The sequence below is a fragment of the Polaromonas sp. P1_F9 genome, from assembly GCF_056405615.1.
In genome coordinates this window covers 1-56,526 of record NZ_JBFUBT010000004.1, presented here as the reverse complement: position 1 = coordinate 56,526, position 56,526 = coordinate 1, and the positions used below count along the sequence as shown (strand labels likewise).

Here is a 56,526-nt window from a genome sequence, read left to right as displayed (position 1 = left end):
ACGTTGTCGGGCGTCTTGCGGCCGCTGAAGTGCAGCATGGCCGGCCAGAACAGTGTGTGGAAGGTGACGATGTCCTTGCCGATGAAATGAATCTGCTCCAGGTCGGGGTCGGCCATGTAGGCGGTGTAGTCTTCACCGCGTTTGTCCAGCAGGTTCTTGAGCGAGGCCAGGTAGCCGACCGGAGCGTCCAGCCACACGTAAAAGTATTTACCTGGCGCATCGGGTATCTCGATGCCGAAATAGGGTGCGTCGCGGCTGATGTCCCAGTCGCCTAGGCCTTCGCTCTGGGTGCCGTCGGGATTGGTCCGCACAGAAAACCATTCCTTTACCTTGTTCGCAACTTCCGGTTGGAGGCGAGGCTTGCCTTTTGAGTTGTTTCCATTAATCCAGTCTTCCAGAAACCTGACGCTACGCTCGTCAGACAGCTTGAAGAAAAAATGCTCCGAGCTTTTCAGCACCGGTTTGGCGCCAGACAAGGCCGAGTAAGGGTTTATAAGGTCTGTGGGCGCATATACCGCGCCGCAGACTTCGCAGTTGTCACCGTACTGGTCTTTCGAATGGCAATTCGGGCACTCGCCTTTGATGAATCGATCCGGCAGGAACATGTTCTTTTCAGGGTCAAAGAACTGGTCGATGGTTTTGGTTTCAATCAGCGATCCTTGGGCGTTGTCGCGCAGGTCACGGTAGATCTGCTTGGCCAGTTCGTGATTTTCCGGCGCGTCGGTCGAATGCCAGTTATCAAAGCTGATGTGAAAGCCGTCCAGGTAAGGCTTGCGGCCCGCGGCGATGTCGGCCACAAACTGCTGCGGCGTTTTGCCGGCTTTTTCAGCCGCGATCATGATGGGCGCGCCGTGGGTGTCGTCCGCGCCCACAAAGTTCACCGCATGGCCCTGCATGCGTTGAAACCGCACCCAGATGTCGGCCTGGATGTATTCCATGATGTGGCCGATATGGAAATTGCCATTGGCATAGGGCAGGGCGGTGGTGACAAACAGGCGGCGCTGGGACATAAGGGTGCTTTTGTGCCTTGAAGGCTGTGAGAAGGGCTAACCCGCAATTTTAAGTCCCCCGGGCATGCCCCCGCCCTTCCAAGCCCCCATGACCCCATGGCAGGCGCTGCGGCGTTAGACTTCATGCCAGTCCCCGCAGCCGTGTTCTCTTTGAGGGCGCCGGCCTGCCCAGTCATATTCAATGGAGAATTCCCTCATGTCCCTGGACCAACAGGCAGTCCTCAATGCCGTGCAAGCCGTACTGGACCCCAACACGGGCAAGGATTTCGTCACGACCAAGGCGCTGAAAAACCTGCAGCTCAGCGGCGCCGACGTGTCGTTTGACGTCGAGCTGGGCTACCCGGCCAAAAGCCAGATCGCCGGCCTGCGCAAAAGCTTGATCACCGCCGTCAAGGGCGTGCCGGGCGTTGGCAATGTCTCCGTCAACGTCACGGTCAAGATCGCCAGCCACAGCGTGCAGCGCGGCGTGCAACTGCTGCCCAACGTCAAGAACATCATCGCCGTGGCCTCGGGCAAGGGCGGTGTGGGTAAAAGCACCACCGCCGTCAACCTGGCCCTGGCGCTGGCGGCTGAAGGCGCCAGCGTCGGCCTGCTCGACGCCGACATCTACGGCCCCAGCCAGCCCATGATGATGGGCATCGAAGGCCGGCCTGAGAGTGTGGACGGCAAGAACATGGAGCCGATGGAGAACTACGGCATCCAGGTGATGTCCATTGGTTTTCTGGTCGCGCAGGACGAAGCCATGATCTGGCGCGGCCCCATGGCCACCCAGGCGCTGGAGCAGCTGCTGCGCCAGACCAACTGGAAAGACCTTGACTACCTCATCGTCGATATGCCGCCCGGCACCGGTGATATCCAGCTCACGCTGTCGCAGCGGGTGCCCATGACAGGTGCCGTCATCGTCACCACGCCGCAAGACATTGCGCTGCTCGACGCCAAGAAGGGCATCAAGATGTTTGAGAAAGTCGGCGTGCCCATCCTGGGCATCGTCGAAAACATGGCGGTGCACATCTGCAGCAATTGCGGCCATGCCGAGCACATCTTTGGCGAAGGCGGCGGCAAGAAGATGGCGGCCGATTACAAGATGGACTACCTGGGCGCCTTGCCGCTGGACATCCAGATCCGCCTGCAGGCCGACAACGGCCGCCCCACCGTGGTGGCCGACCCCGACGGCGAAGTAGCCGGCATCTACAAGGCCGTGGCGCGCAAGATGGCCGTCACCGTGGCCGCGAAGGCCAAGGATTTCTCCGCCAAGTTTCCGACCATCACGATCTCCAAGAACACTTGAGGCGTTCTTGCCATGAACCTGCTGGCTTCACTGCGCTACCTGGCGGCGCTTGACGAGCACAAGCACTTCGGCCGGGCGGCGCAGGCCTGCAACATCACCCAGCCCGCATTGTCCAACGCCTTGCGCGCGCTGGAAGACGAGTTCGGTGCGGCCATCGTGGTCCGCGGGCGTGCGTTTGTGGGCTTCACCGAAGAAGGTGAACGCGTCCTCGCCAGCGCCCGGCGCATGCTGCATGAGCGCGAAATCCTCAAGCAGCAGCTTGACAGCTCAGTCGACAGCCCGCGTGGCCATTTGACGATAGGCGTCGTTCCCACGGCGGTCTCCATCGCCGCGCGTTTTGCAGCCATGCTGCACGCCCGGCACCCGGGCATCACGCCGGTGGTGCTCTCCCTGAATTCGCACGACATCGAAACCCGGCTTGAAAACCTGTCGCTGGACATGGCGCTGGGCTATACCGAGCGCCTCAGCGCGCGCAACACCCGACTGACCACGCTGCCGCAGTACACCGAGCGTTATTTTCTGGTGCGCCGCGCTGCCACGCCCAGCCCCGATGTGTTGCGCTTTGGCGCATCCATGACCTGGGCCGATGCCGCCAAACTGCCGCTGTGCCTGCTCACACCCGACATGCACAGCCGCACCCGGGTGGACGCCGCTTTTGCCGCTGCGGGAGTCACCGTCAAGCCTGTGATGGAAACCAACTCCATGCTGACGCTCGCCCTGACCGTTGTCGTCGGCGAGGTTTGCAGCGTGCTGGCGGGCGCACTGGTGTGTGCTGTGCAGGGTTACCGCGAACTCGAAGCCTTGCCCCTGACGCCGGACGTGCAGACGCCCGTCGGTTTCATGATGCAGGCCAGCGACAGGCCCTCCCGCACGCTGGAGGCCGCGATGGCGCTGGCTGCGGAGCCCGCGTGGCTGCGCCACGCGGCTGACTACAGCGCGCACCGAGAGAGCATGGGAAACAAGCCAACCTAGGCAAGCATTTGCATACATTCAATCCTTGAATAGGGCAGTGTCCCGATTCAATTGGACGTAGCCCCTGTCCCTTGCACATACTTTGTGCATAGACAGAGATAGGGGTCCACACGATGAATGAAGTTGCAAACCAGGCCGTCGAACGCGTCATTGCGTCGGCCAAGCATGTGCCCGGCGCCTTGATGCCCATACTGCACGGCATTCAGGACGCGCTCGGCTACATCCCGCCTGACGCTGTCCCACCCATCGCCGAAGCCCTGAACCTGTCCAGGGCTGAGGTTCATGGCGTGGTGACGTATTACCACTACTTCCGCTCCGAGCCGCCCGGACGGCATGTGGTGCAGATCTGCCGCGCCGAGAGCTGCAAGGCCATGGGTTCAGACGCCCTCTGGTCGCATGCCTGTTCCCATCTGGGCAGCGACGGCCACGGCACGACGAAAGACGGCGCTTTCACGGTCGAGCCCGTGTACTGCCTGGGCCTGTGCGCACAGTCCCCCGCGATGGCGCTGGACGACAAGGTTCATGCCCGCGTCGGAATCGAAAAATTCGACCGCCTGGTGGCGCAAGCCGGGAGCGCCGCATGAGCATCAAGATTTATGTGCCCCGCGATTCCGCCGCATTGGCAGCGGGCGCCGATGAAGTCGCTGCGGCCGTCGCCGCTGAAGCTGCAAAGCGCGGCGTTGGCATCGAGCTGGTTCGCAACGGCTCCCGCGGCCTGTTCTGGCTGGAGCCCATGGTCGAAGTGCAGACCGGTGCAGGCCGCATCGCCTACGGCCCGGTGGAGGTTGAGGACGTGGCCGGCCTTTTTGATGCCGGTTTTCAGCTGGGCGGCGTCCACCTGCTGCAGTTGGGTTTGACCGAAGACATTCCATACCTGAAAAGGCAGGAGCGCCTGACCTTTGCGCGCATGGGTATAACAGACCCGCTATCGCTGGCAGACTACCGGGCGCATGAGGGCTATGACGGGCTGCGCCGCGCACTGGACCTTCCTGCCGCAGACGTGGTGCAGCAAGTGCTGGACGCCGGCCTGCGCGGCCGCGGCGGCGCAGCGTTTCCAGCGGGCATCAAATGGAAAACCGTAGCGGGCCTGAAAGCCACGCAAAAGTATGTGGTCTGCAATGCGGATGAGGGCGACTCAGGCACGTATTCCGACCGCATGACCATGGAGGGCGACCCCTTCATGTTGATCGAAGGCATGACGATTGCCGCGGTGGCTACCGGTGCCACGCAGGGCTATGTTTACATACGCTCTGAATACCCTCACGCCGTGGCGACCATGCGCGAGGCCATCGCCGTGGCCGAGGCAGGTGGTTTTTTGGGCGACAACATCCTTGGCTCGGGCCACAGCTTTCATTTGCATGTGCGCAAGGCCGCGGGTGCCTATGTGTGCGGCGAAGAGACCGCCATGCTCGAGAGCCTCGAAGGAAAACGCGGCATCGTGCGTGCCAAGCCACCCATCCCCGCCATCCAGGGCCTGTTCGGCAAACCGAGCGTGATCAACAACGTCATCACCTTTGCTTCGGTGCCCATCATCCTGTCGCGCGGCGCAACCTTTTACAAAGACTACGGCGTGGGCCGCTCCAGGGGCACCTTGCCCATCCAGCTGGCCGGCAACATCAAGTTCGGCGGGTTGGTGGAAAAAGCCTTTGGCGTGACCCTGCGCGAGCTGATGTACGACTACGGTGGCGGGTCGGCCTCGGGCCGGCCCATCAAGGCCGTGCAGGTGGGAGGCCCGCTGGGGGCCTATGTGCCTGAATCGCAGTGGGATACACCGCTCGACTACGAGGCCTACGCGGCCGTGGGCGCGGTGGTGGGCCACGGCGGCATCGTGGTGCATGACGACACGGCCGACATGGCCAGCCTCGCGCGTTACGCCATGGAGTTTTGTGCGATCGAGTCTTGCGGCAAATGCACGCCATGCCGCATCGGCTCCACACGCGGTGTGGAAGTGATTGACCGCATCGCCAACGGCCCGGGCGAGCAACGCCCGCAGCAGATCAAGCTGCTGCGCGACCTGTGCGACACCATGGTCCACGGCTCGCTCTGCGCCATGGGCGGCATGACGCCTTTTCCGGTGCTCTCGGCACTCGACCACTACCCGCAGGACTTCGGCATGACCGTGCCGGACCGCAAAGCCGCGTGATCCGCTGACACCGGCAGTACCCCCAACAAGACAAGACGGACAGGAGACTTCATGCTCGAACACCTCAAAGAAACCGACTACGGTACCCCCAAACGCGAGTCCACCCAGGAAGTCACGCTGGAGATCGACGGCGAAAGCGTCACGGTTCCCGCAGGCACTTCGCTCATGCGCGCGGCGGTCGATGCAGGCATCCAGGTGCCCAAGCTGTGCGCCACCGACAGCCTGGAGCCCTTCGGCTCCTGCCGCCTGTGCATGGTGGAAATCGACGGCCGCAAGGGCTTCCCGGCCTCCTGCACCACACCGGCAGAAGCCGGCATGAAAGTGCGCACGCAATCGCCCCGCCTGCAGGAGCTGCGCAAGGGCGTGATGGAGCTCTACATCTCCGACCACCCGCTGGACTGCCTGACCTGTTCGGCCAACGGCAACTGTGAGCTGCAGGACATGGCCGGCGTGACCGGACTGCGCGAAGTGCGCTACGGCATGGAGGGCGCCAACCATTTCCGCAACGAGAGCAAGCCGGCAATCGACAACTCCAACCCCTATTTCAGCTACGACGCCTCCAAATGTATTGTGTGCAACCGCTGCGTGCGCGCGTGCGAAGAAACCCAGGGCACGTTTGCGCTGACTATTCAAGGAAGAGGCTTTGAGTCGCGCGTGTCGCCGGGGCAAGACCAGCCCTTCATGGAATCCGAATGCGTGAGCTGCGGCGCCTGCGTCGAAGCCTGCCCCACCGCCACCTTGCAGGAAAAAACCGTGATCATGCTGGGCCAGCCCGAGCACAACAAGATCACCACCTGCGCTTACTGCGGTGTGGGCTGCGCCTTCAAGGCCGAGATGAAGGGCAATGAAGTGGTGCGCATGGTGCCGTGGAAAGACGGCAAGGCCAACGAAGGCCATGCCTGCGTGAAGGGCCGCTTTGCCTGGGGCTACGCGACCCACAAGGACCGCATCACCAAGCCCATGATCCGCAAGAACATCAGCGACCCTTGGCAGGAAGTGAGCTGGGACGAAGCCATCAATTACGCCGCCAGCGAGTTCCGCCGCATCCAGGCCAGGCACGGCAAGGATTCCATCGGCGGCATCACCTCGTCGCGCTGCACCAACGAAGAAACCTACCTGGTGCAAAAACTGGTGCGTGCCGCTTTCGGCAACAACAACGTCGACACGTGCGCCCGCGTCTGCCACTCGCCCACGGGCTACGGCCTGAGCCAGACCTACGGCACCTCGGCAGGTACGCAGACCTTCAAGTCGGTCGAGAAAGCCGATGTCATCCTGATCATCGGCGCCAACCCGACTGACGGCCATCCGGTGTTTGCCTCGCGCATGAAAAAGCGGCTGCGTGAAGGGGCCCGCCTCATCGTGGTCGACCCGCGCCAGATCGACATCGTGCGCTCACCGCACGTGGAGGCTGAATTCCACTTGCAGCTGCGGCCCGGCACCAACGTGGCCATGATCTCGTCGCTGGCCCACGTGGTGGTGACGGAGGGCCTGCTGGCCGGCGACTACATCGCAGAGCGTTGCGACGAAAAATCCTTCCGCGAATGGCGCGAATTTGTGGCCCGTCCCGACAATTCACCTGAAGCCATGGAAGCCGTTACCGGTGTGCCGGCAGCAGACGTTCGCGCAGCTGCACGCCTCTATGCCACAGGCGGCAATGCCGCCATTTACTACGGCCTGGGCGTCACAGAGCATGCGCAGGGATCGACCATGGTCATGGGCATTGCCAACCTGGCGATGGCCACCGGCAATGTGGGCCGCGAAGGCGTGGGCGTAAACCCGCTGCGCGGCCAGAACAATGTACAGGGCGCCTGCGACATGGGCTCCTTCCCGCACGAGCTGCCGGGCTACCGCCACGTGTCCGACAGCACGGTGCGCGCCGAATTCGAAACGGCCTGGGGCGTGACACTGAATGAAGAGCCCGGCCTGCGCATCCCGAACATGTTCGACGCCGCCGTGGCCGGCAGCTTCCTGGGCCTGTATTGCCAGGGCGAAGACATCGTGCAGTCCGACCCCGACACCCAGCACGTGGCCAAGGCCTTGACGTCGATGGAGTGCATCGTGGTGCAGGACATCTTCCTGAACGAAACCGCCAAGTACGCGCACGTGTTCCTGCCGGGCTCTTCCTTCCTTGAAAAAGACGGCACCTTCACCAATGCCGAGCGCCGCATTTCGCGCGTGCGCAAGGTCATGCCGCCCAAGGCGGGCCTGGCCGACTGGGAAGTCACCGTCAAGCTGTCCAATGCGCTGGGTTACCCCATGAGCTATGTGCATCCGCGCGACATCATGGCCGAGATCGCATCGCTCACGCCGACCTTCCGGGGCGTGACCTTCGCCAAGATTGAAAAGCACGGCAGCGTGCAGTGGCCGTGCAACGAAGACACGGCCGAGCTCGGCACCGAGTTCATGCACAAGGATGGTTTTGTGCGCGGCAAGGGCCGTTTCATCATCACCCAATACGTAGCGACTGACGAGAAGGTCACGCGCAAATTCCCGCTGCTGCTCACCACCGGCCGCATCCTGTCGCAGTACAACGTCGGCGCCCAGACACGCCGCACCGACAACAACCAGTGGCACAGTGAAGACCGGCTGGAGATCCATCCGCACGACGCCGAAGACCGCGGCATCAAGGCCGACGACTGGGTGGGCATTGAAAGCCGCGCCGGGCAAACCGTGCTGCGCGCGGTGGTGACCGAGCGCATGCAGCCCGGCGTGGTCTACACCACCTTCCACTTCCCCGAATCGGGCGCCAACGTCATCACGACCGACAGCTCCGACTGGGCCACCAACTGCCCGGAATACAAGGTCACTGCGGTGCAGGTTATGCCGGTGGCGCAGCCGTCGGAATGGCAAAAATCCTACTCACGCTTCAACCAGCAGCAACTGCAGCTGCTGGATGCGGCGTCACAGCCGGCAGGCAGCTCTGCAGCGGAGGCAGCTCATGCAGGTGGTTGAAGGTTGCCGCGAAGCCCCTGTGACAGGGGTGCGGGCGCATCGCGCGTTCGACCGATCCGACTGGGTGGCCGAAGAGGTGCCTGTGGCGCTGGAATACAACGGCATCTCGCATGCCGTGATGCTGGCCAGCCCCTCCGACCTGGAAGACTTTGCTTTCGGCTTTTCTGTGACCGAAGGCATCGTGGACGATTACACGCAGATTCACGACATTGAACAGACCAGCAGTGAACAAGGGGAGACGTTGCACCTGACCATCGCGGCATCGTGCTTTGCGCGCCTGAAAGACCGCCGCCGCAGCATGACCGGCCGTACCGGCTGCGGCCTGTGCGGCACCGAAAGCCTGGCGCATGCGGTGCGCCTGCCGCCGCGGCTGCAAGGCGGCGGGGAGTTTGAAGCGGGCGCCATCACCCGCGCTTTGGTTAACCTGCGCGAGCAGCAGTTGCTGCTCAGCGCGACCGGCGCCACGCACGCGGCCGCCTGGTGCAATGCGGACGGCGACATCGTCGTCTTGCGTGAAGACGTCGGCCGGCACAACGCGCTGGACAAATTGATAGGCGCCTTGCAGCGCGGCCGGGTCAAGGCCAATGAAGGTTTTATCGTCGTCACCAGCCGCGCCAGTTACGAGATGGTGCACAAAACCGCGATGGCCGGCGTGACGTTGCTGGCCGCCGTGTCGGGGGTGACCGGCCTGGCGATTGATGTGGCGCAAACCGCCGGCGTGGCGCTTCTGGGTTTTGTGCGCGGTGAAGACCTTTCCGTGTACAGCCACAAGGAGCGTGTCAACCTGGAGTACATCCTGTGAACAACGACAACCTGATCCGCATGGTCAACCAGATCGGCGCATTCTTTGAAACCATGCCCGACCGCACGGAAGCCCTGCAGGAGCTGGCCATGCACCTCAAGAAGTTTTGGGACCCGCGCATGCGCAAGGCGCTGCTGGAGTTGATAGAAGGCAACGGTGGCGACGGGATCAGCGACGTGGTGCGCCGCGCCGCGCTCGAACATCGGTCCCTGTTGGTCTAAAGGGTTATTACAAGCGTCTTATTTGCCCGCCGTACACTGCGGGCATGTCGGATTTCCTGCTGCAGTCCCCCGAAACAGACACCACGCTGCACCGGCCGTGCACGGCGGTGGCCGTTGTCATGCGCCGCGAGCGCATCGATAACCGCTGGCAGCCCTGGCGCTGGGAACTGGCCGACATCGTCCCCCACGAATACGCCTTTGGCGCCGCGCCGCGGCTCTTGCTGAAGGACGAGCGCGAAGAGCGCTGGCTTCACCCCGGCTTCAAGGTCGAGCTGTTTACCGATGATGCCGAGGGCTATTACCTCAATGCCAGCACCGGGCAGCCCTGCTTCTGGGTGGTCTGGCGCATGGAAGAACAAGCCCTGCTGGCCGATGAACCTATCGCGATTCCGCAGACCGTCACCCTGAGTTACCACGATGCCGGGCGGTGGCTTGACGCGCAGGAAACGGTCGAGCAGGTGCCCGCGCCGCCGCAAGTTGTGCAGTGGCTGCAGCAGTTTGTAGACCAGCACTACGTCATCGAAGCCAAGCGCCGGCAACGCCCGCAAAGCTTCAAGACCTTGACGGACCGCTTCGGCAATCCGGCGCGGGTCAGTACGGAAAAGAAAACCGGCGGAGGCCAGCATGGCTGACGAGCCCACAGGTTTTCTGGGGCGGTGGTCCCGCCGCAAGGTCAACGCCGTGCAGGGCAAACCACTGGAAGAACCGGTTGTGGCCGCACCGCCGGTAACGGACGCGCCCACGCCCGCCCTGCAAGTCCAGACGCTCCAGCAGCCGGCGCAAAAATCACCGGGAAATCCACCGGAAAAGAAGGCGCTCACGCTGGCCGACGCCAGGCTGCTCACCAAGGATTCCGACTTCAAGCCTTTTATGGCCGGCGACGTGACGCCCGACGTGCGAAATGCGGCGATGAAGCAGCTCTTTGCCGACCCGCACTTCAATGTGATGGACGGGCTCGATATCTACATCGACGACTATTCCAGATCCGACCCCATCCCCGAGGCCATGCTGCGGCAGATGACCAGTGCGAAGTTTCTCAATCTCTTTGATGACGAAGAGGACAAAGAGAAAGAAAAAGACAAGGACAAGCAGGGTGAAGCAAAAGGCGAAGGCCAGGGGCAGGCTGCCGGCCCGCAAGAGGACCCGGCCGGCCTGCCACGGGAAAGCGCCAATAACCCCACGGGCGAAACCGTGGCACAGTCCTATGAAAATCCAGACATAGCCCCGTCGCAAGCGCCAGGCGCTTTATCAACCAGCCAATCCCAGCCCGACCCGGCCGGTGCCAGCCAAGAAGACCATGCCCACACTGATTTGCGACTGCAACCAGACCATGCCGCTCCAGCCCCAGGCGCTGGGCGCGGCACTCAATGAAACCCTGACGCTGCATTCGGCGCTGTGCCGCCGCGAGGTAGGCGCCTTCCAGAAGGCCGCGCAGTCCGGCGACGATGTCGTCGTGGCCTGCACCCAGGAAAAGCGGCTGTTTGCCGAAGTCGGTGAGCAGACCCAGGGCGTCACCTCCGTGGTGAAGTTCGTCAATATCCGCGAGACCGGCGGCTGGAGCAAGGACGCTGCCAGCGCCACACCCAAAATCGCCGCCCTGCTGGCCGCGGCCCACCTGCCGGACGCCGAACCGGTGTCCACCGTCACCTACAAAAGCGCCGGGCGCCTGCTCATCGTGGGCACGATCGACCAGGCCGAGCAGGTGGCGGCCCTTGTGGCCGATACGCTGGACGTGACCATCTTCGCCCAGGGCGTTTCGTCCCAGGCGCAGGCCGGGTTTCCTTCGCAAGAGCGCAAATATCCTGTGATCAGTGGCGAGCGGCTCGCGCTCAAAGGCTGGCTGGGTGCGTTTGAGGCGAGCTGGGACAAGACCAACGCTATCGACCTGGACTTATGCACACGATGCAATGCCTGCGTCGCCGTGTGCCCTGAAGGCGCCATCGACCTGAGCTACCAGGTCGATGCAAACAAGTGCACATCCCACCGTGATTGCGTAGCCGTATGCAAGGTGGCCGGTGCCATTGATTTCAACCGCGCGCCGCAAACGCTCACGGAAGCGTTTGACCTGGTGCTCGACCTCGGCGCCAAACCGCTGGTCGCGCTGCATGCGCCACCGCAAGGCTACTTTGCCCTGAATGCGTCCGCCGGCCTGACCTCACCCGGTCTGCTGGCCACGGTTGTCAAGCTGCGCGACATGGTTGGCGAGTTTGAAAAACCCAAATTCTTCGCCTACAAGCAAAAGCTCTGCGCCCACAGCCGCAATGAAACCGTGGGCTGCAATGCCTGTATCGACATTTGCTCCGCCGGCGCCATCAGCAGCGAGAAAAGCCGCCAGCAGATCGTCGTCAACCCCAACCTGTGTGTGGGTTGCGGTGCGTGCACCACGGTGTGCCCCACGGGCGCTCTCACCTACGCCTACCCGCGTGCCAGCGAGCAGGGCGTTCGCATCAAGACCCTGCTGTCGGCGTATGCCAAAGCCGGCGGCACGCAGCCGGTGCTGCTGTTTCACAGCCAGGACAGCGGCCAGCAAGCCGTCGAGGCCCTGGGCCGCGCCGCGCGGCTGCAAAAATCCGTGCGAGGCGTTCCGGCCAATGTGATCCCGCAGGCGTTGTGGCACACGGCCAGCGTGGGCCTGGATTTGTGGCTCAGCGCCATTGCCTTTGGTGCGTCCCAGGTCGCCGTGCTGGTGACGCGCGAAGAGGCGCCTGCTTACCTTGAAGGCCTGGCGGATCAAATGCGCGTCGCGCAAACCCTGCTCAATGGCCTGGGCTATGCCGGCGTGCACCTTCATTTGGTGCAAGCCGGGGAGGGCGCTGATGCCATCGCCGGGCTGGACGCCAGTTTGCAGTCGCTGGCGCGCGGCCGTCCCACAGTGCCCTCCACTGCGGCGCGCTTTGCGGTGGCGCAAGAAAAACGCAGCACGCTCGACATGGCGCTGGACCACCTCATGAGCCAGGCGCCCGCCGCCCTGCCCGAAGCGATTGCGCTGCCCGCCAAGGGCTCGCCCTTCGGCAGCCTGACCGTCAACGCCGACACCTGCACGCTGTGCCTGAGCTGCGTGAGCGCCTGCCCGGCCAGCGCGCTGCAAGACAACCCGGACCGCCCCCAGCTCAAGTTCATCGAAAAAAACTGCGTTCAGTGCGGCCTGTGCGCCACCACTTGTCCCGAGGATGCCATCACGCTGCAGCCGCGCCTGCTGCTTACACCGCTGCGCAAAGAGGCGCGTGTGCTTAACGAGAGCCAGCCCTACCAATGCATACGCTGCAGCAAACCCTTCGGCACACTCAAGGCCATCGAGTCCATGCTAGGCAAGCTCGCGGGGCACGCGATGTTCCAGGGTGCGGCCGCCGACCGGCTCAAGATGTGCAGTGACTGCCGCGTCATCGATATTTATTCCGCCGATAACGAATTGAAAATCACCGACATCCGGTGAGCACAAACAATCAGACGCCACCATGACGCAAGCCCAACTCACCGCGTCCACCCTGGACGAAGAAACCGCGCGAGCCGAAGTCTATGGCGTGCTGGCCGCCCTTTACTACGCCGCGCCCTCCGCGGAGCTGCATGAAAACCTCCGCATTGCCGTGACCGAGGCACCCGCCGCTGGGGGCTTGCTTGAAAGTTCGTGGAGCGAACTCGTGGCAGCCGCCCGCGTGCAGAGCCTTGCAGATGTCACGCGGGAGCATGACGCCCTGTTCGGCGGCGTTGGCAAGCCTGAGGTGTACCTCTTTGGTTCGCACTACCTCAGCGGTTTCCTCAATGAGAAGCCTTTGGCGGCCTTGCGCACCGACATCGCAGCGTTAGGCCTGGCACGTGACGAGGCCATGCCTGAAACCGAAGACCACGTGGCCTACCTGTGCGAAGTCATGCGCTACCTGATTGCCGGTGACGACGTGGAGGTGGCCAATCTCACACGGCAGCGCGAATTTTTCGCGCGCCATGTTCAGCCTTGGGTGCCGCTGATGTGCGATGCCATCACGGCGCATCCCAGGGCGCGTTTTTATGCCGCGCTCGCGGCCTTTACCCAGATCTTCATCAGCGTTGAGGCGCAGGGCTTCGACATGCTGGCCTGAGGGAGTGCATGAACTTTTTTTTCTCAAAATGAGACAGCTTTTGAATGGCCAGCCGGCCAGATCCGCCGAGTCTGACAATAAGATCGCTTATCGTTTTCCCTAGACTTGGACGTTGAGCGGCGCTAACCATTGTGGTGCGCAGCACTCTGCCTTACAGTACTATGCAAACGGTTACATAGCCAGCAAGCCTTCCCTGGAGATCACCATGCAGGACAGCCAGCCAAAACCCTCACGCAGGGGATTCTTTTTCGGCGCAGCCGCCACCGGCGCGGCAGCCGCAGCCATCGTGGCCTTGCCGGGCGCACCGGCACTCCAGCAGGCCGAGCTTCCAGAGCCCAAGCCGGCCCCTGAAAAAGGTGGCGGCTACAGCCTCTCGGAACACGTCAAACGCTATTACAAGACCACCCGCATCTAGATAGCCCTGGCTTCCAGTTCCGCTCGACCGGCCCCCGATTTCACCTTCTACGGAGAGCTTCATGCTGCTCACGAAAAAATCTTCTGATGTCCATCCCGTGCACCGCGCGGGTTCCGCGCGCTTTGTGCAAAGCCTGTCGCGGGGCCTGTCCAACGCGCTGCCCACCATGGACCGCCGCGCATTCCTGCGCCGCTCCGGCCTGGGTGTCGGCGTTGGGCTGGCAGCTACGCAATTAACCCTGGTCAAAAAGGCCAAGGCGGCCACACCTGGCGCCGGCGACGGCACCGGGAAAATTGAGGTCAAGCGCACCGTTTGCAGCCATTGCTCTGTCGGCTGTGCGGTCGACGCCGTAGTGGAGAACGGCGTCTGGGTCCGCCAGGAACCGGTGTTCGACTCGCCGATCAATCTAGGCGCCCACTGCGCAAAGGGCGCCGCACTGCGCGAACACGGCCACGGCGAATACCGCCTGCGCTACCCGATGAAGCTGGTCAACGGCAAGTACGAGCGCATCAGCTGGGACACCGCACTCAATGAAATCAGCGCGAAGCTGCTGGAGTTGCGCAAGGAGAGCGGGCCGGACTCGGTGTACTGGGTGGGGTCTTCGAAGCACAACAACGAGCAGGCCTACCTGATGCGCAAGTTCGTGAGCTTCTGGGGCAGCAACAACTGTGACCACCAGGCCCGCATCTGCCACTCGACCACGGTGGCCGGCGTTGCCAACACATGGGGCTACGGCGCCATGACCAATTCGTACAACGACATGCAAAACAGCAAGTGCGCGTTGTACATCGGCTCCAACGCCGCCGAAGCTCACCCGGTCAGCCTGCTGCACATGCTGCACTCCAAGGAGGCGGGCTGCAAGATGATCGTGGTCGACCCGCGCTTTACCCGCACAGCCGCCAAGGCCGACGAGTACGTCCGCATCCGCTCCGGCTCCGACATCCCCTTTCTTTTCGGTGTGCTGTATCACATCTTCAAGAACGGCTGGGAAGACAAGAAGTACATCAACGACCGTGTCTACGGCATGGACAAGGTCAAGGCCGACGTGATGGCCAAGTGGACGCCGGACAAGGTGCTGGAGGCCTGCGGTGTTGACGAGGCCACCACGCTCAAGGTGGCCACCATGATGAGCCAGAACCGTCCCAGCACCATCGTCTGGTGCATGGGCCAGACGCAGCACACCACCGGCAATGCGGTCGTGCGCGCCTCTTGCATCCTGCAACTGGCGCTGGGCAACATCGGTGTGTCCGGCGGCGGCGCCAACATTTTCCGCGGCCACGACAACGTGCAGGGCGCGACCGACGTCGGCCCCAACCCCGATTCACTGCCCGGCTACTACGGCCTGGCAGAAGGCTCGTGGAAGCACTTTGCCAAGACCTGGGGTGTGGACTTCGACTGGATCAAGGGCCGCTACGCATCGGCCGCGATGATGGGCAAGCCCGGCATCACCGTCTCGCGCTGGATCGACGGCGTGATGGAGAAAAACGAACTCATCGACCAGGACTCAAACCTGCGCGGCGTCTTCTTCTGGGGCCATGCGCCTAACTCGCAAACGCGCGGCCTCGAGATGAAGCGGGCGATGGACATGCTGGATTTGCTGGTGGTGGTGGACCCGTATCCATCGGCCACCGCCGCAATGGCAGCGATGCCCGGCAAGGCGGAAGACCTGAACCCCAAGCGCGCGGTTTACCTCTTGCCTGCCGCCACGCAATTTGAAACCAGCGGCTCGGTGACGGCTTCCAACCGGTCCCTCCAGTGGCGCGAAAAAGTGATCGAGCCGCTCTGGGAGAGCCGCACCGACCACATGATCATGCACCAGTTCGCCGAAAAACTCGGCTTCGCCAAGGAGCTGTCGAAGAACTACAAGATGCAAAAGGTCAAGGGCATGGACGAGCCCGTGCCGGACGACATCCTGCGTGAGATCAACAAATGTGTGTGGACCATCGGCTACACCGGCCAGAGCCCTGAGCGCTTGCAGGCCCACATGCGCAACATGCACCTGTTCGACGTCAAGACCCTCAAGTCCAAAGGCGGCAAGGACAAGGCCACCGGCTACGACACAACCGGTGACTACTTCGGTCTGCCCTGGCCTTGCTGGGGCAATCCGGACCTCAAACACCCCGGCTCACCCAATCTGTACGACACCTCCAAACATGTCATGGACGGTGGTGGTAATTTCCGGGCGAACTTCGGCGTTGAAAAAGACGGCGTCAACCTGCTGGCCGAAGACGGCTCCTATTCGAAGGGCGCCGACATCACGACGGGCTATCCCGAGTTCGACCACCTGCTGCTCAAGAAGCTGGGGTGGTGGGCCGACCTGACCGACGCCGAAAAAACCGCGGCCGAAGGCAAGAACTGGAAGACCGATTCATCAGGCGGCATCATCCGCGTCACCATGAAGGTCCACGGCTGCCACGTGTTCGGCAATGCCAAGGCGCGTGCCGTGGTGTGGAACTTCCCTGATGCCATACCGCAGCACCGCGAGCCGCTCTACGGCACGCGGGCCGACCTGATGGCCAAGTACCCCACGCATGACGACAAGAAAGCGTTCTGGCGCCTGCCCACCCTCTACAAGACGATTCAGCAGAAGAACATCGCGGACAAGGTCGGCGAAAAGTACCCGCTCATCCTGACCTCAGGCCGGCTGGTCGAATACGAAGGTGGCGGTGAAGAAACCCGTTCCAACCCGTGGCTGGCCGAGTTGCAGCAGGAAGCCTTCGTCGAAATCAATCCGAAGACGGCCTCTGACCGCGGCATCCGCAACGGTGAACGTGTCTGGCTGAACAGCCCGACCGGCGCACGCCTCAATGTGCAAGCGATGTTGACTGAGCGCGTCGGCCCCGACACGGTGTGGATGCCCTTCCACTTCTCGGGACGCTGGCAGGGCGCCGACATGCTGGCCTACTACCCCAACGGCGCGGCGCCTGTTGTGCGCGGCGAGGCCGTCAACACCGCGACAACGTACGGCTACGACAGCGTGACGATGATGCAAGAAACAAAAACGACGATCTGTAACGTCGAAAGGGCTTAACCATGGCACGCATGAAATTTGTCTGTGACGCTGAGCGCTGCATCGAATGCAATGGCTGCGTCACCGCCTGCAAAAACGAAAACGAAGTCCCGTGGGGTGTCAACCGCCGACGCGTGGTCACGCTCAACGACGGTGTGCCAGGCGAAAAATCGATCTCGGTGGCCTGCATGCATTGCAGCGACGCACCCTGCATGGCCGTCTGCCCCGTCAACTGCTTCTACCGCACCGAAGAAGGCGTGGTGTTGCATGACAAGGACGTCTGCATCGGCTGCGGCTACTGCTCATACGCTTGCCCCTTCGGCGCGCCGCAGTTCCCGGCTGCCGGCACCTTTGGCGTGCGCGGCAAGATGGACAAATGCACCTTCTGCGCCGGCGGCCCTGAAGTCAACGGCAGCCAGGCCGAGTTTGAAAAGTACGGCCGTAACCGCCTGGCCGAAGGCAAGCTGCCGGCCTGCGCCGAAATGTGTTCGACCAAGGCCCTGCTCGCCGGCGACGGTGATGTGGTCGCCGACATCTTCCGCAACCGTGTGGTGCAACGCGGCAAGGGCGCCGAAGTCTGGGGCTGGGGCACGGCCTACGGATCCAAACAGGCCGGCCAGCCGCCCGCAGGAGCCAAATCATGATGCGTGTTCTTGTCTTGACCCTCACCGTGACTGCCTTGTCGGCCTGCGGTGAAAAGCCGCAAACCCTGGGCAGCGGCGTGAAAAGCGACGGCGCCGCCTATCAGGGCGTGCAGAACCAGTTTGCGGCGCCGGGCTGGAAGGCCGGCGACAAGACCAGCTGGGAGCAAGGCCTCAAGGCCCGCGCGCAGAACAGCCAGAACGAGTACAACAAGATCGGTAGCTCGAAAAAGTGACCGGAGGCCTTATGTATCGTGCGCGAACAGCTATATTTTTCATAGCGGCCAGCCTGGCGGGACTTGCCTGTGCGCAAGCGCCTGCGGCCCAGCCGGCCACCGCCGCGCCGGCCACCGCTCCCGCCGCCACCGGTGGCATCCAGGGCCAGAACATCTTTGAGGTCAAGCCCGAGGCCAGCGCTGACCCCAACTACGCCAAGCAGACCAATGGCGAACGCGCCAAGGTGCAACCGGGCAACAACGCGCCCATGTGGCGCCAGGTGGGCGAGGGCGTCACCGGCTACAGCAGCCTGCCCAAGAGCGAAGCGCCCGAGGCCGGCAACCTGATCCAGCCCTTTGTGCAGTACCCCGGCTCGCGCCTGACCAACGCCGGCGAAGCCTGGCGACAGGTGCGTAACAACTGGATCATTCCCTACGGCGGCTCACTGTTTCTGATCGTGTTGCTGGCCATCGCGATTTTTTACTTCAGCAAGGGTTCGATCAAAACCCACGGCGTCGACACCGGCCGCAAGATCGAACGATTCACGCCTTTCGAGCGTGCCGCGCATTGGTCCAACGCGATTGCGTTCTGCATCCTGGCCGTCTCAGGCTTGGTCATGGCATTCGGCAAATTCTTCCTGCTGCCCGTCATTGGTGGAGCGCTCTTCGGTTGGCTGACCTGGACTCTCAAGACCATGCACAACTTTGCCGGCCCGCTGTTCGCGGTGTCGCTGGTGATCGTGTTCCTGACCTTCCTGCGCGACAACTGGCCGCAAAAGGGCGATCTGCACTGGCTGGCCAAAGGCGGTGGCCTGATCACTGGCGGCGAAGAACCGCCTTCGAACCGTTTCAACGCCGGCGAAAAACTCATCTTCTGGGGCGGTGTGTTCTTCCTGGGCATCGTGGTGGTTTCTTCGGGCTTTGTGCTCGACAAGCTGCTACCCGGCCTGATCTATGAGCGCTCGACGATGCAGGTCGCACACATGGTGCACGCCGTGGCCACCGTGCTCATGATGTGTTTGTTCCTTGGCCACATTTACCTCGGCACCATCGGCATGCAGGGCGCCTACAAGGCGATGCGGACCGGCTATGTCGACGAGACCTGGGCTCGTGAGCACCACGAATACTGGTACGACGAAGTCAAGGCCGGCAACATCCCGGCCCAGCGCAGCAAACCTGTTGACCCGCCCGGCCAGACGGTGCAGGCATAAGCCACAAGAGTTGTAGTGAGGAATCCCATGAAAAAAATTCTGATCATGAGCTTGCTGGCCGCCGCATCGGCCGCGTCGCTGGCCAAGCTGCCCGCCCTGAGCGACGAAGCCAAGGCCAAGGCCGCTGAAGCCGCCGCCAAGACCGCCTGGAGCGGCAAGGTCGATGCTTACCAGTTGTGCAAGTCGCAGGACAAGGTCGCCGCCAGCTATTACAAAACGGCCAAGGCCGCCGGCAAAGAGACGAAGCCGCCTGCTGCAGCGCCCGCTTGTGCCGATCCCGGCGCTTTCGTCTACACCCCGCCTGAAGCCAAGCCGATCGAAGCGGCCGGCGCACATTCACCCGCAGGCACGGCCACCAGCCCGCCCAGCACCAAACAGCCCGATGCGGTCGTTAATCCCGCCAAGAAGTCCTGACCCACTCCCGGACGTATTCGCTTTCCCAAAAGCCGACTCCGCAAGGGGCCGGCTTTTTTGTTGTAGTCTTCCCTCATGACCGCCTCGACACCGACCCTTCCCCGTCTCCCGCGCCTCACCATGGCCCAGGCGCCCCTGACGTGCGAGGTCGACGCCGTCAACGAATACGGTGAAGCGCAAAAAGTCGCCATCCCCGCCGAGCGCGCACTCACTGTGTATGTCGACAAGCGCGAGCTCGTCACGCTCATGACCCTGGGTGCCCATCCCGAGTTGCTGGTACTCGGCTACCTGCGCAACCAGCGGCTCGTCAAGGACGTCGCCGATATCGAATCCATCACCGTCGACTGGGATGTGGGCGCAGCCGCTGTCAAGACACACCGCGGTATTGAAGACATTGAGGAGAAAACATCGCGCCGCGTGGTCACCACGGGTTGTGGGCAGGGCAGTGTGTTCGGCGGCCTGATGGACGAGGTCGATGGCATCGTGCTGCCCGCAGATGCGTACATCACCCAGGCCCAGCTGTATTCCCTCGTCAACACCATACGGCTCAAGGAAACGACGTACAAGTCTGCCGGCTCGGTGCATGCGTGTGCATTGTTTGCGATGACGGCGGGCGACCCTGAAATGCTTTTATTTGTTGAAGACGTTGGCCGCCACAACGCGATAGACACCATAGCGGGTTGGATGGCAATTAATAGAGCCCCCACGCTTGTCGCTTCGCGTACTGCGCTGCCCCCCGAGGGGGCGCTGCGCCTGCGGGCCGGAGAAGCCGGTTCCGCGGCCCCGGCTGGTGAAGAGGGGAAGGGCGCAGTCGGCGCTTCATTGACGGATCCCGGCTGGGAAGGCCTGGTCTTCTACACCACAGGCCGTCTCACCAGCGAAATGGTCATCAAGTCCGCGCAGATGGGTGTACCCATTGTGGTTTCACGCAGCGGCATTACGCAAATGGGGCATCAGGTCGCGCAGACGGTGGGCCTGTGCGCGATTGGCCGCGCCACCAACAAGCGCTTTGTCTGCTATGCCAACCCACAGCGGCTCCAGCTGCAACCTGAACTGGCTGGCACCAGACCGCCGCCATCTTCCTCGCTTTCACCTTCGCCTTCATCTATGGCAGCGCCATGACCGACATCACCGGCATTGACAGCGACGAGCAGCCTGAGTCGCCCGATGTTCCCGAAGCTGCGGTTGCGCTCGTGACCCCCGGGGAGGCAGCCTCCGCAGCCCCGGCCACCCGCCTTCCCTGGAAGACATGGTTTCTTGAGGGTTTGCGTGCCGGTGTTTTCCTGAAGCCGCGGGTCACCGGCCATGCGCCCACGCCGCTGCAGGCGCTGGTCATGACTGCCCTGGTTTTTGCCCTTGAAGTCCTATTGTCCCGGCTTGAGATTGCCGGCCCTGCGCGCCTGGACGTGCAGGCCTGGCTGTCAGGGTGGTGGACTGCCGGACTCTTCATTGGCCTGGCGTGGTGGGCATTTCCCCCGGAAGCTGCGCAGCCAGGCGCTGAAAGCAGCGACGAGCCACTGCGTCCGGTCGGTGTTGGCGCCGCTTTCGTGCTCTGGGTGGTCGCCTCCCTTCCCAATACGCTGGTGTACCAGGGCCTGATGGGCGCTATCGCGCATGGCTGGCTCAAGGGCCCGGTGTTCCTGCAACCCTGGCTTTACTGGGTTTTTTATGCGGTGTTCACCGCCTGGTCTTTGGGCGCCGCCATTTTGCTGGTGGTCCGCTTCACCGGCCTTACCGTACGTGCTGCGGTTTTTGCGCTGGCCCTGCTGGCCTGCGCCGGCCTCACCACATGGCAATTCGATGCCCGCACCTGGCAGGAAGACTATGCTGCACAACGCGCCGCGGCAGACGGCAGGCCCCGCCTGCAGCTGAGCCAGCAGGTTTTTGAAGAGCAGCAGACGCTGATGGAAAAGACGATGGCCGCCATCGAGCCACAGCGCCGCGGTATCACCGACGTCTACGGCCTGGTGTTTGCCCCTTATGCCGCAGAAGATGTATTCCTGCGTGAAAGCACCATGGTCAGCCGTGTGCTTGCCGAGCGCTTCGATGCCGAAGGCCGCGTGGTGCATCTGGTCAACCATGCCAGCACCGTGCAGACCCATCCCTGGGCCACCACACTGAATTTGCAGCGCGCCATCGACGCGCTGGCCCAGCGCATGGACCGTGACAACGACGTGCTGGTGGTCTACATGACGTCGCACGGCGCAAGCGACTTCAAGCTGGCCGCCTCCCACTGGCCGCTGCAGGTACCGCCACTCAGTCCCGGCGAGCTGCGTGAAGCGCTCGACAACGCCGGTATCCGCCACCGCGTCATCGCGATATCGGCTTGCTATTCAGGTGGCTGGATCGAGGCGCTGGCCAGCGACACCACCCTGGTCATGACGGCGGCCGACGCCACCCATACCTCTTACGGTTGTGGGCGCCTGTCCGAACTGACCTTCTTCGGCCGCGCCATGTTTGACGAGCAGTTGCGCAAGACACATTCTTTTGAGCAGGCTTTTTCCCGTGCCGTTCCGGTGATCAAGCAGCGCGAAATCGACGCCGGCAAGGACGACGGCTTTTCCAACCCGCAGATCAGGGCGGGAACCGGCATAGGGCCCGTGCTGCGCGCGCTGGAGCAGCGGCTGGATGCCCCGCCGGGCGCTCCGGCTTCGGCCCCAGCTCCAGCCCCGGTGGTGGCGGGGCCCGGCTTCAGAACGTCTCCGTAACCTTTCGCCAAATCCTTGCAAAACCCGGCCATGATGCCGGGATGCGGACTTTGCGTTATGGTCGCCTCATGAACACCCTTTTCTTCAAGCTCGGCTGGAAAACCCTGTTGCGTGACCTGCGCGCCGGCGAGCTGCGCCTCCTGATCGTCGCGGTGACCCTGGCGGTTGCTGCGCTCACTGCGGTCGGTTTTTTTGCCGATCGCCTCAAGGGCGGCCTGCAACGCGATGCCCGCCAGCTGCTGGGCGGCGACGCCGTGATCCGCAGCGACGGCATCACGCCGGAAGCCTTCATTGCCAAGGCACAGGCGTTGGGCCTGAAGGCCATCTCCACCGTCACCTTTCCCACCATGGGCCGCGCAAGCGACGCTGATGGCGGCGCCAGCAAGCTGGTGGCTTTCAAGGGAGTGCCGGAGGGCTACCCATTGCGCGGCAGCATGAAAATCGCCGACAGCCTGGACGGCCCCGGCGAGGACACGCGAGAGGTGCCGGCTCCTGGCACCGCCTGGGCCGACGCCTCGCTGCTCGACGCGCTGGGCCTCAAGCTCGGCCAGACGCTGTTGATGGGCGACGCCAGCTTCAAGGTCACCCGCGTCATCGTGCAGGAGCCCGACCGCGGCGCCGGGTTCATCAGCTTTTCTCCCCGCGTGATGATCAACCAGGCCGACGTGGCCGCCACCAACCTGATCCAGCCCGCCAGCCGCACCAACTACCGCTTTGCCGTGGCCGGCGACGACAAAGCCGTCAAGGCCTATGTGAAGTGGGCCGCCGACGAAATCAAGAAACCTGGTGCAGAGTCCGGCATTCGCGGCGTGCGCCTGGAGTCGCTCGAATCGGGCAGCCCCGAGATGCGGCAGACGCTGGACCGCGCGGAAAAATTCCTCAACCTGGTGGCCTTGCTGGCGGCCTTGCTGAGCGCGGTGGCCGTGGCCATCGTCGCGCGCGGTTTCGCCACCAAACACCTGGACGACTGCGCCATGCTGCGCGTGCTGGGCCAGCCCCAGCGCACCATTGCGCTGGCCTACACCTTTGAGTTTGTCGTCGCCGGCATGCTGGCCAGCGCGCTTGGCGTGGCGCTGGGTTTCGCCGTGCATTACGCCTTTGTGCTGCTGCTGGCCGGGCTGGTTGAAACCGCGTTGCCGGCGGCCACTTGGTGGCCCGTCGTGTTCGGCATGGGCATGGGCCTGACATTATTGCTGGCCTTTGGCCTGCCGCCGGTATTGCAGCTGGCACAGGTGCCGCCGCTGCGCGTGATTCGCCGCGACGTCGGCAACCTCAAACCCGCGTCAATGGCGGTGCTGGGCGTGGGTGTGGCCGGCTTTGCGGCCCTGCTGGTTGCTGCCAGCAGCGACCTTAAGCTGGGCCTGATTGCCGTCGGCGGTTTTGCCGGCGCGGTGCTGGTGTTTGCCGCGGCCAGTTTTGCTGCCGTCAAGCTGCTGCGCGCCAGCGTTAATGAAGTCACCGCCCCGCGCTGGCTGGTACTGGCCACGCGGCAGCTGTCTGCCCGGCCGATGTATGCCGTGGTGCAGACCAGCGCCCTTGCGGTCGGCTTGCTGGCCCTGATGCTGCTGGTGCTGCTGCGCACCGACCTCATCAGCAGCTGGCGCAAGGCGACGCCGCCCGATGCGCCCAACCGCTTTGTCATCAACGTGCAGCCGGAGCAGGGCGAGGCTTTCCAGAAAGCGCTGCGTGATGGCGGCGTGAAGAAGTTCGACTGGTACCCCATGATCCGCGGCCGCCTGGTGGCGGTCAACGGCAAGGCCGTCACGCCCGACGACTTTGAAGACGACCGCGCCAAGCGCCTGGTGGACCGCGAATTCAATCTTTCCAACAGTGCCGACATGCCTTCCCACAACCAGATCACCGGCGGGCGCTGGACAGGCGGTGAAAAAGACGCCGTGAGCGTGGAAGACGGCCTGGCCAAAACGCTGGGCCTCAAGCTCGGCGACTCATTGCGCTTTGACATCGGCGGCCAGCTCAGTGAAGCGAAGATCACCAGCCTGCGCAAGGTTGACTGGGGTTCCATGCGCGTCAATTTCTTTGTGATGTATCCGGTGGCGCAGCTCCCAGCCGATGTGCCTGTGTCCTTCATCAGCGCTTTTCGCGCACCCGAGCCGCCAGCCGCCGTGCCTGGCCAGCCGCATGCCCAGAGTTTTGACAACACGCTGGTCAGGGCATTTCCCAACATTACCAATGTCGACATGAGCAGCACCCTGGCGCAGGTGCAGCGCGTGCTTGACCAGGTGATACGCGCAGTGGAATTTTTGTTCGGCTTTACCCTGGCCGCAGGTCTGGTCGTGCTCTTCGCCGCCATCACCGCCACCCGCGAAGAGCGCGCCAAGGAATTCGCCATCATGCGGGCGGTCGGCGCGCGTGCGTCCTTGCTGCGGCAGGTGCAGCGGGCTGAGTTGGCCGGAGTTGGTTTGCTGGCTGGCTTCCTGGCATCCATCGTTGCGCTGGCGGTGGGCTGGGGTTTGGCGCGCTTTGTGTTTGATTTCAACTGGACCGGGTCGTGGACGGTGCCTTTGATGGGCAGCCTGGCGGGGGCTTTGCTGGCGCTGACGGCGGGGTGGTGGGGGTTGAGGTCGGTTTTGAATACGCCGGTGGTGGAGACTTTGCGGAAGGCTCAATAACGGCTCTTCCAATTCCCTCTTTGCTGAGGCTGGGTTGGTTTTTATGGGCGTGGTCTTTGCCGAGGGTTGCTGGCCGGGGGTAGCCCGGCGGCTACTCACTTTTCTTTTGCTTCGCCAAAAGAAAAGTAAGCAAAAGAAAAGGCAACCCTGCTGTCTGCGACCCTACGCTTCGCTTCGGGCAACCTGCGGTGCTCGGTCCAGGCGGGGTCTCGCTCGAACTCGCTTCGCTCAGACAATCGCGATCCCTGATCCGCCTGAACCTCCGCTCCTCGGCGCAGACAGAAGGGGGTGGAGGCAGGAATACCAAACAACCGAAGACAAAACCCGGAATACCAGAAGAAACCAGGACTCGCCACGGCGAGTCCTGGTTGGTATTGGATTTGGTTTTTTGTATTTGTCCCCGCTCCCGATTGGCCCTTGTGGATGCGCCGAGGAGCGCAGGGCCAGACGGATCAGGGCAAAAACTTGTTTGAGCCGAAGGCGAGTTGTTTTTGACCCCGGCTGGACCGAGCACCGCAGGCTGCCCGCAGCGAAGCGAAGGGACGCAGGAACCAGGGTCGCCTTTTCTTTGGTGACTTTCTTTTGGCGAAGCAAAAGAAAGTTACTTGCATGCCGGGCAACCCCCGGCCAGCCGCCCGCAGCAATGACCACGCCCATCGAATCACCAACAACCCAAAAAGCCCCTCTCAACCAAGCCCCAACCCCAACATTCGATAATCCAAAGATGCAGATAGAAGAAAAGCCCCCAGGAACCCCCCCCTTCGAAACCCCCTACGCCTGGATAGGCGGCGAAGAGCGCGTCAAGGCGTTGGTCGAGCGCTTCTACGACCTGATGGACCTGGAGCCCGGCTACACAGCCCTGCGCGCCGCGCACGGCAGCACCCTGGACAACGCCCGCCAGCGCCTCTTCTGGTTTTTATGCGGCTGGCTGGGCGGGCCGCAGTACTACACCGACCGCTTCGGCCATCCGCGCCTGCGCATGCGCCACATGCCGCAGCAAACCGGCGGCGGCTCGATTGGCATTGCCGAGCGTGACCAGTGGCTGGCGTGCATGGACCAGGCCATGCGTGAAACCGGCGTTGACGAAGGCCTGCGCACGCGGCTCAATGCGTCGTTTTTCCAGACGGCCGACTGGATGCGCAACAGGGGCGAGTGATGATGCAGCGCCCCGGTGCAATGCCGGGTCACCGGATGCTATCAAAAATATAGCTGTTCGCGCCCGGTTGAAAAGGGCTACGACCGGTATTGATCCTGTTAGATGGCGTATCGGCGCCGGCCGTGAGGCAGCACGTTGTGAAGCCACATGCGCTCACGGATGTGCGCCCGTAGCGAGTTGGCCGACAAATCATCCGGATGATCCTCACCGCGATTGCGCGGAGCTTCTGCTGCCTTGGCGGGTTCGGGTTGCCTGTCTTTCTGGATGAAGTTGGTTTCCCTGAGCACATGGCCGCGCACAAAATCTCCCTGCCCGTCAATTTCGTCATACCAGTACACCGACGTCACGTGGGTTTCACTGGCTTCCACCTTGATGTCCCTCTGGACGATCCGATTGCCATCTTCAATGCCAAGTTTTTTCCTGTGCAGCGCGTTCATCCAGACAACTCCTCTTTGTTTTTAGTAAGGCGACTCTAACGAGATGCAACGCATTGCGCGGATGCCCCTGGCAACTAAAGGAGAGGTCGGCGCCATATTCCACGCACCAGTGGCCTGAGGCCAACGGAAATGAGCATTCGTTCACATCCATGGCGGCTCGCTCCGGATCGTCAGGCTCGAGAGTCGGGCGTTTGTGCAGACCTCATCTCCCGATGTAGTCCGCCAACTCCTCCGGTGATCCGTTGGGAAAGGCCTCCTTCAGGCAGTCCAGGAAAGCGGATACGCGGGCGCTCAACAGGCGGCGTGATGGATAGAGCGCCCAGAGGGCAATCTCCGGCCCCTTCACGTCACCCCAATGGACAAGGGTTCCGGCTGCGAGATCGTGGGAGATCAGCGAAAGGGGAATACGCGCCGCCCCGACATTTGCCCGGACTGCATCACGCACCATGAACAGCGATGACAGGCGCAGGATGGGGGCCACCGCAAACCGTTGTTCACCGCCGGGCCCCGTCATTTCCCAGGGTTCATTCGGGTTTCCTGCCCCGCCTGCCCGTACCACCACCGGAACAGGCGCCTTGCCTGATGGGCGGCTTTGGTGAGGGCTGGCCACCACAACCAGGCGGTCGCGCAAGAAAATCCGCCCCACCAGGTTTTCGTCCGGGTCCGGGTTGACGCGGATCACCAGGTCGTAGCCCTCTTCCACCATATCGACTGCCCGGTCTTCGGGGATGACCTCAAGCCGGACCTCGCGATGCTTCAGCGCGAACCGGGCGGCGAGCTTGCCCATGGCGGCTTGCGAGAAGAGCAGGGGCGCACTCACCCTCAATGTGCCTCGCGGCGTCTCACCGCCGGAGGTAATCGTGGCGACCGTCTCGTCGAGTTCGGCCAGCAAGACAGAGGTCTTTTCGTACAGCGCGCGTCCCTCCTCGGTGAGCTTGAGGGTTCTCGCTCCCCGCTCAAAGAGACGCAGGTTGAGGCCGCTCTCCAGGTCGGCCACCCGCCGTGACAGGGTCGCCTTGGGCCGCCCGGATTCGCGGGCGGCCCGCCCAAAGCCGCCATACCGGGCCACGAGGTTGAAGTCTGCTAGGGCAAGTAAGTCCATATGTTCCACCAGTGAGACGAAGTGTCTAAATATAACGGCTATCGGATACTGGGTGGATCAATCAAGATTGAGGCTCCTTCAACACACAACGGAGTAATTTCATGACCATCCTCATTACTGGCGCAACTGGCAACGTCGGCCGCCAGGTTATCCAGCAGCTCGTCCAGCGTGGCGCCAAAGTGCGTGCACTGGTCCGCGACCCGGCAAAGGCGAACTTCCCGGCCGGCGTCGAAGTCGTTCCAGGCGACCTGCTCGACGTGGCTGCACTGCGGAGCGCGTTCACAGGCGTGTCCACCCTGTTCCTGCTCAACGCCGTGGTGCCCGACGAGTTCACCCAGGCCCTGGTCACGCTCAATCTGGCGCGTGAAGCCGGCGTCGAGCGCGTTGTTTACCTCTCCGTGATCCACAGCGACCGCTACCTGAACGTTCCCCATTTCGCGGGCAAATTCGGTGTCGAGCGGATGCTCGAAGAGATGGGCTTTTCCGCCACCATCCTGCGCCCCGCCTACTTCATGAACAACGACCTCACCATCAAGGACGTGGTCACCGGTTACGGCGTCTATCCCATGCCGATCGGCAGCAAGGGCCTGGCCATGATCGACACGCGCGACATCGGCGAGATCGCGGCCATCGAGCTGCTGCGCCGCGAGCAGGCTTCGAAGCCGCTGCCGCTGGAGCGCATCAACCTCGTCGGCCCCGACACGCTGACAGGCGATGATGTCGCCGCCATCTGGTCGGCCGTGCTGGACCGCCCGATCACCTATGGCGGAGACGACACCGCCGGCTTTGAGAAGAACCTGCTGAATTTCATGCCGCCGTGGATGGCGTACGACATGCGCCTCATGAGCGAGCGCTTCCTCACGGTGGGGATGGTTCCCGAATCGGGTGATGTCAAGCGGCTGACGACGCTGCTTGGTCGCCCGCTGCGGTCCTACCGCGAGTTCGCTACCGAAATCTCCGCATCCGCATCGGCATCTGCATCGGCATAAAGGCCAGCGGTATAGCAAGCCACACCAAAGGAATACCACCATGATTTATTCAACCGCTACAGTGCCCGTCAATCCGCAAGGCGAAGTGAAGCTCACGCGTGCCCAGGCGTGGGCCGGCCTGGTTCTCAAGGCGCGGGACGCGCGCCGCTTCCTGCCGCCAGCGCTTTGCACGCGCTGCGAAGTCGTCGAGGAAGGCGCGACGCACATCGTGCGCGAAGCCACCATCGCCGGAGCCGACCTGCGCGAGATCATTGCCTTCGAGCCCGAAAGCAAGGTGACCTTCTTCCAGGCCGCCGGCCCGCGCGAAGGCGCGGTCGTCAACGAGTTGTTCGAAGACGAATCCGGAGAGCTCCAGCTGCGCTTCTACGGTTATCTCGGCCTGCGCGGCAAGACGCCGGGTGGTCCGGAAGAGCAGGCCGAGCAAGCCTGGATGGACGGCGAACAAGGCTACAAGAGCGCGCTCGTCTCGACGCTCAAACGCACCCGGGAACTGCTCGCGCAGGGCGAACTTTAAAGGCCAGACCATGAACACACTGAACACTGCCGGCATCTCGCCGGCTCGCCCGAAGATCCTGGTTCTGGGCGCCACCGGCCCCACCGGCCGGCTGATCGTCAGGGAAGCGCTTGCACGGGGGTTCGACGTTCGCGCGCTCGTGCGCTCCCCGCAGAAGGCAAACGGCCTGGAGGGTGCCGAGATCATCATCGGAAATGCCCTCGACGAAAGTGCGCTGCGTGAGGCCCTGCGAGGCCGCGATGCCGTCGTGAGCGCCCTGGGCACACCGGTCAGCCCGTTGCGTGAGGTGACTGTTCTCTCCTCGGCGACGCGGGCACTCGTCAGCGCCATGAAAGCGGAGAAAGTCTCGCGCCTTGTCTGCATCACTGGCATGGGCGCAGGCGACAGCGCCGGCCATGGCGGGTTCCTGTTCGACCGGCTGATCCATCCCGTTCTGTTGCGCAAGGTCTACGCCGACAAGAACCGGCAGGAGGCTGCCGTCCGCGCCAGCGGGCTGGACTGGGTTCTGGTGCGCCCTTCCGTGCTGAACGACAAGCCTGCGCGGCGCAAGATCCGCGCCTTGACAGACTTGTCCGGTTTTCACGGCGGAACCATTGCGAGGCAGGACGTCGCGCACTTCGTCCTGGACCAGGTGCAGGCGGATGCCTGGCTGCACCGGTCGCCCCTGATATCTTGGTGACTGCGCTCTGGGCACCCGCGCAGCTGGCGCTTTGCGCTGTCCCGCGCCAACGATGCTGGCATCGGCCATCGGTAGCGCCCGGGGCGTCAACGCACTGATGGAGGATGTTCGGGCGTCACCCGCCTGGCTGGTCAACGCCACCACGGCCGAAACCGGCAAACGCGCCAGCATCGGAGGCTGAAACGGGACTGGTTCGGGTATCTGGAGTGCTATCAAAAATATAGCTGATCGCGCAGATTTTGATTGGGCTGAAGGCACTTTTTGATTGTAAAAAGTCCCTTTTTGCGGCGTCAAACCGGGTTTTGGTGTCCGCCGGGCAAAAAGCAGCCCCCCGAGGCCTTTTTAGGCGGATTTCAGGCATCAAATACGCCTCCCACCCAATCACATCATGCGCGAGCAGCTATTGAATTAATAGCATGGCACGGCTGGTCAATCTTGTCCGCCTGCAAGCTCCAGCAGGCGCCGTGGAACTGGCTTCGCCAGGCCACAGGCGCCGTCCCCTGCAAGGGGAAAAGGCGCTACACGCAGTGAGCGTCGATAGGGGTGTACTTATTATCTAGCCTTCAAGCAACACCACCAGCGCCCCGGCGCCGCCTTCCGCCGGCCGCGCCTGCACAAAGGCCAGCACCTCCTGCTTCTGGATCAGCCAGCTTTGCACCTTGCCCTTGAGCACCGGTGTCTTGCCCGGCGACCCCAAACCCTTGCCGTGTACCACGCGCACGCAGCGCCAGCCGACCTTGTGCGCACCCTTGATGAAGTGAGCCAGCGCTTCGCGCGCGTCTTCGCGGCGCAGGCCATGCAGGTCAAGCTGGCCCTGGATGCTCCAGCCGCCGCGGCGGAGTTTGCGCACCACGTCAGGCCCCATGCCGGGCCGCCTGAAGCTCAGCGCTTCATCGGTGTCCAGCAGCGTTTCCACGTCGAACTCGTCCGAGATGGCTTCGCGCATCACCGCCAGTTCGTCACGCTGCTGCTGTACAGGGATGGGTGCGGCTTGCGCCACCGGCAATGCCGCCTTGTGGCCCGGCAGGTGTTTGGCCGGCAGAGCCTTGACGGGGCCGACCGCGCGCGAGAAGAGTTCTTTCTCGGCTTTGGCTTTGGCGGCTGCTGCCACGCGCGCGGCTTCCTGTTCTTTTTCAAGCTTCGCGCGGGCTTCGATGTCCCGCTTGACGGCCTTGAGGTCCTGCAGGCTTTTGAGTGCGGGCGCTTTCATGATGCTTACTTTATCGTAGTGCTTCAGTATTCACCGATGTAGATAAACCACGCGTCGGATCATTCAGCGGCTGATCGGGCGATGGCTACGTTAGGATGTTCCGCTAACTTGCTGAGCAGTATCAGGTCATCGACGCACGTTCTGCCAGATCCGGATTTTGAATTGAGGGAGAGAAAAATGAAACGGTCTACCGCCGTACTTTGCGGAGTTCTGTTGCTCTGCAGTGGTGTATTGGCTGTCAGTAAGGTTCAGGCATTTCGCACCGAGGCCGCCGCGGAGGAGGCGAGGGCGAAATGGGAGGCCTCTGCGGCAAAGGCTCGAGCGGACATCCAGAACAAGATCGCGATGGAACGGTCTTTTGAAGATACTGCAATGGCCCGCTTCCTGCCGCCGCGCTATTCACCGCAGGCTTCCGATTGGCAGGGCAAGGAAAAGCTTTTCTACGGTCAGGTTCTGTCGGGCGGAAAGTTTGATGTGCTGGTTGTACCGTTCCAGGTTTGGGGCTGGGGTGTCGACAGGGCAAGCCGGTCCATCATGACTGCGGAACTCGCTGCGAGCGTCGCCCAATCGCAGAAGGTGAAAATTCCCGACCCATACCTGGTGGCAAAAGCACTTGGTGAGGGGCAGCGCCACCTCAAGCAGGAGGAAATCTACAAGCTTGCCGATGCTGTGGGGGCAAAGCGCATTGTCTGGGGTTACGCCGGGCACGACCGGAAAGGAAAAATGGCGATCGCCATCCGGACCCAGGGCTACACGGGCACTGCGCGCAATGGCGCTGTTTGGGCTGCCCCGGTGGAAACCAAAAAATTTGAAAATATCCCTTTTGGGGATGAAATTCCGGCCGTCGAGGCCTATGAATCCGTGTTGCCGGAAATCCTCAAGGCGGCAGGCGCCAACCCTTCGTCGCCTCTTTATGAAAAGACAGTCAGCAGCCTGGAACTGGAAGCGCTGCCGGCATCTCCGCTCGGCTTGGTGGCATCGGCCAGCAACCCGGCGCAGGATGCATACGCTTTTCTGGTGTACAGCGCACTGGCACCCACAACCAACGAAAGAACGAAAGAGATATTTGCTGAAAAGGCGCATCTGGCGCTTTTGGGCCTGTCGCCGCAATCACCCGACTACCGGGCGCTCAGGGCGAGGACCTACATGGCACTGGGTCTGCGCATGGCTGCCATCAAGGCACTGGGCGATGCGCAGACTGTCGAGGAAAAAGAATTGCTTGCCGCCCTGAACGGAAATATCCTGGACGTGCGTGCAATGGCGGCGCTTGAAAAGAATCCCCTAAAACGCTTGCTGCAAAAGATCGATGAGAACAGGATCGCTACCGCCTACGACACGATGACCACCAAAAAGGCAGTCGCCGAAGTGGCGGCGTTGAAGCTGCCCGGAACCATATGGCCGTTCATCGTGACGCGGGTTTTTGTAGAAACAGAACCGTGGGTTCAGAACGAGAATGCTTCCCTGAAAATGCTTCTTGACTATGAGTTGCCGGTCAAGGGGTATGCAATGGCGGACATGGCACGCGCGGCATTGCCACTTGCTGACCCCGACAAGGTTCAGGCCATGGTGGATCTGTCGGTGTTTCATCACGGCCGCAAGTTCATCGAGGCCAATGCGGCCAGTTTGTGCTGCGGGCCCGCACCCGGCAAGCCGGGCCCGTTTGACTATCTGGACTTGCTCGAGAGTATTGGCCATGACAACCTGATGAACCGCATCAATTTCCTGTCCAACGTCCAGGGCATTCCGAACAAGGCCCTGATCTTTGCGAACAGCATTGACGCAATCTACAAGGGTTACCCGTCCTACGCGTATGAGCGCTCAAGAGCGGAGGCGAAGCTCGCCGGAAAGTCCACTGGAGCCGAAAGAGAGCAGTTGGTCAAGGACTGGCACCAACACGCGTTCGATGCAGCCTACTGGGAGCAAGGCCAGTCGCTCACCGCATTACGGGCCTTGAATCATTTCAATGCTGACGGCGGTCAGTACTACGGACCTTATAACAATCTTTACTATGCCGATGTGCCATTCCGTCCTTATTACTGGACCTGGGCAGACGGCGGTAAATTGGAGGTAAGTATTGAAAACGAAATTGCCGCTTTGAAGAGTGCCACTTGGGAAATCGGAACCTTCACGGAGCTGCACGGGACGTACCGTCATTTTTTCCCCGACCAGGGGCGGGACACCGATCTTTTAGCGTCAATCAACGGGCGTTTCGTCGGTTCCCCGCAACTCAATAGCATCCTCGGCGCCGAGGCCAGGAGGCAGGGGGACACCGCGAAAGCGCAGGCTTACTATCGCGACAACCTCAAGCTGGCACCCACGCGGTGGACTTCCTATAGCGATGTGGCATGGATGCTGTTCGTGGCGGGTGACGTCAAAGCTGCCGCCAAGATGTTTCATTCTTACGAGGGCTTCAAGAAAGGGTCCGAAGACGGCCGGGTTGCGACCGCAAACCTTGCTTTCGAGGCAGGGTCGTATTTTTACTGGGCGGGTTATTTCGACCTTGCCAGGCCGTTTTATCAAATCGCCGTCTCTCAGGGATCGGGATCGTCCGGCGAAATCACGAGCGATACGCGTCTGAAGCTTCTTGCCGGCGACCTGCAGGGTGCGATGGCCAGCACCTTGCGGCGTGCCCAGCGTTACCAGGAGTCGTATGCCCACCGGGACTATCTGGGGCTTCTTCACGCAAGCGGCCATTCCAGGGAGGCCTGGGCCGGTTTTGAAGTGCTGGCGAAACAAAGCCGCGCTCCTCACATTTGGGAGTCTGCGCTGGTCGGGCATCACATCTCCGGTCTGCCTGAAGCGGAGGTCGTGAGTTGGGCGCAACAGGGGAAATTCGGGGGCACAGTGGAGGGTACGATCGCCGCAACCGTTCACCTTGTGCGTTTTGCAACCACGGACCGCACGCCTTCCAGCAGCTTGTCTCAGGCAGTAGACGCACTGGATTTGCCGCGATGGAAATTACCCGAATACCCCAAGCCGGTTTATGAAGGGCATCCGATCCTGCTGAAAGCGCCAGTGAAAGAGCGCGTGAAATCCATGCACGCGTATTTTGTGGAGGCTTACCGGGCCATAAAACTCAAGGACTTTGCCGGGGCGAAGGCAATTTTCTCCGAGTCTGCAAAGTTTTACGACCTGACCGATTACCAGGTCAATTCAACGTTGACCTGCTATTTTCCTTACTACGCTTATGCGGCTGTCAAGGCGGGAGACACCTCAATGATTGAGAAGATGGTAAGCGGCACCAAGGCCTCCAGGCAAGACTTTGACTACCAGCTGACCATGGCGATTCTTGCCGCAGCATCCGGCAAAAACGAAGAAGCACTGCAATTTCTTCAACGCGCGCGGCAACTGCGTCCGCACACTGAGAAAAGGGCCTTGCTGACGCAGTACACCTTTGGAGAGATCTCCGAACTGGTGGCGGAAATGACCGGCAGCAGCAAGATCAGGGCCTTGACGCTGGAGTGGGCCCAGAAGAGCCAGAAGTTCGAACCCTGGCAATCCTGGGCTTATGCACTGGAAGCCAGATTGACCAGGAACCCTGCCGAGCGCAGGCGGGCCTTGGCGATGCTGTTTTATCTCGACCCCAAATCGGAGGGCTTGTCCGCGTTCGGGCAACCCGAAATCGATGCCGCTGTGAAGGCATTCGGGAAGTCCAACCCCTTTCTCTCCATCAATCCGGAAATTGTAAAAAAAGAGGCGATCTAGAAAGCGTTTCGACTTCTACAGCAAGCCCAGCTCGGCCATCGACACCGCCTGGGAGCTGGTCACCACAAAATGGTCCAGCACACGCACATCGACCAGCGCGAGTGCGGACTTCAGGGTTTGCGTCAGCGCCTCGTCGGCGCGCGAAGGTTTGGCGGCGCCGCTGGGGTGGTTGTGGGCCAGCACCACGCTGGCGGCGTTGAGCGCCAGGGCGCGCACCACCACTTCGCGCGGGTAGACGGATGTTTGCGTCAGCGTTCCGCGAAACAGCTCTTCGAGAACGATCAGCCTGTGCTGGCTGTCGAGAAACAGCACTGCAAAAATCTCGTGTGGCCGGCTGCCCAGCTGCAGCTGCAAATAGTCGCGTACCGCCTGTGGCGTGTCGAACAGGGTCTTTTCACGGAGCTTTTCGGCAAGCGCCCGCCGGGCAAGCTCCAGCACCGCCACCAGTTCGGCGCGCTTGGCCGGGCCCAGGCCCTTGATGCTTTTCAGCGCCTCGGGGCCGGTGTGCAGCAGCCCGGCAACACCGCCAAAGGTATCGACCAGTTCCTGGCCCATCTGCAGCGCATTCTTGCCGGGCAGGCCGGTGCGCAGCAGCAGGGCCAGCAGCTCGGCATCGCTGAGCGCGCCGGGGCCGCGGGCCAGCAGTTTTTCGCGGGGGCGGGCGTCTTCTGGGAGGTCTTTCAGGAGCATGGGTAGGCCTGTAGGGCTGTGTGGAGAGGAAAGCCGGCGCCGGTGAGGCTAAAAAACCGGATTAAGCCTGATTTGGCCCGGTCAAGCCGTACTTTCTACAATGGAGGCAGTTTACAAACACTTGTCCGGCGCCAGCCCGGCCGCAGAAAGTCTTATGTCCACCGTGGATTCTCCCGACGCAACCCTCGTCCAGCAAGGCTCGTTCCTGACCCTGCATTACCGCATGGCCGGGCCGTCCGTGAACGGTAAACCGGGCGCGGACATCATCAACACCTTCGACGGCAAGCCCGCCACCCTGAGCCTGGGCACGGGGGAGCTTTCGCCGGCCATTGAGCAGCGGCTGATTGGCCTGCCTGAAGGCACGCGCACAACGTTTGAGTTGCCCGCAGGCGTTGCCTTTGGTGACCGCAACCCGGAGCTGGTGCAGTGGGTGGCGCGCAAGCTGCTCAATGAGCTGGGAGACCCGGATGAACAGTACAAGGTGGGCGACGTGGTGCAGTTCCCCACGCCGGACGGCATGGGCCAGTACGCGGGCGCTGTGCAGCAGGTCAAGCCAGATGGCGACGCGGTGCAGTTTGATTTCAACCACCCGCTGGCCGGCCAGCCGGTGGTGTTTGAAGTGCAAGTAATAGGCGTTCTATGACTGAATCCAAAGTGCTTCCCCAGGAAATCCTGCTCGCTGAGCCACGCGGTTTTTGCGCAGGTGTTGACCGCGCCATCGAAATCGTTGAGCGTGCCCTGACCAAATTCGGCAGGCCGATTTACGTGCGCCACGAGATCGTGCACAACACCTATGTCGTCAACGACCTCAAGGAAAAAGGCGCCATCTTCATTGAAGAGCTAAGCGATGTGCCCCCGGGCGCCACGCTGGTGTTCAGCGCCCACGGCGTGAGCCAGGCGATCCAGAAAGAGGCCGAGCGCCGTGGCTTCCAGATTTTTGACGCCACCTGCCCGCTGGTGACGAAGGTGCATGTGGAAGTGGCCAAGCTGCACAAAGAGGGCTACGAGTTCATCATGATCGGCCACAAGGGCCACCCGGAAGTTGAAGGCACCATGGGCCAGCTCGACAGCGGCATCCACCTGGTGGAAGACGTGGCCGACGTCTGGCGCATCAGCCCCGCCCAGACCGAGCGCCTGGCCGTGGTGACGCAGACCACGCTGAGCGTGGACGACGCGGCCGAGATCAGCGCCGCCGTGAAGGCGCGCTTTCCGCAGGTGCGCGAACCCAAACACCAGGACATCTGCTACGCCACGCAAAACCGGCAGGACGCCGTCAAGGTGTTGAGCCCGCAGGTCGACATCCTCATCGTGGTCGGCAGCCCGACCAGCTCCAACAGCAACCGCCTGCGCGAGCTGGCCGCCAAGCTGGGCACCGAAGCCTATATGGTCGATGACGCCAGCGAGCTGAAGGAAGCATGGTTTGAGGGCAAGGGCCGGGTGGGCCTGACGGCAGGTGCGTCGGCGCCGGAGATCCTCGTCAAGCAGGTGATCGACCGCATCAAGGCGCTGGGCGCCGTGTCGGTGCGCAAGATGGAGGGCATTGAGGAAACCATCAAGTTCCCGCTGCCCAAGGGCCTGAAGCTCGATGCGCAGGGCCAGATGCTGGAAGTCAACGACAGCCAGCTGCATCAGCTCTGATCTGATTTGTTCTTTTTTCCAATATGACCAATCGCTATCAAATTGAGAGCTGCTTGCGAACGTTCGAAGCGGGCTACAGCCACTTTATTCATAAAACACCGCTGTGGAAACTGCCGGGCAAGGCGCTGGGCCTGGAATGCGCCGAGCTCTGGCTCAAGCTCGAACATTTGCAGACCGGCGGCAGTTTCAAGGCGCGCGGCATGCTCAACCGCCTGCTGTCCAACCCCATTCCCGCCAGCGGCGTGATCGTGGCTTCTGGCGGCAACGCGGGCATTGCCACAGCCGCCGCAGCGCGCGAGCTGGGCGTGCGCTGCGAAGTCTTTGTGCCTGAAGTTTCGACGCCTGCCAAACGCGCCAGGCTGGCCGCGCTGGGTGCCGAGGTGGTGGTGACGGGCGCGGCGTACGCGGATGCGCTGAAGGCCTGCCTGGCGCGCCAGCAGGAAACCGGCGCGCTGCTGACGCATGCGTATGACCAACCCGAAGTGCTGGCCGGCGCCGGCACCATGGCGGCTGAGATTGAGCAGCAGGGCGGTGTGCCCGATTCCGTGCTCGTCAGCGTGGGCGGCGGCGGCCTGATTGGCGGCGTGGCCAGCTGGTTTGAGCAGCACAGCCGTGTGGTGGCGCTGGAGCCCGAGCTGGCGCCCACGCTGTACAAAGCCCGCGAGGCCGGTGAGCCGGTGGACGTGGCCGTTGGCGGCATCGCCGCCGACTCACTGGGTGCCAAACGCATTGGCGGCCTGGCCTGGGAGGCCACCCAGGCACATGTGCGCGATGCATTGCTGTTGACTGACGAATCGATACGCGCCGCGCAGCTATGGCTCTGGAAAGAATTGAAACTGGCCGTGGAGCCCGCTGCGGCCCTGCCGCTGGCCGCACTGCAAAGCGGCCGCTACAGCCCGCGCGCCGACGAAAAGGTCTGCCTCATCATCTGCGGCGCCAACCTGGACCCGGCCAGCCTGAACTGAGCCCACAAATACAATCAAGCCATGCTAGATATCAACCTGCTTCGCAAAGACCTGCCGTCGGCTATCGCCCGGCTGGAAACCCGTAAAACCCCGCAAGCCTTCCTCAATGTGGAAGCCTTCCAGGCGCTGGAGGCTGAACGCAAGGCCTTGCAGATCCGCACCGAAGAGCTGCAGAACCAGCGCAACACGCTGTCCAGGCAGATTGGCCAGCTCAAGTCCAAGGGTGAAGATGCCAGCGTCATCATGGCCCAGGTGAGCGCTTCCAAGGCCGAGCTGGAAAGTTCCGCCGCCCGGCTGGACCAGATTCAGGCCGACATGCAAGCCCTGCTGCTGGCTGTGCCCAACCTGCCGCATGAAAGCGTGCCGCAAGGCGCAGGCGAGGCCGGCAATGTCGAGGTTCGCAAATGGGCCCCGATTGAAGGCCCGGGCGGCGAGCCTCCGGCCTTTGCGTTTGAAGTGAAAGACCATGTTGACGTGGGTCAGCCCTTAGGCCTGGACTTTGAACTGGGCACCAAGCTGACCGGTTCGCGTTTTACCGTCATGAAAGGCCCGCTGGCGCGCCTGCATCGCGCGCTTGCACAGTTCATGCTTGACGTGCAAACCGCCGAGCACGGCTACACCGAGTGCTACACGCCCTACATCGTCAACGGCGATTCACTGCGCGGCACCGGCCAGTTGCCCAAGTTTGAAGAAGACCTGTTTGCCGCCAAGAAGGGTGGACAAGAGGGCGCAGCCGAAGCCGAAAGCACCGCGCTGTACCTGATCCCCACTTCCGAAGTGCCGTTGACCAATTTCGTGCGCGATGAAATCGTCGCCGAGGCCGATTTGCCGCTTCAGTACACCGCACACACGCCATGCTTCAGGTCCGAGGCGGGCAGCTACGGCCGCGACACCCGCGGCATGATCCGCCAGCACCAGTTCGACAAGGTCGAGATGGTGCAGATCACCCACCCCGACAAAAGCTACGAGGCACTCGAAGCCATGACGGGCCATGCCGAAGCTATTTTGCAAAAACTCGGCCTGCCGTACCGCGTCATGCTGCTGTGCACCGGAGACATGGGTTTCGGCGCCGCCAAGACTTATGACCTGGAAGTGTGGCTGCCCGCGCAAAACACCTACCGCGAAATCAGCTCGGTTTCCAACTGCGAAGCCTTCCAGGCGCGCCGCCTGCAGGCCCGCTTCAAGAACGCGCAAGGCAAGAACGAGTTTGTGCACACCCTCAATGGCTCCGGCCTGGCCGTGGGCCGCACCCTGGTCGCCGTGCTGGAGAACTACCAGCTCGCTGATGGCTCAGTCACCGTGCCGGAGGTGCTGCAACCGTATATGGGCGGCATCAAGGTGCTGGCCCCAGCCGGAAAATAGAGCCCCCACGGTCGCTCACTTCGTGTAGCTTCCTGCCCCCCGAGGGGGCCGCTGCGCCTGCGGCCCGGCAAAGCCGGTTCCGCGGCCCCTGCTGGGTTAAGACCGGCTCTTTCCAAGCCTGCTAGAATCGCCAGTCCACACTGGAGAGGTGGCAGAGTGGCCGAATGTACCTGACTCGAAATCAGGCGTACCGCAAGGTACCGTGGGTTCGAATCCCACCCTCTCCGCCAAAATTGCATCCAGAGAAATCCAGATTTATCTGAGAAATGCCCTGAAAGCCCCGTAAATCGGGGCTTTTTTGTTTCCTACAGTCCAGATTCGTCTTTTGACACCCAGGCATTTTTGGGGGAATGGCGGCGGGAGTTCCCCCGTATCGTTACGCGGCCATCTTTGCATTCAATTGCAATGACTGAGCGCAGGCTGATGGGTCAGTTCCTATATCTGTCCTTACCCGTCATCACGTCGACCTGGTAGTCGCCGCGAATGTGATCTTTGTACCAGGCCCAGCAGGTCCAGGCGATCGATCCAATAACCACCGAAAATGCCACGAGATAACCCCAGGCTGGGATCAATCCCGGGCACTCAACAGCGGCCGGCATCATTGAGCACTCGTCAAAATGGCTGACGGCAAAGGCCCCAGCGCCGGCAAACAATCCTGGCAACAGGTTTACAAGCGATCTGAGGTAGTTCGGTTTTCGGCGTCGTGGTATCGGGTGCTCTCTTTCGTTTCATCGTAGCGCACCCACATTTCTGCTAAACGCCTCAACTCGCAATCATTGCTGGCAGGTGTCTCTGCTGCGATGAAAATAATTGCGGATCTCGTCGGGTTCGCTCCCTACCGCATAGACCGCCACACGCAATTCGTACTCTGTGCATTTCAACTCGGAGCACCACGACTCCACGACGCGCGGATCAGTCAGGCTGATGCGGTTGGTCGTGCTGTCTGCGTCAGGAAATTTTTGTGACATGACGTACCCTCTTCAAATGGGACATTTCATGGAGGCCCACTGAAGCGTAGCAGTGCCGACCCGTAGTAAGTAATTGGTGCAAAAAATCACGCCATGTTGCACCGACCACGCTTTACCTGTGCACTTTCCTATATTTCGATGAATACCGCATCCTTCAATTGGAGGAGATGTCTGCGAGGGTACATGTCACGACATGTGACAAGACTGGCGCCATGAAACCGTTCCATGCACTCATGCTGCTGTGGGTTTACGGGTTTGCTGCAGCTCACGCCGGCGGTATGGATGTGCAGGGGCTCGTGACTGACGCTGCCGCTGCGCCCAGGAAGGCGGGCTGCCGCAACGGCGCCGGCGGCCGCTCTCCCCTCAGGACAGCACCGGCGAAGGACGGAGGGCTTTCCAGGCTACGGTTACGCTTTCAGGCAGCCACCGCTGTTTAACGGACTGGTCATCGCCTGCACGAATTCAACGCACATCATCCTGATGGGATGAACTTCGGCTTCGGTCACGCTGGCTTTGGCCATTGCCGCTTTCTCGATGTCTTCGTTTTCCAGTTCTACAAAGACGTTTTCACCGTCGTGGGTACGTAGATGAACGCGTAACTTGATTCCGGTGCTGGATAGCAGCATGTGATTCCTTTGGGATCGGGTTGACTGGATGTCGTGTCGGTGTGGATGAGGTGGCCGCCGTAGCGCGGCGCCGGCCATTCGTCTTTCGATGAATTCATTTCTGGCTGCCTGCCAGTCAACCCATCGGCGGATGGGCCAATCGGCCCATTTAGCCACCGTCTGGGTGGCGGGTTCCTGGTCAGGCTCAAGGCCGGGCAGGGTTTGGCAATCGGGGGTGACGCTGTAGCTCAGCCGGCTGGTCTGGTGGCGACTTTCCACAAAGCCCCCCGCTTCCAGCATGTCCATGGCTTGCTGGATATCGTTGGGTTCATATGTGGGTTTCCAGTGAGGATGGAGCGAGGCCAGTGTCCACCAGCCGCCGGTGGCGCGCAACCGCAGCCACAGGGCACGTACATCGTGGGTGATAAGGTCGCCCATGATTGGTCGCGATCTCGCTCAGGCGCTCTGATGACGTTTACGGTTGGGAGCACGGAGGCCCATCCGTGAGGGCGTTGTTGGCGGTCAGCTCATGTGCCAGTTTGCGCTGAGCCTGATTGCGCTGGTGCGGCATGGTGACCGTGATCTTGCGCGTCTGCTGAAAGGCCAGCGCCCGGCTTGCGGGATTGAGGTAACGCGACGGCCAGAGATCCTCGGGCCTTTTGTCGAGGGCGCGTGCCACGAGCTGCTCGGCTGCCAGCCAGGGGCTGGTCAGCACGCGTTGTATGTGACTGTAACCGTTTTCGATGGCAATTTTTCGAAGACTGGTGCCGCGTTTGCGGAGGGCAGCAATGACATCGGCTGGGTGCATATCTTCCTGTGCGGGTGTCGATTTAATTGTGCTCATATCTAATATTTTGAGCACAAAAAAGACCAAGTCAAACAATTTTTTCTGCCTGTTTCAATTTGTGCTACTTTTATTGTATTTTTTACCAATTAAATGAGTGTTATGTTTGCTCATTTTGTGCTTGGGGGAACAAAATAGTGTTCATGAACACAAAAGAAGCAGCATCGAGGGAGGGCGGTTCTGGCTCATCTGGCAAGCTCCAGCACTATTCCTTTACCGCCGTAACGCCGGTCAAGGCGGAAGAGCCTGTTGCGTGGTACTTGCATGAGGCCGCAGCAGCCGTCGACAAGGCGAGTGCCAGGTCAGTGCGAACCGAAGCCAGGTCGGTTTTCATGCGCCAGTTTGGCCAGCGCTGCCGCATGGCCCGTGGCACAAGGGAAATCAATGAAGTTGCGGCCACGGTCGGGGTTCACCGCAACACCATCTGGAACATAGAGCGTGGCGACAGCCTACCGGATGCGTTCGAGCTGGAAGTACTCGCCAGGGAATACCGGTTGACGCCTGGGCAGCTACTGGGCCGGGAAGCTCCAGACGAAACCCGGGCTGCGGCGGTGGCGCGCGACGTGCGCGCGGTCGAGACCGGCACGTTTGTCTATGCGCCCTTGTTTGACCTCCGCGCTTCGCCGGGCCGGGACGTATTCAACGACCTTGGGTCGGTCGTGGCGATGCGTCCCTTTGATGTGCAGTTCATCCGGTATGACCTGGGCATTGACCATAACGACATTGTCATGTCCACAGTGGCGGGCGCATCCATGGAGCCGTGGCTGCATTCCAGAGACGCAGTGCTGACTGACTTGCGGGATCGCGATGCCCTGACCGAGGGCATACACATGGTACGGCTTGACGGCGCCTTGCTGGTCAAAAAACTGCAGCGCCTGCCTGGCAAGATACTGCGCGTCAGCAGCTACAACCCGGCGTACGAACCGTTTGACATCCAGGGCTACGAAGGTACGGACCGCGATTTTGCCGTGCTTGGCCGCGTGCGTTGGGCCGGCGTGACTTTTAACTGAGCGTAAGTCCCTAGGCCGCAACGCAACAGGCGTGCGCCGCGGATGGCATTGCGGCCCTGGATGCGACGTAAACTCGCATCCCATGGACCATCCCACAGCGATCCGGCCTATCCAGGGCGCGCCAGATATCTCGCGCGAGGATTGGGTGGAAATGCGGCTGATCCACATCTTCATGCGGTATGCCCGCCCGGCCCTGCATTCCGCGCTGGTGCTGATCGTGTCCATGGTGGCGATTCTTTACCGCCATGTAGACCTGCTCAGTCTGGGCATCTGGGCAACGGCGGCGACGCTGGTGACCTTGGTGCGGTACCGCATCATCGGGATCTACCAGCGTTCGCTGCCGGGCGTCAGCGGCCCTGCGTTGCGCGCATTCATGGCGCGCTACACGTGGACATGGTCCATGAGTGCCATGGTCTGGGGTGCATCCATGTTTGTGTACTTCCTCAAAGCGCCCGTGTATGACCAGTTCCTCGGCATGATCGTCCTGGTGGGAATGGCCGGGTTTGCGGTGGGCACCTTTTCCTCCTGGCTCCCCTGCTTCAAAGGCTATGTGAACGGCCTGGGTATTTCCACCCTGACGGTATTTTTCTACCAACTGATGCTGGAAAGAGGAATTTCTTCCACGTTCAATACCTGGGGCATGGTGGTGCTGATCGTGATTTACTGGGTGGTCATTCGCGTGTCGGGCCAGCGCTTTCACCAGGTGCAGCGTGCAAACCTCGAACTGCAGTACGACAACTCCGAACTGATCAGATCGTTGACCGAAAAAAGCCGTGCCGCCCTTGAGGCCATCGAGATCAAGAACCGTTTTATCGCCAGCGCCGCGCATGACCTGCGCCAGCCGGTGCATGCCCTGGACCTGTACGCGGGCTGGCTGGCTGCCGAGCCTGAATTCGTGGCACAGATAGCACCCAAGATCGTCCGGTCGACGAAGGCAGTCAACGACCTGTTCAACTCCCTCTTCGACCTGGCGGGTCTGGAGTCCAGCCCACTGCGGGTCAACCTGCAGGCCGTAGACCTGGCGGGGCTGGTGCAGGATCTGGAAGCGCAATACGCACCCTTCGCGCGGGAGCGCAACCTGCGCCTCAGGATCCGCCCTGCGGTGGGACAGGTAAGGTCCGACCCCGTTCTGCTTCAGCGGCTCGTCGGCAACCTGTTGTCGAACGCGCTGCGCAACACGCATCGAGGCGGTGTGCTGCTGGCTGTGCGCTGGCGGCGCGGTGTGCCATGCATCGAGATATGGGACACCGGTGTGGGCATCGCGAAAGAACACCAGAAGGCGATCTTTCAGGAGTTCTACCGGATTCCGCTGCAGGGTACCGAAGAAGGCTTTGGGTTGGGCCTGGCCATCGTTTCGCGCCTGAGCGAGGCGCTGGGGCATCCTGTGAGGCTCGCCTCCAGGAGCGGCCGGGGCAGTGTCTTTTGGGTAGAGTTGCGCACGCCGGGCCAGTGACCCGGCGGTGTTGCCCGGTGTTGCTAGGTCTTGCTAGAGCAAGCCCTGGGTGCGCGCCAGGTGGCTGGCCTGTGAGCGGCTCTTGACATTCAGGCGCCGGAACAGCCGCCACAAATGCACTTTCACCGTGTGCTCGCTGATCTGCAGCTCTTCGGCGATGTCGCGGTTGCTCATGCCCTTGTCGAGCATCACCAGCAACTGCTTTTGCCGCTTGGACAGTTTTTCCGTCGGGGTGGATGGCTCCGGGTCGAGTTCTTCACTCAGGAAAACGCGCAGGACGTTCGATATCTCGGTGGCCCCCGCAGATTTCTGGATGTAGGCATCGGCACCTGCCTCAATGGACAGGTCTTCATAGTCCTGGGCCGGCGCGGCCGACAGCACCACCAAGGGTACGTTGGGGAACTGGTGTTTGAGCTCACGCACGCCAGAAACACCATTGGTGTCAGGCAACCTCAAGTCGAGGCAGATGAGTTCGGGGACACCGTGTTGCTGCACGGCAGGCATTACCGCGGCGAGCCGGTCCAGCTCGGTCACAGTGGCCTTGCTGCTAAGGCGGCGAATCAACATGACAACCGCTTCGCGCATCAGCGGATGGTCATCTATTACAAAAATACTCATTAGTTCACGTCTGAAGTATCGTTCCTGTCAGCTATCGAGCATAACTGGTGAATGTCAACTTTGGGGCACTAATAAACTTGAAATTGCGGTATTTTTTCAGGGTGGTAATACCCCAAAACAACAATGAATAAGTCTTTCGTACCAATGTGATTCTGTTGAAGGCCACCGCGTACGGCCAAAGCATCTGGCCCAAATTGCTTAATCCCGCAACTCAAGGGGTTACAGGTGCAAAGAAACGTAGCGCCGTTTCCACCTCGGCTGCCTCGATACCGGGCAAGATTTGAAGCTTATCTTGCAGTGCAGCAAGCGCACCGGCACCTTCGTTCTGCAGGGTGGAAATTATCAGCGCGGCTTCACGGGGAGATTCAAAGCCATGGCTCTGCAGAAGCACCTTGGCATCAGCATCCTGCAGCTTGAAATAGAACTGGCCGTCCTTCTCACGGTATTGTTTGAAGGCCGGAGCAACACTTTTGACTGACTTCCCTTTCGGCATGCCAGCCGGTTTTGTCGCGAGGTTGCGCAAGCCCACGGCGCGACGCAACTCGCCCATGAAAGGCGTGGCCTCCGCGCGCGCCTTCTGCGCACCCGCCTGCAAGGTCGCCTCGATCTGTGCCGGGTCGCTGATGAGGTCGTGATATCGCTCGCGCATGGGCGCGACTTCACGGTCAATGCGCTCGAACAGCAGCTGTTTGGCATCGCCCCAGGCAATGCCTTCGGCATAGGCCTTGCGCAGGGCCCGGGTTTCGTCCGCGCTCGCAAAGGCCTGGTAAATCTGGAACAGCGCCGAGCCTTCAACTTCCTTGGGTTCGCCCGGCGCGCGTGAATCGGTGAGGATGCCGGCGATCAGCTTGCGCATCTGCTCGCGCGGGATGAACAGTGGAATCGTGTTGTCGTAGCTCTTGCTCATCTTGCGCCCGTCCAGCCCGGGCAGCAGCGCGACCGATTCCTCCACCACCGCTTCGGGCAGCACCAGGTGCTCGCCGTAAAGATGGTTGTATCGCTGGGCCATGTCGCGCGCCATTTCGATGTGCTGGATCTGGTCGCGCCCTACCGGCACCTTGTGCGTCTTGAACATCAAAATGTCCGCGCCCATCAGAACCGGGTACATGAAGAGGCCGGCAGTAACGTCGGCATCAGGGTCGTTGCCGGCGGCCTCGTTCTTGTCGACAGAGGCCTTGTAGGCATGGGCACGGTTGAGCACGCCCTTGCCCGTCACGCAGGTCAGCAGCCAGGTGAGTTCGGGGATTTCGGGGATGTCGGACTGGCGATAGAACGTCACGCGCTCCGGGTCCAGCCCTGCGGCAAGCCAGCTCGCCGCGATCTCGAGTGTGGACTGCTGGATGCGCGCGGGCTCGTCGCATTTGATCAGCGCATGGTAGTCGGCCAGGAAGTAAAAACTGCGCACATCGTCGCGAAAGCTGGCCTGGACCGACGGCCGGATCGAGCCGACATAGTTGCCCAGGTGGGGCGTACCGGTGGTGGTGATACCGGTGAGGAAGCGGGTGGTGGACGGTGTACTCATGACAATCTTGGGGGCAATGAAATGGGGAGGTTGATCAGATCCAGCAAGCTGTATCCCAGCACCACCAGTGGCCAGAGCCAGTAAGCGCTGACGATGCCAAGGAGAACGAGTCCCATGACAATGAAAAACCCCCATGGTTCGAGGCGCGCGACAAACTGGGCCTGCTTCCACGGCAGCAGGCCCACCAGGATGCGGCCGCCATCAAGCGGAGGCAAAGGAAAAAGATTGAAGGCCCACATCACTAGATTGACCAGTACGCCAGCCTGGCACATGACCAGAAAAAACGGCTCCTGGACACCGGCGTTGACCAGTACCGCATACAGCACGGCCCAAAGTACGACCTGTATGAAGTTGGCGGCGGGGCCCGCAAGTGCCACCCAGATCATGTCGCGTTTGGGTTTGCGCAAATTTCCGAAATTGACGGGTACCGGTTTTGCGTAGCCGAACAGAAAGGTGCCTGAGGTGGCGAAATACAGCAGCAGCGGCATGACGATGGTGCCGAGGGGGTCGATGTGCTTTACGGGGTTCAGCGTGACACGGCCCAGCATCCAGGCGGTGTTGTCACCGAAATAGCGAGCCACATACCCATGCGCAGCTTCGTGCACGGTAATGGCGAACAGCACGGGCAAGGCGTAGATGGCTACGGTTTGAATCAGGTTGGCGATATCCATGTCGGGATTATCGCCCCCACGCTTGTCGCTTTGCGTACTGCGCGAGGCCTTGCAGGCCGCGGCTCACGAGACGTTTCGCCTCTGTCGCCCGTCCAAGCCTGCGCAGGCAGGCTTGGAGCCGCGGGCTCCAGCCCCTCGGGGGCCGCCCGCCTGCGGTCTGGCAAAGCCAGTCCCGCGGCTCATGCTTGAAGGGGAGTGTGTGTTGACCGCGTTCCATTCGGCACGTTATAGGCCTAATCTGGCCACATCACCCCGGCCCTGCCGCACCACGACGGGCTCGCCGCCGTCGCCCATGGCTGTCAGGTCGATCACGGTGGTCGGCTCCTGGTGGCAGGCGCCTGCGTCGATCACGGCGGCCAGCTCATGCTCCAGCAATTCGCGGATCTCGTGCGCGTCATTCAGTGGCTCGGTGCCGTCCCGGGGAATCAGCGTGGTGGCCAGCAGCGGGGCGCCGTGCAGCTCCAGCAGCGCCTGCAACACCTTGTGTTCGGGCACGCGCAGGCCTATGGTCTTGCGCGACGGATGGCTCACGCGGCGCGGCACCTCTTTGCTGGCTTCAAGGATGAAGGTGTAGGGCCCGGGCGTGGCGGCCTTGAGCAGCCGGAACTGCTTGTTGTCTACACGCGCGTAGTTGGCCAGCTCGCTCAGGTCGCGGCAGAGCAGGGTGAGGTGATGCTTGTCGTCAACGCCGCGGATACGGCGCAGGCTGTCGGCCGCAGCCTTGTCGTCAAGGTGGCATACCAGGGCATAGCTGGAGTCCGTCGGCACTGCCGCAATGCCGCCGCGTTCAAGCAGCGCCACCGCCTGTTTGAGCAGGCGGATGTGCGGGTTCTCGGGGTGAACTTCAAAAAACTGTGACATGGTGACTCAGGTGGCTTAGATGTTGTCCGGGTATGCCGAATTCAAGACTCAACCGGCTCAATGACGACCCGGCTGTCACGCACGGCGAGCCACGCGCCTGTTGCACCGCAAATGGCGATCATGGCCATGCCGAACATGGACCAAAAATCAGGCACATGCGAAAACGCCAGCCAGCCGCCGAGCATTGCAAAGCCGATCTGGGCATACAGGAAGGGTGTGAGGGTCGACGCCGGCGCGCGGCCGTACGCCAGGATCATCATGAAATGGCCCACCGTTCCCAGGAAGCCCATCAGGCAAAGGCCGGCCCACAGCGTCCAGGCGTCCAGCCAGGTCCAGACAAAAGGCAGGGCCAGCGAAGCCACCAGCGTGCCGACCCAGCCGGTATAAAAGTGCATGGTGAAGGGGTCTTCGGTGCGCGCCAGCCGGCTGGTGAGGATCTGGAACCAGGCGTTGGTGACCACAAGCCCCAGCGGCAGCAGCATGGCCCAGGTGAAGTCGTCGCCGTCGGGCCGGATGATGATGAGCGTGCCGGCAAACCCGCCAATGACCAGTGCCCAGCGCAACCACGACACCCGCTCCCCCAGGGTGAGGGATGCCAGCAGCGTGATGACCAGCGGCGTGATCATGACGATGGCCGTGAACTCGCCGACCGGCATGTGCTTGAGGCTGAAAAACGCGAGCATGCTGCTGCACAGCAACAGCACACCGCGCAGGCACTGGAATTTCGGGTGCGCCGTGCGCAGCACAGACCAGCCGCGCGACGGCAGTACAGCCACGGTGGTGGCAACGGCCTGGAAGGCATACCGAAACCACAGCGCCATCAACAACGGCACACCGGCGGAAATGAATTTGGTGGTGGTGTCCAGAATCGCGAAGCAGGCCACTGCGGCTACCAAAAGCGCAATGCCGGTCGGAACGTGCGAGGTGTTGTTCGCGGGGCCGGCCATCACTGGATGCGGTCCGCCAGCAGCTCCCACACCGGTGTCAGTTCGCCCGGCAGAAACGGCAGGGTGCCCAGGTCGGTGTGGCTTTCGTCGGGGCTGTGGAAGTCGCTGCCGCGCGAGGCGGCCAGGCCGAACTCTTTGGCCGTTTCGGCGTACCTGAGGTATTCCTGCGGCGTGTGGCTGCCGGTGACAACCTCCACGCCACGCCCGCCATGGGACTTGAACTCGGTGAACAAGGCGTATTCCTCGTTGGGGGTGAACTTGTAGCGGCCCGGGTGCGCAATCACGGCAATGCCCTTGGCCTCGGTGATCCAGGTGACGGCGTCGCGCAGGTTGGCCCAGCGGTGCGGCACATAGCCGGGCTTGCCTTCGGTCAGGTATTTGCGAAAGACCTCAGGCGTTTCGCGGCACACGCCGGATTCCACCAGGAAACGGGCAAAGTGCGTGCGTGAAATGAGCTCGGGGTTGCCGACAAACTTCAGCGCGCCTTCATAAGCACCCATGATGCCGACCTTGGCCAGCGAATCCGACATCTCCATGGCGCGCTGTTCACGGCCGCCGCGGGTATTGCGCAGGCCTTGTTGCATCGCAGGGTCGTCGGCGTCGAAACCCAGGCCAACGATGTGGACCGTTTGACCTGCGAAGGTAACGGACACCTCGGTGCCGGTCAGGTAGTGCATGCCCTGCGCTTTGGCAGCGGCGGCGGCGCGATGCTGGCCGCCTATTTCGTCGTGGTCTGTCAGGGCCCAGAGTTCGACCCCGTTGGCCTTGGCCCGTTCAGCCAGTGCCTCCGGTGTCAGCGTGCCGTCTGACACCACAGAGTGGCAGTGCAGGTCGGCATTCAGGATGTTTTTGGGAGTCACTGAGCCATTTTAGGCTTTGCAGGGTATTGGTGCAGGCCGCGTGCAATCCCCCTGACCCCAGAAGGCTCGCTTTGCGCGTGCGCGCGATGCCTTTGCACTGAAGGCGGTTTTGAGGTGTTTCAGGCCGCTAGCCCAATATAGACAAGCGCGAGCAGCTATAAATTTAATAGCGTTATCTGTCTGGCCTGATATGCGCCACTAAGCTTGAAATGGACGGTTGCTATGAAATAAATAGCTGCTTGGGCTTGTTTCTATCAGGCTGCAGCCTTAAAGCCCCAAAGCTGTGAGCTCCGGCGAGAGTTTCTCCCACGGCACGTCGAAGCCCGGCTGGCTGCGCTGCGGTGGCGGCGCATGGCTGCGCAGGGCCCAGTGGGCGCCGGCCAGCACGCTGTCGATCAGCGGCACGCTCACCCCGGGTTGCAGGGCCGCGGCCATGCCCGCCAGGCCTGCACCGCCCAGAATGACGGCCTGCGCGCCCAGCTGGCGCACCGCGTCGCGGCAGGCCTGTGCGAGCAGTGTGCGCGCGGCGGCGGGGTCGGCCGCAAGCTGTGCACCGGTCGGCGCGACGGTGTGGATGCCGGCCAGCGAAGGCGCATGGCCCAGCGCCTGGGCCAGCCGCTGAAGCATCGGGCCCCACCGTTCGCCCCCGGTGACGATGGCAAAACGGCCGTGGCGCGCCGCCTCGATAAACGCCGCCTCGGCCAGGCCGGTCACCGGCACCGGACTGCTTTCGCGCAGCGCCAGCAGGCCAGGGTCGCCAAAGCAGCCGATCAGCACCGCGTCAGGCGTTTCAGGTGCCCCACCCGTTTCATTTGCCTTGGCCAGTGCGGCAGCCCAGGCGTCCAGCGTGGCATGGGAGGCGACGGCATAGCTGGCTTCGTCGGAAATATAGGGCGCGCCGAAACGCGCGGTGACGGTGCGTACCTGCACATGCAGCCCGGCGGCGGCTTGTACGTGGGTTTGCAGCAGGGCACTGACCGAAGCCGACGTATTCGGATTAATGACCAGCAGTCGGCGCATGATTAAAAGTTCACCCCTGTCCAGGCTCACTGCGTGTAGCCTGTTCTCCGAAAATGGGTACACCCCTGTCCAAGCTCACTGCGTGTAGCTTGTTCCCCCCTCGAGGGGGCGGCGCCTGCGGTCTGGCGAAGCCAGTCCCGCGGCTGCCCGCTGGTGAAATACGCCACTGACTCTTCATGCCAGCATGAGCCGTGGAACCGGCTTTGCCGGGCCGCAGGCGGGCGGCCCCCTCGGGGGGCAGCGCAGTACGCGAAGCGACAAGCGTGGGGGCCATATCAATATCAGGAGAACAACGTGGACAAGTCGGGCGCATCGTCGGCCGGCGGCGTGAACTGCAGTTGCGACTCCAGCCGCGTCAGGTGTTCGCGCATGTGGCGCGCGGCTTCCTGGACGTCGCGCAGGCGAATCGCGTCCAGCAGCTTGCGGTGCTCGCGGCAGCCGCAGGCGGCGGCTTCGTCGCGGCTGTCTTTGTGGGAGGTGCTGTAGGTCATCAAGATCAGAGACGTGCGCGAGGTCAGCTCGCGCAGGATGCGGCCCAGCGTCTGGTGGCCGGCGCGTTCGGCGATCTGCAGGTGAAAGTCGCCCGACAGCCGGATCGCGCGGTGCATGTCGCCGGCCAGGCGCGCGGCCTCTTCGTCGTCGATGCAGCGCTTGAGCTGCTGCATGTCGGCCTCGCTCGCCTTGGCAATGAACAGCTCCACCAGCGTGGGTTCAATCAGCCGGCGCACCTCAAAGACTTCGCGCGCCTCCTGCTCGGTGGGCTGGGCCACAGTGGCGCCGCGGTTGGGAATGAGGGTGACGACCTGCTCATTGGCCAGGCGCACCAGCACCGGGCGTATGCGCGTGCGCGACACGCCGAAGGCACCGGCCAGCTTGTCTTCGACCAGCTTGGTGCCCGGCGGCAGGCGATGGTCCAGGATGGCCGAGATCACGCGCTCATACATTTCGCTGTCGGTCAGGGGAATTGCCTGGGTTACGGGCGCTGCCTCACTCATCGGGTGCCTTTCTTTTGCCGGCGGCCCAGCCACCAGGCCAGGCCCAGTGCCAGCGCCATGACCAGCAACGACACCACAGTGGTGACGGTACCCAGAGCATAAATGGACGGCGTGGTGACGGTGGTGGTCAGTCCCTGCAGCTCCAGCGGCAGGGTGTTCACGTCACCGATGGCCTGCGAGGTGCGGGCGATTTCGTCCCAGCTCAAGGTAAAACCAAACATGCCGATGCCCACCACCGACGGCGCGATCAACGGCAGCACCACATGCCGGAAGCCCTGCCACGGCGTGGCGCCCAGGTCGCGCGCGGCTTCTTCGTAAGCCGGATTGAAGCGGTTGAAAATCGCAAACATGATCAAAAGGCCAAAGGGCAGTGTCCAGGTCAGGTGCGCGCCCAGCGCCGACGTGAACAGCCCCAGCGACGTGCCGTAGCCTTCCAGTGCATCGGCCATGCCGAAAGCCTCCAGCGCTTTCTTGACGCCGGTGTCGAGCAGGCGGAACTCCAGGCCAATACCTAGCGACACGATGATCGACGGCATGATCAGGCTGGCCACCACCACAAAAAACAGCGTGTTGCCGCCCGCGAGTTTCTTGCGAAAAGCCAGGCCGGCCAGCACCGAGAGCACCACCGTGAAAGCCATCACGGCCAGGCCCAGGCCCAGCGAGCGCTTGAGTGCCGCGCCAATGTCGACCACGCCCAGCCCTTCGGCCAGTTTGTAAAACCAGTGCAGCGACACACCGCGCAGCGGAAACGTAAGTCCCCCTTCAGGCCCCTGAAAACTCAGCACCACGATGACAAACATCGGGCCATAAAGGAACAGCACAAACAGCGCAAAGAATGCGGCGAGAAACCAGAAGCCGGCGGTGCGTTTTTCGGACATAGCTTAGAACCTTCGCAGAAGGGGCCGCAGCGCCGGGTCGCCCCAAGCAAGGCCAGCCCCCTCGGGGGGCAGCGCAGTACACGAAGTGACAAGCGTGGGGGTCATAGTTCCTTTCGGATGTCGACCATGCGGGTCAGCGCCCAGATGATCATCAGCACGATGGCCAGCAGGATCACCGCATTGGCCGCCGCCAGCGGGAACTGCAGGTAAGACGTCTGCACCTGGATGATCTTGCCGATGGAAGCGATCTGCTGGCCGCCCATGACGCCGATGGTCACGAAGTCGCCCATCACGATGGTGATGACAAAAATCGAGCCGATGATGATGCCCGTGCGCGACAGCGGCACGATGACGTTCCACAGCGTTTGCCAGGCCGAGGCGCCGCTGTCATTGGCTGCTTCGATCAGGCTGCGGTCTATGCGCATCATCGAATTGAAGATCGGCACGATCATGAACATGGTGTAGAGGTGCACAAACGCCAGCACCACCGAAAAATCAGAAAACAGCAGCCACTCCACGGGCTGGTTCACGATGCCCAGGCCGGCCAGGCTCTGGTTGACCAGGCCATTGCGGCCCAGCAGCGGCACCCACGAAATCATGCGGATCACATTGGACGTCCAGAACGGGATCGTGCACAGCACAAACAGCAGCGTTTGCACGCTTTGTGAGCGCACATAAAAAGCCAGAAAGTACGACACCGAAAACCCCGTCACCAGCGTGATCAGCCAGACTAAAAAACTGAACTTGAAGGTCGACAAATAGGTTTTGAAAGTGACACACATCTCCGACGTATTGCCGCAGCCTTCAAAGATGGCGAAGTAATTCTTCAGCGTAAAGCCCGGCAGCAACTCATACTCATTGAAGTCCCAAAAGCTGACCATCAACACCAGCGCCAGCGGAACCAGAAAAAACACCACAAACACCGCCGTCAACGGCGTAGCCTGCCACCAGGCGGCCAGCGCACGCCCCGGCGCCTTGGCCGGGCTTGAATGGGCAATGATTGCAGGTGCGCTCATAAAAATCCAATGGTTGAGTTGCGCTTACCGCCGGCGTCCGGTATCAAGGGCAAGCGAAGCGAAGCCTGTTCCAGGACACGCGGAACCGGCTCTGCCGGGCCGCAGTGTCGTCCCCTGTAGGGGAGAGGCCGCTACACGCAGTGAGCGACCACAGGGGGGTGCCTATGCAGCCACGAACTCATTCCACTTCTGGACCATGTAATTGTTCTCATCCATCACCGCATTCCAGCAGGCGATGCCGCCCATGCGCGCTTCATAGCTGCCGCCGTCGCGCACCGCGCCGGTCTTGGCCAGCACATCGCCGTTGGGGCTCTTGATGTCTTGCGAGGCCGGCTTGCCTTCCATCCAGTAGGCCCACTCATACGCTTCCATCTTGGCCTTGGCGGTCTCCAGCACGGCGCTGTAATAGCCCTGGCGGTTCAGGTAAGCGCCGGCCCAGCCGTCGAGGAACCAGTTGATGAACTCATACGCCCCGTCCAGCTTCTTGCCCGACAGCGTGGCGGGCAGGCCAAAGCCGGCAGCCCAGGCGCGGTAGCCTTCTTTCAGTGGCTGGAAGTTGCAGGCAATGCCCTTGGTGCGCACGGCCGTCACAGCGGGGCTCCACATCGACTGGATCACCACTTCACCCGAGGCCATCAGGTTGACCGACTCATTGAAGTCTTTCCACAGCGCGCGGAACTGGCCGGCCTTCTTGGCTTCGATCAAGGTGGCGATCGTCAGGTCGATCTCCTTCTTGGTCATGTTGCCCTTGTCGGGGTACTTGTAGATGCCCTTGGCTTCCACCACCATGGCCGCGTCCATGATGCCGATCGACGGAATATTCAGGATGGCGGCCTTGCCCTTGAATTCGGGGTTCAGCAACTCAGCCCAGGAGCTGATGGGGCGCTTGATCAAATCGGGGCGAATGCCCAGCGTGTCGGCGTTGTACACCGTGGGAATGAGCGACATGAACTGCGTCGGGCTCTTGGCGAAGACCTTGCTTTTTTCGCCTTCGAGGTAAATCACCTTCTTCGGCGCGGTGCCCTGGTCGCCCACGGCCTTGCCGGCCACGGTGCCGGTGGTGAAGAGCGTGGTGATCTTGTCGGCGTTCTTGATGCGCTTGGTGTCTATGCCCTTCAGGTTGCCCGTGGGCACGATCTTTTTGAGCGAGAAGTACTCGGTGTCGATCAGGTCAAAGCTGTTGGGTGCGGTCACGGCGCGCTTGGTCACGTCGTCGGTGGTCACGGCCACGTACTGAATCGTGATGCCGGTGTCGGCCTTGAACTTTTCGGCAATGGCCTTGTCCTGGTTGACGGCGGTGCCCAGGTAGCGCAGCACGATTTTTTCCTGCGCGTGCACGGCAGGAAAAATGCCCGTGGCCAGAATGCCGGCCGTGCCCTTGAGCAGGGCGCGGCGCGGCAGGCCGCCCACGGTGGTGTCGGTGGCGGTGTCTTTTTGATCAGGAAGAGCGTCGGACATGGTGAAAACTCCTGGTGGCTTGGGTGGAAATCTTCTTGCGAAGGGATGGGTGGAAAAACTCTGTATCTCTGTGCTTGTCAGGCAGGAACGGCGGCCTGCAGCGTGTGCGCCGCCTCGGGCGCCCATGACAGCTGCACGCTGTCGCCCGGCGCATAAGGCCGGGCTGCAAACGCTGCCTCGGGCACCATCACCGACAACTCGGCGGTGCTGTGGGCTGTGGGCGATACGCCCGGGTTTTGCAGGCCCAGCAGCACATACGGGCCCTGGTATTCGACGTCGGTCACCACGGCGCGCCGGTTGTGCGCTGCGTCGGGCGCGGCCTGGCCGGCCGGGGTGATCTGCATGTGGTCCGTGCGCACGCCGATCTTGCCGGCGGGTGTGTCCAGCACGTTGTGCCCGCCCATGAAGCGCGCCACAAATTCACTCGCGGGGCGGTTGTAGATTTCGTGCGGCGAGCCCACCTGCTCGATCAGCCCGTGGTTCATCACCACCATGGTGTCGGCCAATGCCATGGCCTCTTCCTGCGAGTGCGTGACGTGAATAAAGGTGAGCCCCAGCTCTTTTTGCCAGCGCCGCAGTTCGGCGCGCATCTGGATGCGCAGGAAAGGGTCCAGCGCCGACAGCGGCTCATCGAGCAGCAGCACCCGCGGCTGCGTGATCAGCGCGCGTGCCAGCGCCACACGCTGCTGCTGCCCGCCCGAAAGTTCGGCCGGCTTGCGCTCCGCCAGGTGGCCCATCGCCACGCGCTCCAGCAAGTCTTTGGCCTGCTGGCGGCGCGCTGCCTTGTCCACGCCTTTCATCTTCAAACTGAAGGCCACGTTGTCGAGCGCCGAGAGATGCGGAAACAGCGCAAAGCTCTGGAACATCATGGCCGTGCCGCGGCCGGCGGCCGGCAGGTCGGTGATGTTGCGGTTTTCCAGCAGGATGTCGCCGCTGGTGACGGACTCGTGGCCCGCCATCATGCGCAGCGTCGTGCTTTTGCCGCAGCCCGAAGGCCCGAGCAGGCAGCAGTAACTGCCGCTGGCAATGCGCAGGTTGATGCCGTCAACCGCGGGCTTGTCTTGCTGCGCGTACCGTTTGGTCAGCGCAATGGCTTCAATGGCGGCAGGGGGCGGGCTGGCAAGTGCGTTCATGCCAAGCTTCTTTGCAAGGCTTGTGCCAGCTTTGTATGCGATCTATGGGTAGATTGTGTACAAAATGCATGGTTCTGGTGCCGAGGAAACCGTGCCTGCCTGCCATGCTGGTGCATGCTGTAACCAGAAGTTCCTGAAACTTCCGGCTGTCAGGTTGGGGGGCCCACCATGAGGTGCCACCTGCCCTTTTCAGGTTTTCTCCCTGTCGCCGCCGGAGCTTGAAGCCAGTAGTTCATGGCCTACCATCAGCGCTTCCGTCTTATGGAGCCGTCCTTGATCACCCTGCACCACCTCAACAATTCCCGCTCACAACGCATCCTCTGGCTGATGGAAGAGATGGGCCTATCTTATGAAATCCAGCGCTACCAGCGCGACCCCAAAACCATGCTGGCACCGCCCTCACTGCGCGCGGTGCATCCGAACCTGTTCACGGTCTAAACGGGGCCGCGCAAGCGCCTTCTCGGGCGGTCTGCGGCGTTGCGGCGCTAGCCCATAGGTGAACTATGGGCTAGCGC

The 56,526-nt window shown here is 62.1% G+C and carries 52 protein-coding genes, 1 tRNA gene and 1 pseudogene (1 of these 54 only partly in view); 34 read left to right on the top strand and 20 right to left on the bottom strand.

Translation table 11 applies throughout. The features are described from left to right. Positions 1-1,010, bottom strand: the 5' portion of a protein-coding gene (gene metG, locus AC1DYR_RS11780) for a methionine--tRNA ligase (protein WP_477705272.1). Its footprint begins 1,171 nt before the window's first position; the window shows 1,010 of its 2,181 coding nt (coding positions 1-1,010); its start codon is at positions 1,008-1,010; the stop codon falls past the left edge of the window. A 196-nt stretch (positions 1,011-1,206) separates the two neighbouring features. On the opposite strand from metG, the gene apbC reads away from it, so the two are divergent. From apbC to AC1DYR_RS11675, 21 genes are all read left to right on the top strand, one after another. Beyond that, entirely contained in the window at positions 1,207-2,298 is a 1,092-nt protein-coding gene (apbC, locus tag AC1DYR_RS11775; protein ID WP_477705271.1) for an iron-sulfur cluster carrier protein ApbC, read from the top strand. A 12-nt stretch (positions 2,299-2,310) separates the two neighbouring features. Beyond that, entirely contained in the window at positions 2,311-3,270 is a 960-nt protein-coding gene (locus AC1DYR_RS11770) for a LysR substrate-binding domain-containing protein (protein WP_477705270.1), read from the top strand. Positions 3,271-3,383: 113 nt separating this feature from the next. Then, positions 3,384-3,854: a formate dehydrogenase subunit gamma gene (locus tag AC1DYR_RS11765; protein WP_477705269.1), complete on the top strand. Its 471-nt coding sequence runs from the start codon at positions 3,384-3,386 to the stop codon at positions 3,852-3,854. Then, positions 3,851-5,413, top strand: coding sequence for a formate dehydrogenase beta subunit (locus AC1DYR_RS11760; RefSeq protein ID WP_477705268.1), 1,563 nt, complete (start codon positions 3,851-3,853; stop codon positions 5,411-5,413). Before AC1DYR_RS11765 ends, AC1DYR_RS11760 begins: the two co-directional genes overlap by 4 nt. Positions 5,414-5,464: 51 nt before the next feature. Continuing rightward, complete coding sequence (gene fdhF, locus AC1DYR_RS11755; protein WP_477705267.1) at positions 5,465-8,365, top strand: formate dehydrogenase subunit alpha; 2,901 nt, start codon at positions 5,465-5,467, stop codon at positions 8,363-8,365. After that, complete coding sequence (fdhD, locus tag AC1DYR_RS11750) at positions 8,352-9,167, top strand: formate dehydrogenase accessory sulfurtransferase FdhD (protein ID WP_477705266.1); 816 nt, start codon at positions 8,352-8,354, stop codon at positions 9,165-9,167. The genes fdhF and fdhD overlap by 14 nt, the downstream gene beginning before the upstream one ends. Beyond that, on the top strand, positions 9,164-9,388 hold the full coding sequence (locus tag AC1DYR_RS11745; RefSeq protein WP_477648462.1) for a formate dehydrogenase subunit delta: 225 nt from the start codon (positions 9,164-9,166) through the stop codon (positions 9,386-9,388). Before fdhD ends, AC1DYR_RS11745 begins: the two co-directional genes overlap by 4 nt. A gap of 44 nt (positions 9,389-9,432) precedes the next feature. After that, positions 9,433-10,020, top strand: coding sequence for a DUF3305 domain-containing protein (locus tag AC1DYR_RS11740; RefSeq protein WP_477705265.1), 588 nt, complete (start codon positions 9,433-9,435; stop codon positions 10,018-10,020). After that, positions 10,013-10,759 carry a DUF3306 domain-containing protein gene (locus AC1DYR_RS11735; protein ID WP_477705264.1) on the top strand — a complete coding sequence of 249 codons (747 nt, stop codon included), beginning with the start codon at positions 10,013-10,015 and terminating at the stop codon, positions 10,757-10,759. Before AC1DYR_RS11740 ends, AC1DYR_RS11735 begins: the two co-directional genes overlap by 8 nt. Continuing rightward, positions 10,686-12,821 carry a 4Fe-4S binding protein gene (locus tag AC1DYR_RS11730; protein ID WP_477705263.1) on the top strand — a complete coding sequence of 712 codons (2,136 nt, stop codon included), beginning with the start codon at positions 10,686-10,688 and terminating at the stop codon, positions 12,819-12,821. Before AC1DYR_RS11735 ends, AC1DYR_RS11730 begins: the two co-directional genes overlap by 74 nt. 22 nt (positions 12,822-12,843) lie before the next feature. Next, the gene (locus AC1DYR_RS11725; protein ID WP_477705262.1) at positions 12,844-13,461 is read left to right on the top strand and encodes a TorD/DmsD family molecular chaperone; all 618 of its coding nucleotides are present in this window, start codon (positions 12,844-12,846) and stop codon (positions 13,459-13,461) included. 205 nt (positions 13,462-13,666) lie between these two features. Then, positions 13,667-13,876, top strand: a complete 210-nt coding sequence (locus tag AC1DYR_RS11720) for a formate dehydrogenase (RefSeq protein WP_477659077.1) — start codon at positions 13,667-13,669, stop codon at positions 13,874-13,876. A gap of 61 nt (positions 13,877-13,937) precedes the next feature. Beyond that, on the top strand, positions 13,938-16,907 hold the full coding sequence (locus tag AC1DYR_RS11715) for a formate dehydrogenase subunit alpha (RefSeq protein ID WP_477705261.1): 2,970 nt from the start codon (positions 13,938-13,940) through the stop codon (positions 16,905-16,907). A gap of 2 nt (positions 16,908-16,909) precedes the next feature. Then, the gene (gene fdh3B, locus AC1DYR_RS11710; protein WP_457279598.1) at positions 16,910-17,530 is read left to right on the top strand and encodes a formate dehydrogenase FDH3 subunit beta; all 621 of its coding nucleotides are present in this window, start codon (positions 16,910-16,912) and stop codon (positions 17,528-17,530) included. Next, entirely contained in the window at positions 17,527-17,763 is a 237-nt protein-coding gene (locus AC1DYR_RS11705; protein ID WP_477685995.1) for a hypothetical protein, read from the top strand. Before fdh3B ends, AC1DYR_RS11705 begins: the two co-directional genes overlap by 4 nt. 11 nt (positions 17,764-17,774) lie before the next feature. Next, on the top strand, positions 17,775-18,953 hold the full coding sequence (locus AC1DYR_RS11700; protein ID WP_477685994.1) for a formate dehydrogenase subunit gamma: 1,179 nt from the start codon (positions 17,775-17,777) through the stop codon (positions 18,951-18,953). A gap of 27 nt (positions 18,954-18,980) precedes the next feature. Then, entirely contained in the window at positions 18,981-19,367 is a 387-nt protein-coding gene (locus AC1DYR_RS11695) for a hypothetical protein (RefSeq protein ID WP_477685993.1), read from the top strand. Between the two features lie 75 nt (positions 19,368-19,442). After that, a complete protein-coding gene (locus tag AC1DYR_RS11690; RefSeq protein ID WP_477705260.1) occupies positions 19,443-20,489 on the top strand; it encodes a formate dehydrogenase accessory sulfurtransferase FdhD in 1,047 nt (348 codons plus the stop codon). After that, positions 20,486-22,075, top strand: coding sequence for a C13 family peptidase (locus AC1DYR_RS11685; RefSeq protein ID WP_477705259.1), 1,590 nt, complete (start codon positions 20,486-20,488; stop codon positions 22,073-22,075). The genes AC1DYR_RS11690 and AC1DYR_RS11685 overlap by 4 nt, the downstream gene beginning before the upstream one ends. 68 nt (positions 22,076-22,143) lie before the next feature. Continuing rightward, complete coding sequence (locus tag AC1DYR_RS11680) at positions 22,144-24,705, top strand: ABC transporter permease (RefSeq protein WP_477705258.1); 2,562 nt, start codon at positions 22,144-22,146, stop codon at positions 24,703-24,705. 724 nt (positions 24,706-25,429) lie between these two features. Then, complete coding sequence (locus AC1DYR_RS11675) at positions 25,430-25,861, top strand: group II truncated hemoglobin (RefSeq protein ID WP_477705257.1); 432 nt, start codon at positions 25,430-25,432, stop codon at positions 25,859-25,861. A gap of 98 nt (positions 25,862-25,959) precedes the next feature. On the opposite strand, the gene AC1DYR_RS11670 is transcribed toward AC1DYR_RS11675, so the two are convergent. Next, a complete protein-coding gene (locus AC1DYR_RS11670) occupies positions 25,960-26,298 on the bottom strand; it encodes a hypothetical protein (RefSeq protein ID WP_477705256.1) in 339 nt (112 codons plus the stop codon). Positions 26,299-26,500: 202 nt separating this feature from the next. After that, positions 26,501-27,400 carry a LysR family transcriptional regulator gene (locus AC1DYR_RS11665; protein ID WP_477705255.1) on the bottom strand — a complete coding sequence of 300 codons (900 nt, stop codon included), beginning with the start codon at positions 27,398-27,400 and terminating at the stop codon, positions 26,501-26,503. Positions 27,401-27,501: 101 nt separating this feature from the next. On the opposite strand from AC1DYR_RS11665, the gene AC1DYR_RS11660 reads away from it, so the two are divergent. Genes AC1DYR_RS11660 through AC1DYR_RS11645 form a run of 4 tightly spaced genes read left to right on the top strand, consistent with a single transcriptional unit; the run spans position 27,502 to position 29,763 of the window. Continuing rightward, positions 27,502-28,389 carry an SDR family oxidoreductase gene (locus AC1DYR_RS11660; RefSeq protein WP_477705254.1) on the top strand — a complete coding sequence of 296 codons (888 nt, stop codon included), beginning with the start codon at positions 27,502-27,504 and terminating at the stop codon, positions 28,387-28,389. Positions 28,390-28,429: 40 nt separating this feature from the next. Next, complete coding sequence (locus AC1DYR_RS11655) at positions 28,430-28,903, top strand: AtaL-like protein (RefSeq protein WP_477705253.1); 474 nt, start codon at positions 28,430-28,432, stop codon at positions 28,901-28,903. Between the two features lie 10 nt (positions 28,904-28,913). Further along, the gene (locus AC1DYR_RS11650) at positions 28,914-29,582 is read left to right on the top strand and encodes an NAD(P)-dependent oxidoreductase (protein WP_477705252.1); all 669 of its coding nucleotides are present in this window, start codon (positions 28,914-28,916) and stop codon (positions 29,580-29,582) included. A 52-nt stretch (positions 29,583-29,634) separates the two neighbouring features. Continuing rightward, complete coding sequence (locus AC1DYR_RS11645; RefSeq protein WP_477705251.1) at positions 29,635-29,763, top strand: hypothetical protein; 129 nt, start codon at positions 29,635-29,637, stop codon at positions 29,761-29,763. 375 nt (positions 29,764-30,138) lie between these two features. On the opposite strand, the gene AC1DYR_RS11640 is transcribed toward AC1DYR_RS11645, so the two are convergent. Further along, positions 30,139-30,792 carry a Smr/MutS family protein gene (locus AC1DYR_RS11640; RefSeq protein WP_477705250.1) on the bottom strand — a complete coding sequence of 218 codons (654 nt, stop codon included), beginning with the start codon at positions 30,790-30,792 and terminating at the stop codon, positions 30,139-30,141. 177 nt (positions 30,793-30,969) lie between these two features. Between AC1DYR_RS11640 and AC1DYR_RS11635 the strand changes: the two genes are divergently transcribed. Further along, positions 30,970-34,497, top strand: a complete 3,528-nt coding sequence (locus tag AC1DYR_RS11635) for a tetratricopeptide repeat protein (RefSeq protein ID WP_477705249.1) — start codon at positions 30,970-30,972, stop codon at positions 34,495-34,497. Positions 34,498-34,512: 15 nt separating this feature from the next. Here the strand turns inward: AC1DYR_RS11635 and radC are convergent, their stop codons facing one another. Then, the gene (gene radC / locus AC1DYR_RS11630; RefSeq protein ID WP_477705248.1) at positions 34,513-35,187 is read right to left on the bottom strand and encodes a RadC family protein; all 675 of its coding nucleotides are present in this window, start codon (positions 35,185-35,187) and stop codon (positions 34,513-34,515) included. A gap of 154 nt (positions 35,188-35,341) precedes the next feature. Between radC and AC1DYR_RS11625 the strand changes: the two genes are divergently transcribed. From AC1DYR_RS11625 to AC1DYR_RS11605, 5 genes are all read left to right on the top strand, one after another. Continuing rightward, positions 35,342-35,830 (top strand): FKBP-type peptidyl-prolyl cis-trans isomerase, encoded by a 489-nt coding sequence (locus AC1DYR_RS11625; protein WP_477705247.1) that lies wholly within the window; start codon positions 35,342-35,344, stop codon positions 35,828-35,830. Beyond that, positions 35,827-36,825 (top strand): 4-hydroxy-3-methylbut-2-enyl diphosphate reductase, encoded by a 999-nt coding sequence (gene ispH / locus AC1DYR_RS11620; protein WP_477705246.1) that lies wholly within the window; start codon positions 35,827-35,829, stop codon positions 36,823-36,825. The genes AC1DYR_RS11625 and ispH overlap by 4 nt, the downstream gene beginning before the upstream one ends. 23 nt (positions 36,826-36,848) lie before the next feature. Beyond that, positions 36,849-37,790: a threonine/serine dehydratase gene (locus AC1DYR_RS11615; protein ID WP_477705245.1), complete on the top strand. Its 942-nt coding sequence runs from the start codon at positions 36,849-36,851 to the stop codon at positions 37,788-37,790. Positions 37,791-37,811: 21 nt separating this feature from the next. Continuing rightward, positions 37,812-39,152, top strand: a complete 1,341-nt coding sequence (gene serS, locus AC1DYR_RS11610) for a serine--tRNA ligase (protein ID WP_477705244.1) — start codon at positions 37,812-37,814, stop codon at positions 39,150-39,152. 142 nt (positions 39,153-39,294) lie between these two features. Beyond that, a tRNA-Ser gene (locus tag AC1DYR_RS11605) sits at positions 39,295-39,382 on the top strand. 543 nt (positions 39,383-39,925) lie between these two features. Here the strand turns inward: AC1DYR_RS11605 and AC1DYR_RS11600 are convergent. The 3 genes from AC1DYR_RS11600 to AC1DYR_RS11590 form a co-directional block, all read right to left on the bottom strand. Continuing rightward, complete coding sequence (locus AC1DYR_RS11600; RefSeq protein WP_477705243.1) at positions 39,926-40,120, bottom strand: DUF3606 domain-containing protein; 195 nt, start codon at positions 40,118-40,120, stop codon at positions 39,926-39,928. 407 nt (positions 40,121-40,527) lie between these two features. Then, a complete protein-coding gene (locus AC1DYR_RS11595; protein WP_477705242.1) occupies positions 40,528-41,163 on the bottom strand; it encodes a hypothetical protein in 636 nt (211 codons plus the stop codon). Positions 41,164-41,200: 37 nt separating this feature from the next. Next, positions 41,201-41,608 (bottom strand): helix-turn-helix domain-containing protein, encoded by a 408-nt coding sequence (locus AC1DYR_RS11590; protein ID WP_477705241.1) that lies wholly within the window; start codon positions 41,606-41,608, stop codon positions 41,201-41,203. Between the two features lie 104 nt (positions 41,609-41,712). Here AC1DYR_RS11590 and AC1DYR_RS11585 point away from each other — a divergent pair, with 104 nt between their 5' ends. Together AC1DYR_RS11585 and AC1DYR_RS11580 are read left to right on the top strand one after the other, a co-directional pair. Further along, the gene (locus AC1DYR_RS11585; protein ID WP_477705240.1) at positions 41,713-42,579 is read left to right on the top strand and encodes an XRE family transcriptional regulator; all 867 of its coding nucleotides are present in this window, start codon (positions 41,713-41,715) and stop codon (positions 42,577-42,579) included. A gap of 82 nt (positions 42,580-42,661) precedes the next feature. Beyond that, on the top strand, positions 42,662-44,032 hold the full coding sequence (locus tag AC1DYR_RS11580) for a sensor histidine kinase (protein WP_477705239.1): 1,371 nt from the start codon (positions 42,662-42,664) through the stop codon (positions 44,030-44,032). A 33-nt stretch (positions 44,033-44,065) separates the two neighbouring features. Here AC1DYR_RS11580 and AC1DYR_RS11575 read toward each other — a convergent pair whose 3' ends face one another. The 12 genes from AC1DYR_RS11575 to AC1DYR_RS11520 all read right to left on the bottom strand — a co-directional run bounded on the left by AC1DYR_RS11575 (position 44,066) and on the right by AC1DYR_RS11520 (position 56,011). Then, a complete protein-coding gene (locus tag AC1DYR_RS11575; RefSeq protein ID WP_457279564.1) occupies positions 44,066-44,650 on the bottom strand; it encodes a response regulator transcription factor in 585 nt (194 codons plus the stop codon). Between the two features lie 211 nt (positions 44,651-44,861). Beyond that, complete coding sequence (locus AC1DYR_RS11570; RefSeq protein WP_477705238.1) at positions 44,862-46,172, bottom strand: tryptophan--tRNA ligase; 1,311 nt, start codon at positions 46,170-46,172, stop codon at positions 44,862-44,864. After that, on the bottom strand, positions 46,169-46,843 hold the full coding sequence (locus AC1DYR_RS11565; RefSeq protein WP_477648057.1) for a site-2 protease family protein: 675 nt from the start codon (positions 46,841-46,843) through the stop codon (positions 46,169-46,171). Before AC1DYR_RS11565 ends, AC1DYR_RS11570 begins: the two co-directional genes overlap by 4 nt. A 225-nt stretch (positions 46,844-47,068) precedes the next feature. After that, complete coding sequence (locus AC1DYR_RS11560; RefSeq protein WP_477705237.1) at positions 47,069-47,704, bottom strand: L-threonylcarbamoyladenylate synthase; 636 nt, start codon at positions 47,702-47,704, stop codon at positions 47,069-47,071. Between the two features lie 41 nt (positions 47,705-47,745). Then, entirely contained in the window at positions 47,746-48,651 is a 906-nt protein-coding gene (locus AC1DYR_RS11555) for a DMT family transporter (RefSeq protein WP_477705236.1), read from the bottom strand. Continuing rightward, positions 48,651-49,511, bottom strand: coding sequence for a 3',5'-nucleoside bisphosphate phosphatase (locus tag AC1DYR_RS11550; protein ID WP_477705235.1), 861 nt, complete (start codon positions 49,509-49,511; stop codon positions 48,651-48,653). Before AC1DYR_RS11550 ends, AC1DYR_RS11555 begins: the two co-directional genes overlap by 1 nt. 267 nt (positions 49,512-49,778) lie before the next feature. Further along, entirely contained in the window at positions 49,779-50,531 is a 753-nt protein-coding gene (locus AC1DYR_RS11545; protein ID WP_477705234.1) for an aspartate/glutamate racemase family protein, read from the bottom strand. A gap of 281 nt (positions 50,532-50,812) precedes the next feature. Then, positions 50,813-51,526, bottom strand: a complete 714-nt coding sequence (locus tag AC1DYR_RS11540; RefSeq protein ID WP_477705233.1) for a GntR family transcriptional regulator — start codon at positions 51,524-51,526, stop codon at positions 50,813-50,815. Continuing rightward, positions 51,523-52,404 (bottom strand): ABC transporter permease, encoded by an 882-nt coding sequence (locus tag AC1DYR_RS11535; protein ID WP_477666129.1) that lies wholly within the window; start codon positions 52,402-52,404, stop codon positions 51,523-51,525. The genes AC1DYR_RS11540 and AC1DYR_RS11535 overlap by 4 nt, the downstream gene beginning before the upstream one ends. A gap of 101 nt (positions 52,405-52,505) precedes the next feature. Continuing rightward, on the bottom strand, positions 52,506-53,420 hold the full coding sequence (locus tag AC1DYR_RS11530) for an ABC transporter permease (protein WP_477705232.1): 915 nt from the start codon (positions 53,418-53,420) through the stop codon (positions 52,506-52,508). A 162-nt stretch (positions 53,421-53,582) separates the two neighbouring features. Next, positions 53,583-54,878, bottom strand: coding sequence for an ABC transporter substrate-binding protein (locus tag AC1DYR_RS11525; protein ID WP_477705231.1), 1,296 nt, complete (start codon positions 54,876-54,878; stop codon positions 53,583-53,585). A 77-nt stretch (positions 54,879-54,955) separates the two neighbouring features. After that, positions 54,956-56,011 carry an ABC transporter ATP-binding protein gene (locus AC1DYR_RS11520; protein ID WP_477705230.1) on the bottom strand — a complete coding sequence of 352 codons (1,056 nt, stop codon included), beginning with the start codon at positions 56,009-56,011 and terminating at the stop codon, positions 54,956-54,958. 273 nt (positions 56,012-56,284) lie between these two features. Between AC1DYR_RS11520 and AC1DYR_RS11515 the strand changes: the two are divergent. Further along, positions 56,285-56,431, top strand: a pseudogene (locus AC1DYR_RS11515) (glutathione S-transferase N-terminal domain-containing protein); the annotation flags it as partial. Positions 56,432-56,526: the final 95 nt, after the last annotated feature.

Coding starts and splice junctions, on each gene's coding strand:
- AC1DYR_RS11765 (WP_477705269.1), top strand. CDS start 3,384: ATGAATGAAGTTGCAAACCAGGCCGTCGAACGCGTCATTGCGTCGGCC.
- AC1DYR_RS11525 (WP_477705231.1), bottom strand. CDS start 54,878: ATGTCCGACGCTCTTCCTGATCAAAAAGACACCGCCACCGACACCACC.
- AC1DYR_RS11680 (WP_477705258.1), top strand. CDS start 22,144: ATGAACACCCTTTTCTTCAAGCTCGGCTGGAAAACCCTGTTGCGTGAC.
- AC1DYR_RS11535 (WP_477666129.1), bottom strand. CDS start 52,404: ATGTCCGAAAAACGCACCGCCGGCTTCTGGTTTCTCGCCGCATTCTTT.
- AC1DYR_RS11560 (WP_477705237.1), bottom strand. CDS start 47,704: ATGTCACAGTTTTTTGAAGTTCACCCCGAGAACCCGCACATCCGCCTG.
- AC1DYR_RS11770 (WP_477705270.1), top strand. CDS start 2,311: ATGAACCTGCTGGCTTCACTGCGCTACCTGGCGGCGCTTGACGAGCAC.
- AC1DYR_RS11640 (WP_477705250.1), bottom strand. CDS start 30,792: ATGAAAGCGCCCGCACTCAAAAGCCTGCAGGACCTCAAGGCCGTCAAG.
- AC1DYR_RS11695 (WP_477685993.1), top strand. CDS start 18,981: ATGAAAAAAATTCTGATCATGAGCTTGCTGGCCGCCGCATCGGCCGCG.
- AC1DYR_RS11540 (WP_477705233.1), bottom strand. CDS start 51,526: ATGAGTGAGGCAGCGCCCGTAACCCAGGCAATTCCCCTGACCGACAGC.
- AC1DYR_RS11675 (WP_477705257.1), top strand. CDS start 25,430: ATGCAGATAGAAGAAAAGCCCCCAGGAACCCCCCCCTTCGAAACCCCC.
- fdhD (WP_477705266.1), top strand. CDS start 8,352: ATGCAGGTGGTTGAAGGTTGCCGCGAAGCCCCTGTGACAGGGGTGCGG.
- AC1DYR_RS11600 (WP_477705243.1), bottom strand. CDS start 40,120: ATGTCACAAAAATTTCCTGACGCAGACAGCACGACCAACCGCATCAGC.
- fdh3B (WP_457279598.1), top strand. CDS start 16,910: ATGGCACGCATGAAATTTGTCTGTGACGCTGAGCGCTGCATCGAATGC.
- AC1DYR_RS11740 (WP_477705265.1), top strand. CDS start 9,433: ATGTCGGATTTCCTGCTGCAGTCCCCCGAAACAGACACCACGCTGCAC.
- AC1DYR_RS11595 (WP_477705242.1), bottom strand. CDS start 41,163: ATGGGCGACCTTATCACCCACGATGTACGTGCCCTGTGGCTGCGGTTG.
- AC1DYR_RS11585 (WP_477705240.1), top strand. CDS start 41,713: ATGAACACAAAAGAAGCAGCATCGAGGGAGGGCGGTTCTGGCTCATCT.
- AC1DYR_RS11720 (WP_477659077.1), top strand. CDS start 13,667: ATGCAGGACAGCCAGCCAAAACCCTCACGCAGGGGATTCTTTTTCGGC.
- AC1DYR_RS11635 (WP_477705249.1), top strand. CDS start 30,970: ATGAAACGGTCTACCGCCGTACTTTGCGGAGTTCTGTTGCTCTGCAGT.
- AC1DYR_RS11735 (WP_477705264.1), top strand. CDS start 10,013: ATGGCTGACGAGCCCACAGGTTTTCTGGGGCGGTGGTCCCGCCGCAAG.
- AC1DYR_RS11565 (WP_477648057.1), bottom strand. CDS start 46,843: ATGGATATCGCCAACCTGATTCAAACCGTAGCCATCTACGCCTTGCCC.
- AC1DYR_RS11730 (WP_477705263.1), top strand. CDS start 10,686: ATGCCCACACTGATTTGCGACTGCAACCAGACCATGCCGCTCCAGCCC.
- AC1DYR_RS11760 (WP_477705268.1), top strand. CDS start 3,851: ATGAGCATCAAGATTTATGTGCCCCGCGATTCCGCCGCATTGGCAGCG.
- radC (WP_477705248.1), bottom strand. CDS start 35,187: ATGCTCCTGAAAGACCTCCCAGAAGACGCCCGCCCCCGCGAAAAACTG.
- AC1DYR_RS11685 (WP_477705259.1), top strand. CDS start 20,486: ATGACCGACATCACCGGCATTGACAGCGACGAGCAGCCTGAGTCGCCC.
- AC1DYR_RS11655 (WP_477705253.1), top strand. CDS start 28,430: ATGATTTATTCAACCGCTACAGTGCCCGTCAATCCGCAAGGCGAAGTG.
- AC1DYR_RS11575 (WP_457279564.1), bottom strand. CDS start 44,650: ATGAGTATTTTTGTAATAGATGACCATCCGCTGATGCGCGAAGCGGTT.
- apbC (WP_477705271.1), top strand. CDS start 1,207: ATGTCCCTGGACCAACAGGCAGTCCTCAATGCCGTGCAAGCCGTACTG.
- AC1DYR_RS11665 (WP_477705255.1), bottom strand. CDS start 27,400: ATGGACTTACTTGCCCTAGCAGACTTCAACCTCGTGGCCCGGTATGGC.
- AC1DYR_RS11715 (WP_477705261.1), top strand. CDS start 13,938: ATGCTGCTCACGAAAAAATCTTCTGATGTCCATCCCGTGCACCGCGCG.
- ispH (WP_477705246.1), top strand. CDS start 35,827: ATGACTGAATCCAAAGTGCTTCCCCAGGAAATCCTGCTCGCTGAGCCA.
- AC1DYR_RS11615 (WP_477705245.1), top strand. CDS start 36,849: ATGACCAATCGCTATCAAATTGAGAGCTGCTTGCGAACGTTCGAAGCG.
- AC1DYR_RS11530 (WP_477705232.1), bottom strand. CDS start 53,420: ATGAGCGCACCTGCAATCATTGCCCATTCAAGCCCGGCCAAGGCGCCG.
- AC1DYR_RS11690 (WP_477705260.1), top strand. CDS start 19,443: ATGACCGCCTCGACACCGACCCTTCCCCGTCTCCCGCGCCTCACCATG.
- AC1DYR_RS11625 (WP_477705247.1), top strand. CDS start 35,342: ATGTCCACCGTGGATTCTCCCGACGCAACCCTCGTCCAGCAAGGCTCG.
- AC1DYR_RS11520 (WP_477705230.1), bottom strand. CDS start 56,011: ATGAACGCACTTGCCAGCCCGCCCCCTGCCGCCATTGAAGCCATTGCG.
- AC1DYR_RS11545 (WP_477705234.1), bottom strand. CDS start 50,531: ATGCGCCGACTGCTGGTCATTAATCCGAATACGTCGGCTTCGGTCAGT.
- AC1DYR_RS11570 (WP_477705238.1), bottom strand. CDS start 46,172: ATGAGTACACCGTCCACCACCCGCTTCCTCACCGGTATCACCACCACC.
- fdhF (WP_477705267.1), top strand. CDS start 5,465: ATGCTCGAACACCTCAAAGAAACCGACTACGGTACCCCCAAACGCGAG.
- AC1DYR_RS11555 (WP_477705236.1), bottom strand. CDS start 48,651: ATGGCCGGCCCCGCGAACAACACCTCGCACGTTCCGACCGGCATTGCG.
- serS (WP_477705244.1), top strand. CDS start 37,812: ATGCTAGATATCAACCTGCTTCGCAAAGACCTGCCGTCGGCTATCGCC.
- AC1DYR_RS11645 (WP_477705251.1), top strand. CDS start 29,635: ATGCTGGCATCGGCCATCGGTAGCGCCCGGGGCGTCAACGCACTGATG.
- AC1DYR_RS11670 (WP_477705256.1), bottom strand. CDS start 26,298: ATGAACGCGCTGCACAGGAAAAAACTTGGCATTGAAGATGGCAATCGG.
- AC1DYR_RS11660 (WP_477705254.1), top strand. CDS start 27,502: ATGACCATCCTCATTACTGGCGCAACTGGCAACGTCGGCCGCCAGGTT.
- AC1DYR_RS11650 (WP_477705252.1), top strand. CDS start 28,914: ATGAACACACTGAACACTGCCGGCATCTCGCCGGCTCGCCCGAAGATC.
- AC1DYR_RS11705 (WP_477685995.1), top strand. CDS start 17,527: ATGATGCGTGTTCTTGTCTTGACCCTCACCGTGACTGCCTTGTCGGCC.
- AC1DYR_RS11725 (WP_477705262.1), top strand. CDS start 12,844: ATGACGCAAGCCCAACTCACCGCGTCCACCCTGGACGAAGAAACCGCG.
- AC1DYR_RS11580 (WP_477705239.1), top strand. CDS start 42,662: ATGGACCATCCCACAGCGATCCGGCCTATCCAGGGCGCGCCAGATATC.
- AC1DYR_RS11700 (WP_477685994.1), top strand. CDS start 17,775: ATGTATCGTGCGCGAACAGCTATATTTTTCATAGCGGCCAGCCTGGCG.